Consider the following 57,671-nt stretch of genomic DNA (forward strand, 5'->3'; position numbering starts at 1 on the left):
ATAAGGCTTGGCATGACGCCATTGCTGCTGATTGAATTCGTTGCCAGCATGCACCAGCTCAACCTCGGCGCAAGCCGTTTTCTGCTCAGCGCAGCGCCAGCCGGGATGGCCTTTGAGCTTGGCCGCAGCATCCCACAAGTCGGGGCGAAGCTTGGCAGCTTCGTTGACCGAGGGTGTGGTGTTGGCAGGATTGGCTGCGGCTGCCACGACACCACCTTTTTCGAGGTAGTCGGTGATCTTGAAAGACTCCGAGAGTGCAGCCTGAGGGAATCCGCCGCGATCATTGCGGCTGTATTCATGCAAACTCACATCCAACCAGCACTGCGCTTTAGCCAGGCTGTAACTGCTGACGCGATGTCGGCCAGAGTCATTGAGCGCTTTGATGCGGGCTTGCTGATCATCGTAAGTGCCCATATCTTGAAAGATCGCGCGATCCGTGATGCGTTCAGGTGCGGCGGTGAGCTGTGTGCCACCCGCCGTAGCAGCGGCTGGTGCAGAGCCGGTGCTTGCGCAGCCGACCAAAACCAAAGCAGCCAAAGACATGCCAAGCACAGCAAAGAGGTGGGTTTGCGGATTATTTTTCATTGAATGCTCCATCCTGAATCAACGGTCGAGGGTGCGGTTTACGCTGGTATTGCGGCTGCGGAAAAGATTTTCATCAAATTTGAAGCGCAAGCGCAGGAATGCACCACGGTTGGTGTATTCGCCGCTTGTCAAATCCTTATCGGAAAAGCCCGTCCAGTTGTAGCCTGCTGATAGCCAGAGATCCGTCGCGATTTGGTAGCCAGCCTCTAGGCCAAACGCATACTGCTTACTGCTACCCTGAGGGCTACCCAAGACACTGGCGAGCACACCCACATCCCATTTCTCGCTGATGTCGTAAGTCGCACGACCACCAAGCAGCCAAGCTGTGTAGCGTCGATCTGCTGCAGGTAAGGTTTTGTCGGTACTTGTCTTGAATGCAACACGGCCATTGAGCCACCACGGACGACTTGGGTGATAGCTGCCATGAACCGAGAACGCGTGAGCATATTCGTTGATACTGGCGGCGTTGTCGCGCTCAATGCGGTATTCATAGCGCGCCAAGCCATTGATTCGGTTGTTATCCACAGGCCGCCATGCGAAGCCTGCCTGCAGGCGATCTTGGAGGCGGTTGGGTTTGTCGCTGTAGTTGGTGAACAGCAAGTAATTGCGGGCCAGGAAAGTCCAGTCACGATCCATCTTGCGGGCATAGCTCAAGGTCTTGAGCCATTGGGTTTCGGTCTGATTGCCGACAACACTCTTGTCATCGTCTAAGCGTCGCCAGTCGAGTTTGACCGATACCTTCGACAACTCGCTGACCGTGTAATCCACACCGCCGCTCAGAGCTACGGCATTGCGCACACTGCCTTGGAAGACCTTCAGCACCTCAGCGCCCGTGCTGTAAGACAGGCCTTCGCGTACATTCCAAGTATTGCGCACACCGGTAGCCAACTGCATATCCCGATTAGAGGCAGTTCCAGTAGACAAAGCATCTCTCAAGCGGTATTCACTGAACACCGTGCCGCCAGGCATGTAGCTGCTGTCCACACCAAGCGTAAAAGCATTACTTTTATCTGCAGGGCTCAAAGCGGCTGAAGAAGTTAGGCCGCGCTGAATCTCATAGTTGCCATACAACCGCGTTCGCTCTGCAACTTGATATTGCGCACCCAGTGCCAAGCGGCGTTGCGAACTGCTACCACCCTCAACTTCGCCTCGCAAGCCAAACCGTTCTGTGGCTTGCCAGTTCGCACCTAAGCGCAGCGTCGTCGCTTTGCGATCCAGAGTCGAAGCGATGCCGTTGCCGCCAGAAAACGTAGAGTTGCTTGTAATCGTTGTGCCTGTACTTGGATTGGTTGCGTCAACGCCTTGGTTGAAAAAGCCTCCTGCACCCGTATTGCTGGAGCTGATAGTAGAGCTGCCAACAAATCCTGCGTCTTCCTGTGAGTGTCGTAGTGAGAGGTCTAAGCCCAAGGTTTTATTAGGCTTCCAGCGTAAGCCTAATGCTTTTGTATCGCGCTTAGGATCACCTGCGAGGGCTTGATTTTGCGTACGAGCAGCCTCGCCATAGACCTGCATGCTGTCTGAAATGTCATAACCGGCTCTCGCCCCATATTCAGCGCGCCCCTCACTGATGCTCGCGTTTGGGTTGTAGAACTCATCGCCACTACGCATCGCCCACGCCGCTGCATCGAACTTGTCAGCTTTGTGCTGCGCTTCGACACGCCATGCCGTTCCAGAGCGTTTGTCTTTGGCCTCTCCAGCTAAGCCAGAAGGTGTTGTTGTCGCTAAGGCCGATCCCACGACATAACGCGTGGAGTCACTGCGAGCAAACTCTGCAACGATGCGCGTGTTGTCGGACAAGCCCACCACGACGTTAACGCTACTTAAGTTATAGGGTGACAGAGGGTTGCTGTCACGCACCAAACTTGCGCCCACTTCGCTTCGCTCGCCCAGCTTTAGTTGGCCATCGACGCCCGCCACCCAGAATTCTTCCCCACCTTGGTCCACCTCGTAGGTGATGCGAAGGTATTGGGGATTACCATCGACATCCACACTAGGCAAAGAGTTGGTCAGCAAAATCGCACCAGAGAAGGGCTCAAAAGAGTAATCCTCAAATCGAGCCAGCGCGACTACGTTGCGCACGAGATTGACCTGGCTGCGATCGCGCGTGATGATTTCGACTTTTTCGGTGTTTTGCACACCACTTGTTAAGCGTGTGTAGAAAGGGCCGCGTGTGCCATTTAAGCCGTACTCTTCAACAACTTGCTTGAGCGAGTCACGGGTCGCAAATACATTGGCGAAATATGTAGATTGCTCCACGTGGCCGCGCAAGCCCGTGCCACTTCGGTTGTACGCACCGAGGTTACGTACCCGCATTCCTGCAACAGCGCCACCAGAGCTGAGTTGCGCAAAGCCATCGCCAGTGTTGAAGTCTCCATACAGAGCATAGCTGCGCTCCTTATCTAAACGCAAATAGACGCGATCTGCGCTTTTGGCCTCTGAGCCACGTAGCGAACTATCGCCATATACTGGGTAAAGGTCATCTGCACGCGGATCCCGCAAGAAACGATTGCGAGTATCTTTATCGGAATCAAATGCCGCCGTTAATAGCCATTCTTTTTGCAGTTTACCTTTGACAAAAAAAGCACTGCGAGCGCCAAAATAGCTCTTTCCGTCCGAAGAACTGCGAACCCAACGGCGCAGCTCTCGTTCAAAGCCATCATCAATGCGCACAGGATCAATGCTGTTGCCCTTAGCTTTGCGCGATAGTATGGCTTCCACCAAACCCGCCGCGACAAACTCGCGCAGCTCTGGCAAGTAACTAACGACACCTTGCGCAACAGCAGCGCCCGCAGTGATACGAACGCGCACATCGCCTGCTTCTATCGGCGAAAGCAAGATAAAGCTTGCCACGCCGTTCTTGACGGTGATTTGTACACCAGGGGTGACGCGATCTGTATCGCGTCGGCCCGCACCAAGCTCATCCGTCTTTGCGCCGTCAAGCAACACACGGCCGCCGCTAACCTCAATCGTAGCAACCACATCTGTCGATGTGGGTTGGCCTTTACCGTCAAAAGTACGAATCGTGATCCGATTTCCACTCGTTCCATCCGCCGGAATATCGCTTTTCTCGACATCGACCACCAGCCTTGCGACTGAAGTGTTCGCTGCATAGTTGACACCGCCATTTGAGCTTCCGTTGAAAACCGAAGGAGCCGACCCTAAAGATGGGCTAGTGGATAGGCCACGATAAGCTCCACCATCTGCGCTTTGCTGCGTTTGCGCCATGGCGCCACTTGCCATCAAGGCAACAGCCAAGGCAATGGGGGTGATTTGTTGCGACATCCCCTGTTGCGTCAACTTTGTGTTGCTATGTACGGTGTTGTTTTTGTAAGCGATTCGCTTGTTATTCATGATCGTCCCCTTACTTCACATCACGCAGATTGTTGCCACGCGTGCTTCCACTGGAAGCTGGCAACTGCGGCACTGGGGTGTTGTTTTCAGCATCCGAAGATGCAGTGCTCGGCCTCGGTGGCCCGGAAGGTCTAGGCTGCATGAGAGGCTGATTGGCGCTATCCGTGCCTTGATCTGGGAAACCCGGGGCTTTGCCTTCCCACTTCAAAGCAGGCCCGCCCTGACGCTCAGTACCCACGCTACTCACACCGCCTTGGCTGCGGCGTGACTTGACCTGCTCCATCACGGTGTTGGAACATGAGCCAATGATGAAGTCTGCCTGGTGCATCTCACCGTTCTTGAGATCCACCCACAGGCTGTCGGCATTGCCCAAGTTACGGTTACTGCTGGTGGTCAAACGTGAGCCGCGTGGCAAGGTGAGCTGATCTACTTTGAGCACCCAGCTCTTTGGCTCGATACCGCAGATGCTGTATTTGCCCTCCGAATCTGACACCATATAGGTACCATCGTTGAGATATAGACGTACGTTGGGTACGCCCAGCTCTTCAGCGTCCTGCATGTGGTTGTTATTGCAATCCACATAAATTTTGCCGACGATACAGCCTTCGTTGGCAAAGACACCGCCTGTGACTTTAACTTTGGCCTGCGCCACATTTGATCGCTGACCATTGCCAAATGCCTGTGCTTTGTTGATTCCGTCGCCCTGCAATGAGCCCACGCCAACTCGTACGCGATAACTCAATTCCACCTCACCCGCTACTGGCAAGCCACCAGCAGGTAGCGCGCCAGTGAGGTTGAAGGTCACCGACGCGCCTGGCGCGCCGACAATACTAGCGGCCGCCAAATTAACGGGCGTTGCTGAGGCTGGTGCAGAAATCTGCGCAGTGCTGGCGATCAATCGGAAGCCGGCAGGCAGATTGTCTGTGATGCTCAAAGTGGTGAGGTTGGCTCCACCTGCCACGTATTTCACACGAACTTTATAGAGCAAAGTATCGCCCAACTCAACGCTCGCTTTATTGGCAACCTTGGTCACCACCAGCACGGCTGGCGTGCCTGCATCCAGAGGAATATGGTTATGCACCACATCTGGCGAAACTCCCGGCGTGAGGTTAAATCGCAAGAAGTAAGTCGTTGCTTGGCCAACGAGCGGTGCTGTACCTTGCGGTTGAATCTGACACTGCTGACCAGCAACTTGACCAGGGCATACTGCACCTGCGCCAGGCGTGACTGGGCTAGGTGATGGCGGAATTTGCGTTGACTGAGTGTTGTATCCAGAAGGTGCAGAAATCACTCGCACCTCGTATTCACCTGCTGGCGCGCCAGCGTTGAGGATGAATTGATACACGCCACTTGCACCGGTAACCACTGTGTTGGCTCCACCGACCAAATCGCTAGCAGGAACAGATGTGGCTGCACCGCCAACAATGCGTAAAAGCTGCACTGTTGCGCCTGGGATAGGAGCGCGTGTATTGGAGTCATACACCACGCCGCTCGGGTCAAGTGGAAGGTCTTGAAGTGTTGTCACAACTCCAGGTAACACGCGCACATTTGTTAAAGCGTTACGCAAGTTATTCGGCGCGCCGTTGATCGCTGTATTGGTGTTGTTGCCTCGTGGCACACCCATGATGGCATCTCCGTTTTCGTTGAAGAAAACGACGTCATAGGTCAAGTTAGGACCGGTAGGTGCGAGGCCTGTCACGTTGTATGAGCCATTAGGCAGTGTTGCTGGACGTGTTGTCGGACTAGTCACCTCGCGCAGACGCGCTCCAGTTGTAGGATCAACCGCATATACAGCTACTCGGTAGCCACCCAGGGTTGGCTCGCCGCCATCTAACTGGCCGTTGCCATTGCCATCGATCCAAACGCGGCCACTGATGCCGCCGGGCGCGACCAAAGGCACCACAGTGTTGCCGCCTACGCTTGTTGGTTGGCCGCCTATAGCTGTTGGAGGAATGGTGATACTGGCTGGATCAGGGTTGCAAGCTGTGGCAGCCGGACAAGGCGGCAGGGTCGGGCCTGCTGCGCTGGTTGGCACAGTGATCGCACCGGGAGCAGAGCCACCCAGCTCGTCTGCGCGAAGCACGGCGCCGTTGGTCACTTGCGCTACCGTGGGTGTGGCGCGGATTTGCGTTTCCACCACAATCCTGAGCACCGCGCCAGCGCCCAATGTGCCGCCTGTATTGAGCAATTCTGTGTTGGGCGCAATGCCTGTGTAGGCAGGGTTAGCGGTGAAGCCTGCTGGCGTGACCGATACGATCACTGGATTACTCAGGCTGGTATCGAGCACATCTGTGATACGCACATTGGTGGCCACTTGTGAGCTAGTGTTTTTGTAGATGATCGTCCAACGAACCGTATCGCCGGGGATCGCACCCCCCCCCAGAGAATTGGGCAGCTCTGCATACTTGATACCCACAATGGTTGGGGGTGCAATCAGCAAGGCAGGAGTCGGCCGAGGTGTATCCAGTGCTGAGCTAGGAGGCACGGGAGCTGCGTCGGTGGATCTGTCCTTGGCAATGACTTGCTGACCTGCGGGTGGCGTAGGAGGTGTCCACACACCGGTAGCAGGATTAACTGCACCGCCATCGTTGGGCGTATTGGCATTGGCCAGATCGCTCACCGAGCTTGCATAGACACTGTTCTCTTGCGCTGCACTTGGAATGTCTGCCACCGCTGCATAAGCCACCGTGGCCGTAAAGCGGATCGTGCAGCCCTGACCCACAACCCAATCGTCTGTACCGGCCAAGAGCCTGATATCGCCCACGCCATTGAAGCCGGCGTTGACGCTGCAAGTGGCCGCGCCAATCGCACTGCCGCTGGCTGCGCTCAATGCTGGGGTGACACTGATGCTGGGGTTGCCTGCAGCAAAGGCTGCACGCAGGCTATCGACCGACTGCACTTGGGTCAATGTGACACCGGCATTGCCCACGGCTTGGACAGTGACTTCATAGGGCACTTGGAAGGTAGATGGGCCGCTGCGCACGATGGTGCCCGCAACTCTCTTGACCACTTCCAATGTGGCAAATTTGGCCTCGGTGGAGCTGCCTGGGCTGGCCTTAGGCGTGGTGGGGATGCCTGGGAAGGCCGGTGGTGTGCCACCATATGTCGTCGTGGTCACCACGCCTTCGGAGGTGTCTTTGTTGATCAGATCAGGTGCGTCACCTGTCTTGGTGCCGGTGGCCGGATCAAATGTGGCTCCCTCATTCGGGCTGGCTGCGGTCTGGCCGAAGACGCGGTTTTGTGCGCCGGCTGCAGCGTTGGGCACCACGGCTGAGCCGTAGTCCACATCGACGGTGAAGCTGACCTGGCAGGCTGTGCCTGCGGCCAAGTTCATGTTGCTGGCTTTGTTGCTGGCATCCGCACTGTTTCTGAACAGGTTGTAGTTCTTGGCATCGGCTGCGCTGTTGTAGCCTGCGCCACCGTCAAACTGGGCGTTGAGATTTGGCGCGCAAGTCGCTGCACTGCCAGCGCCAAGCGCAACGTTGCTCACAACGAAGCTGGCTGGCGCGGGGAAGGTGAACTTGAGGTTCTCACCAGCTTGCACGTTGGTCGCAACGGTCGCTCCGGTATTGGCAACGGTGATGGCATAGGCCACGCGGAAGCGCTTGCCCGAAGTATCGAGCTGGATGGGGCGCGAAGCGGCTTTGAGCACGTCTAAGGTCTGCGCCACAAAGAGCACGGGGGTGGGATCAGCCGCATCCGAGCCAGGTGTGCCGGGGATGCCGGGCACGGGCGGGAGGACGCCGGGCGCGCCGGGTGGTGTGACCGTGCGATCTGTGGATTCATCAACGGTGACGGCATTGGTTGGCGAGGTCACTGGGCCGCTGTTGGGCACGGTGTGGCCAGGGTTGCTTGGCGTGCTGCTGCCCGAGGCATAGACGCTGTTCTTCTGCGCGGTGGTGGGTACGGCGGCTAGGCTGCCGAAGTCCACTGTGGTGGTGAAGGTAAAGTCGCAGCGCTGGCCTTGGTTCAAGGTATTGCTGCCTGAGAGCAAGGCGTTGTTGCCGATGCCGTTGAAGGTGGTGGCTGCTGGGCTGCAGCTTGCACCACCGACTGGCGTGATGGTCACGGGGCCAGCGACGATGGTCGCTCCTGGGAAGGTGCGCTGCAGGTTCTCGATGGCCTGCACGTTGGGCACGGGAGTGGCTCCGTTGTTCCCGACGCTGATGGCGTAGGGCACAAGAAATCTGCCCAAACCAAGGTCTTGCGGTGTGCCTGCGCTCTTGCGGGTGTCGATGACGGGCAGTGGGCTGATGGTCAAGGGCTTGGTGGCGGTGTCGCAGGCTGCCGGTGTCGTCGCTGGTGCTGCGCAGATGCGGTAGGTGATGGTGTAGCTGCCGGCTGGGGCGCTGGCGGGCACGATCAGGTTGCCGTTGCTGTCTACTGTCGTGCCAGCAGGTGCGCCGCTGACTAAAGTGACGGTGACGTTGGCGGCACTGGCCACTGGCACGCCTGCGCCGTCGTTGCCGAGGACGTTGAGGGTGGCAGCTTGGCCTTGAGGAATGGTCTGCGCTGGATCGTCGATGGCATCGATGATGCTGATCGGTGCTTGGGCGTTGTTGTTGGCCGGGTTGCTGTCGTTGCTGGCAGCGGTAACGCCGGAGACGATGATATCTTGCGCGGTGGTGTCTACTCCGCCGGGTGTGCCTGGCAGGGTGACTTGGATGGGGCAGCTTAAGGTTGCGCCAACGGGCAAGATGCTGGTGGAGCCGCTAGAAGCTACGCATGCGCCGACAACGATGCTGGCACCGCTGCCGACGTTGGCGTTGCAACTCACAGCAACGGCTTCTGAAGGACCTGCGTTGGTGCAGACTAAGGTGCCTGTGACCACAGCACCGGGAGCAGAAGATGTGGGCAGACCGTTGACGGCTACTCGCATGTCTGCAGGCACTTGGGGGATGGCACTCAAATCTACTGGCGTGGGGCTTGGCGTGTCTAAACCCGGACTCGGTGGGATCGGCGCACCGTCGGTAGATTTATCCTTAGCTATCACCTGCTGCCCTGCGGGCGGCGTTGGCTCGGTCCAGTTGCCGTTGGACGGATTGATCGTGCCGCCGTTGTTCGGTGTATTGGCATTGGTCCTGTCGCTGATCGAGCTGGCGTAAACGCTGTTTTGTTGGGCAGTCGTCGGTATAGCAGCAACATTGGGATACGCCAAAGTCGCCGTGAAACGCAAGGTACAACCTTGGCCGAGCGTCCAATCATCTGTACCTGCTAAGAGTCTGATATCGCTATCGCCATTGAAGGTGTTGTTAACGCTGCAGGTTGCGCCGGAGATCGGCGCACCCGCCAAGCCAGCAACGGTAACAGTTGGGTTGCCGCTTGAGTAGGTGGCTCGCAAACTGTCTACCGCTTGGACTTGATTGAGAACACGGGTGTTGTTACCAACCGCTTGAACCGTTACTTCATAAGCCACCTGGAATGTAGAAGCACCCGTACGCACAGGTGCGGCGCTGAGCTTCTTGACTGTTTCAAGCGTCGCGAAGTTGGCACTGGTGGAACTGCCTGGGTTTTGCTTAGGCGTGGTCGGTGCTGCGGGCGGCGCTGGAGGCGTACCTCCATAGGTTGGCGTGGTAGGAGCCACGGCCTCAGAGGTGTCTTTGTTAATCAAGTCGGGCGCATCACCGGTCTTAACGCCGGTGGACGGGTCAAATGTCGCACCTTTATTTGGCGACGCCGCGGTTTGGCCAAAAACGCGGTTTTGAGCATTCAAACCGCCATTGGGAACCACTGCCGTACCGTAGTCCACATCGACCACAAAACTAACCTGACAGAACTGACCTGGCGCCAAGGTCATGTTGGAGGCTTTGTCGGCCAAGCTGGCACTGCTACGGAAGAGGTTGTAGTTTTCTGCATTGGAGCCTGTGTAGGCTGTACCGCCATCGAACTGCGTATTGAGATTACTTGCGCAAGTGGCTGCACTGCTGCCAGCCATGATTTGCGTGCCGCTGACGGTAAAGCTTGCTGGTGCAGGGAAGGTGAACTTGAGGTTCTCTCCAGCCTGCACATTGGTGGCATTGGTGCTGCCCGTATTTGCTATGGTTACGGCATAAGCTACGCGGAAGCGTTTGCCAGAGATGTCAAGCTGAACAGGGATAGAGGCACTCTTGAGGACATCCAACAACTGCGGAGCAAAGCTTACTGGTGTGGGGTCGGCAAAATCTGAGCCGGGCGTGCTCGGCAAACCTGGAGCGGGTGGCAACACACCAGGCGCTCCGGGTGGATTCACCGTCTTGTCGGTGGATTCGTCTCTTGCCAACGTGCCAGCTGGATAGCTTGCTGTGGTGACTGGTGTGCTGGGGTTGTCAGCCACCGTTGGGCCAGGGTTCGCTGGGTTGCTGGAGCCGCTTGCATACACGCTGTTTTTCTGCGCGGTGGTGGGTATGGCCGCAACACCGCCATAGTCCACGGTGACTACAAAAGCGAAATCACAGCGCTGGCCTTGTGTGAGCGTGTTGCTACCTGAGAGCAATTTGGTATTGGTGCCTTGGCCTGTGAATGCTGGGCTAGCAGGTGTGCAAGTCGCGCCATTGACGCCCGTGGTTGTGACGGGGCCGACGGTGACGGTGCTCGCACCAGGGAAGCTGCGACGCAAGTTATCTACAGCTTGGACATTTGGTAGGGGTGTTGCGCCATTGTTGCCCACGCTCACGCTGTATGGCACGGCGAAACGACCATTACCGAGATCTTGCGGTGTGCCAGCACTCTTGCGTGTATCAACGACGGGCTGAGGTGTGATCGTGATGGGCTTGGTGGCCGTATCGCAGGCGGGTGGGCTTTGTGTAGGAACAGCGCATATTTGGTAGGTTAATGTGTAGTTGCCTGCAGGCGCTGTCGATGGAATGGTGATGTTGCCGCTGCTATCCACTGTCGGGGCGTTAGTTCCGCTTAGCCCAGGGCTTGACAGCAAGGTCACTGTGACGTTCGCCGCTGTTGCAGGCTGATTACCCACCGTGTCATTGCCCAATACAGGAAATGTGACCGCCTGCCCTTGCGCAACCGTTTGAAGTGGATCATTCACCGCATCAATCACGGTGAAGGTTTTGGAGGCTTGATTGTTGGAGGGCGTCGGGTCAGGGCTGCTGCTGCCGGCCGTGACAGTGAAAGAGCCACTGCTCAATGGGATATCAGTCCCACCGAGCGTACCTGGCACCTGAATGGTCACGGGGCAAGAAATCGTGTTGTTTCCTGCGCTGGCACGCAAGGCTTCCACCGGCAAAGGAGGCGTACAAGTACCGACGGTCACAACCGCACCGGGGATGTTGGAGGTGATTGCACAAGTGGGGGCGGTAGCACCGGCGGGGCCATTGTTAACGCAAACTGCGTTGGTCGTTATCGTGCTGCCTGGTGACACCACGGCAGGTAAAACGGGCGGCTGAGCGACCATGTCAGCATCTACATTCACGCAATTTGCGCCATCACTGGCAGCAACAGAGCTGGGCAGAGTCAAACCAGCGGTACTCAAAGCAGCGGCAGATATGCTCAAGGGCCCTGTAGGAAAGGCTGCACCAAAACTGAAATTAACCTTGCTGAGTTTTCCGTCACCGTTTGAAAAAACAAAAAGATCGCCAGCATCGTTCAAAAATGCTGAGCCGACACCGCCAACACTGCTTGGCAGGGTGCGAACCGTGGCAACTGCAGTGTTCGCCGGGGTCAGGGCAATTTGAATGATGCTGTTACCCGTTGCGGCATATAAGTTTCCGTCGGGCGCAAACGAAACATCACCGGGATTGACGACGGGTATGTTCAAAGGATAGACCTGTGACACTTGAATATTGCCGCTGCCATCAGGTACCAAGTTGTCGATTCTGTAAATCGCTTGAGGAACAATGCCGGCAGCACCTTGCCCGAGGATGTAATAACGACCTTGCGTGTCAAAAACGCCTGCCGTTGGTACGAAGCTACTGGAAAGCGCTGGCGATTGTCCAGCCGAGGTCACCACTGTGCCGACGAGTTGCACGCCGCCTTGTCCAACGCGGTAAATCTTTGGCTGCTGCGTGGCTTGCTGAAGCGCATACATGAACCCGTCTTGTCTGCGAAAGCCAATTGCATTCAGATCGACGGGAATTAAACTGCTACCGAAGACGCTTTGCGCAGAACCTCCTGTGCTGAGCGCTGAGGATGGGAAACGGAGCAGTGCTGTCGAGCCCCCACCCGCTCTGGTTTGATAAAAATTCGCATCACATGCAAATGCTGCCCCTGCGTTGGTCGTGCTGACTTGTGCTTGCGCAGAATGTGCGCCCAACAAAGCCATAGACGCCAAAACTGCGAACATGGGCTTGGCAATCAGATCCGACGCGGGCTTTAGACAGCCTAACCGATCTGTGAGTGCAGAGAGGGTCTCGTCCCCCCAACGCATGAAACTTTTTATTGGCTTGGAAGCGAGTTTCTTCATGATATTCCCGTTAGATCGCGCCGTGTAACAAGTTAACAACATAACTCATACAATTCGTGCGATCTTGCACGCTAACAACATGCGACGCAAGTTGTTTTGAATACTTTCGACGTATTACGGGAACTATTTAGAAATCAGTGTGTAGCTCTGTTGTGCGCTTAATACAAATTAGTTAATATTTGTTAACTAAATAACATTTATCCCATCAGGTTTAGAAAAATAATTCTTAGGTATTCACTTTTGCAGCTTTTCGATCAAGCCTTGCAGCTCCTCCAAAGAGCCAAATTGAATTGCTAACTCGCCCTGCTCTTCAAATTTTCCGTGGCGTTTGACGCGTTTTTTGACGCGGACCTCCACCTGCGCTGTGAGCAGGTCTGACAGCTCTTCTTCTACGCGCTTGATATCGCGGGATTTTTCTTTACCGGGTTTTTGGGGGGTGAGATTGAATTCGGCACCCAACTTTTTCACCAAGCTTTCAGCTTCGCGCACCGACATTTTCTTGGCGGCGATCTGCGCAGCGGCGGTGATTTGCGTGGCTCGATCCAGGGCGAGCAGGGCGCGGGCGTGGCCCATGTCAAGGTCGCCTGCCATGAGCATGGTTTGGACAGGATCGGCCAAATTGAGCAATCGAAGCAGATTGGATGCTGCGCTGCGGCTGCGGCCTACGGCTTGAGCCGCAGTTTCGTGAGTGAGCCCAAACTCTTTGATGAGCCGTTGTATGCCTTGAGCTTCTTCGAGGGGATTGAGGTCTTCGCGCTGGATATTCTCAATCAGCGCCATCGCCGCAGCGGCTTCGTTGGGCACATCGCGCACGAGCACGGGCACGCTGTCGAGCCCGGCCAAGCGAGCCGCACGGCTTCTGCGCTCGCCGGCAATGATTTCGTATTTGCCTTTGTTTTTGCCTTCTGAGAGCAAGCGCACCAGAATCGGCTGCATGATGCCTTGTGCTTTGATGCTCTCGGCGAGCTCATACAAAGCGCCTTCGTCCATGCGCGTGCGCGGCTGATATTGGCCGGGCACGAGATCGTCGAGCCGGAGGCTGGCAGGCTGACCGGGATTGGCGGGACTGCTGGCGGCAGGCGTGTCTTGCACTTTGGGGCCGAGCAGAGCTTCAAGCCCCATGCCGAGGCCTTTTGGTTTTTTGGTGACCATGATGGATTCTTTTTCGCGAAGCTGTGATTGTAGGTTCGGAGCTTAGCTGGCTAACCGATTGAGCAAAGCGCAACCTTGCGGCCAATCCCCAAGGCCACTGTCTGCATTGATGTGGCCTTTATCGCCTAGCTCAATCAACTCACTGCCCCAAGCGGCCGCCATGTCTTTGCCCGGCTGCAAATCACAAAACGGATCGTTGCTAGAGATCACGCAGATGCTGGGGAAGGGGAGCTTTTGCAACACGGGTGGCCGCCAGCTTTTGAGCTCTTGCGGAAACTGCTCGCGCAAGCCATCGGGCGGCGCAACCAGCAATGCGCCCCTGATGCGATGCGTTTGTTTGGACAATGCCGCCCAAGCCGCGACGAGATGACAACCCAAGCTGTGCGAGATGAAAACAATGTCTTTTGCATCATTTTTTAATGCATTTTCGGCACTTTGCCGGCGTAGTTGCTGCGCAGGGTGCTCAGTTATTGATAGCAAATGATCTTCCAATCGGGTGATCCAGTCACCACGCAAGGGATGCATCCAATCGTGTTGCATCACGCGTTGCGCAGGGAGTTGCGTTTCCCAAAGGCTTTGCCAATGCTGTGGGCCAGAGTTTTGCCAGCCAGGGAGGATGAGGTAGGTTGTCATGCTGCAAGTATCGTAAAAAAACCGCCTGGTTGGAGGCGGTTTTTTATCGAAGCAGATTTGGATCAAGCAGCGAGGCGTTTTTCCAAAGCCGCTTTTGCAGAAGTGAGCTCAACAGGCAAGTGATACGCCAACTGCGTGAACAGCTCTTCATGTAGCTTGAGCTCGGCCACCCAAGCGGCTTTGTCCATGCTGGTGACGTTGGTGAACTGCTCTTTGGAGAAGTTCAGACCCGTCCAGTTCAGTTCTTCGTAGTTGGGGCTGATGCCGAAAGCGTGTTCCACACCAGCTGCTTGACCTTCGATGCGGTCGATCATCCACTTCAAGACGCGCATGTTCTCGCCGTAGCCTGGCCAGATGAATTTGCCGTCTTGGCCTTTGCGGAACCAATTTGTAGTGAAGATCTTTGGTTGCTTGGCTCCAGCGGCGGTGAGCTTGTTGCCGAGGTTGAGCCAGTGCTGGAAATAGTCGCTCATGTTGTAGCCCATGAAGGGCAGCATGGCAAACGGGTCGCGGCGCACGACGCCTTGTTGGCCAAATGCGGCGGCGGTCGTCTCGCTGCCCATGGTCGCTGCCATGTAAACGCCTTCTGTCCAGTTGCGGGCTTCCGTCACCAAAGGTACGGTTGTCGAGCGACGGCCACCGAAGAGGAAGGCATCGATTTTTACGCCTGCTGCGTCGTCCCATGCGCTATCGAGCGCTGGGTTGTTGGTTGCGGCAACGGTAAAGCGTGCATTAGGGTGCGCGGCTTTTGCGCCCGTTTCTTTGGCGATTTGTGGTGTCCACTCTTTGCCTTGCCAGTCGATCGCGTGAGCAGGGGCATCGCTCATGCCTTCCCACCACACATCGCCATCATCGGTGAGTGCGACGTTGGTGTAGATCACGTCTTTGTCCAAACTGGCCATGCAGTTAGGATTCGTCAAAGTGTTTGTGCCAGGGGCGACACCGAAGTAGCCGGCTTCTGGGTTGATCGCGCGCAATGTGCCATCGGCTTGCGGTTTGATCCAGGCGATGTCGTCGCCGATGGTGGTGACTTTCCAGCCGTCGAAGCCTGCTGGGGGAATCAGCATCGCAAAGTTCGTCTTGCCGCATGCTGATGGGAAGGCGGCAGCAACGTGGTATTTCTTGCCTTGAGGATTCGTCACACCGAGGATGAGCATGTGCTCAGCGAGCCAGCCTTGATCGCGGCCCATGGTGGATGCAATACGCAACGCGAAGCATTTTTTGCCGAGCAAGGCGTTGCCGCCGTAGCCCGAGCCATAGCTCCAGATTTCGCGGGTCTCGGGGTAGTGAACGATGTATTTGGTTTTGTTGCAAGGCCAGCTCACGTCTTTTTCGCCAGCAGCCAAAGGCGCGCCCACGGTGTGCACGCAAGGCACGAAATCTCCGTTCACGCCGATCACGTCGTACACGGCCTTGCCCATGCGCGTCATGATGCGCATGTTGACTGCCACGTAGGGAGAGTCGGACAACTCAATGCCGATGTGCGCAATGTTGGAACCAAGTGGGCCCATCGAGAAAGGCACAACATACATCGTGCGGCCACGCATGCAGCCGTCGAACAATGAGTTCAAAGTAGCGCGCATTTCCGCAGGCGCTGCCCAGTTGTTGGTCGGGCCTGCGTCTTCTTTTTTCTCGGAGCAGATGTAGGTGCGGTCTTCCACGCGAGCCACATCGGATGGATCGCTCCAAGCGAGGAAGGAGCCGGGGCGCTTGGCCGGGTTGAGCTTTTTGAAGGTGCCTGCGTCAACGAGCTGCTGGCAGAGCGCATCGTATTCTTCCTTGCTGCCATCGCACCAGTGGATGGCGGCGGGCTTGCACAGGGCGACCATATCGGCCACCCAAGCAATCAGCTTGGCGTTTTTCACATAGCTCGGTGTCCCTAATTCGAGACCCTGCATCATGGGAGCGTTCATCGGATGTCCTCTAAGTTAAAAATCTGTTTTTGCAAGGGTTTGACGCATCCTGCACAATCCCATCCAGCCCTTGCAAAAACAGCTTCCTGCATTCCCGAAGCCCTCAATTTTAAAACTCCACCCCCGAGTTACTTGTCAGTTACAGCGAAATCTATGCAATCCATGCATGACTTTATGCTTCATAGAAGAAGCTTTTTGCCAGCTTTGCTAGCGGGTGGCGTCGCGCTTATTGCCGGCTCTCAAGCTTGGGCTCAAGGCTCCGCTCAGGCCGCGCCCATCCGCGTGGCAGCAGCAAGCGATTTGAAATTCGCCTTGGCCGAGCTGGGCGCACAGTTTGAAAAGCAAACCGGCCTGAAACTGGCCATCACTTTCGGCTCTTCAGGCAATCTGGCGCGGCAGCTTGAGCAGGGCTTGCCGATGGATGTGTTTTTATCTGCGGATGAGGCACTGGTGTTTCGCTTGGCCAAGGGCGGCTGGGCGCGCGATGAAGGCGTGGTGTATGGCACGGGGCGACTGGCTTGGATCGTGCCTAAAGATTCCCGTGCTGCGTTATCTCCAGACCTGAAAGGGCTGACTGCGGCTTTGGGCGAATCGGGCAAGCTCTCGATTGCTAACCCCGATCACGCACCGTATGGCCGCGCGGCTCGGTCAGCTTTGCAAAACACTGGGGTGTGGCCAGCCGTACAAAGCCGTTTGGTGCTTGGAGAAAATGTGAGCCAAGCCACACAGTTTGTGAGCACGGGAGCTGCGCAGGTGGGCGTGGTGGCTTTGTCTTTGGCGGTAGCGCCAGAAGTTGCGCAGCGCACGCGCCATGGCGTGGTGGATGCAGCGCTTCATCCGCCGATCATTCAACGCATGGCTTTACACGCTAAAGCGCCAGTTTCAGCGCAACGCTTCTACGCTTTTTTGCAGACGAATACTGCAAAAGCTGTGTTGTCATCCCACGGACTCGGTCAATAACAGTGCTATTTTTTAATAGCACTTTGCGCAGATTCTACGCCGGCAAACTGCTGATATGGCATTTATTTTGCTGATGGGGCTTTCAATCAATGGCACGCACTTTCTCTTTCCACAGCGTCGCCCCCAGCAGCACCACTTGGAGTTGCTGCACAAAGTTTTCGGTCATTTCAGCCTCTAGCAAGGGCTGATTGGGAGGCAAATCCAGAATCTCAGGCGCTACTGCGAGCATGGTGGTGACGATCAAACCGCAGATCATTTGCAGACTGCGGGTGGAGAGGTCTTTGTAGAGGCCCAGATGCCGGAAATCTTGTGCCATCTCGTTGGTGAAGTGGGTCACATCGTTGCGAATCGCCAGGCGCAGAATGCGGCTGCCGCCCGAGCGCTCACTGGAGATGAAAAGAAACAACAAGCGGTTTTGCAGCACATACTGGTGATACACCTGCACCGAGCGGCGCACGATATCGCCCGGCGCCACGCCGCCTTGCCGCGCCTCGCGAAGAAGCCGGCGCAGGGTGATGCCCACTTCTTCCACCAGCGCGAGGCCGAGCTCATCGGTGTTGCGAAAGTGTCGGTAAAAAGCGTTGGGCACCATGCCGGCCTCGCGAGCAATTTCACGAATGCCTAAGCTCGTGAAACTGCGGCCTTCGCCCATGAGCTGGAGCGCGGCCTGCGTCAAGCCTGCGCGCGTGAGGTCTTTGCGCGCACTGCGACTCAATTCTTCTTTGGGGCTTTGCTCTTCGGCGGGGCGGGTTTTCTTCATGGCGTCTTGTTTTGTGTACGTTCGTATTCTATCTTTTCGGCTTGAATTTGGCAAATTCTCTTGTTTTTCATTGGTAATTTGGCTTTGATCCCTAAATGAATTGAGTTGGCTTTACTTTTTGTGTACGTTCGTACACAATACGAATCTAGCAAACAGGCATTTGCCTGAAGCCCAGCCCGGAGCCCGCCCATGACTGTCCAGACCGCCCCAAGACCCTTGCGCCCACTGAGTCGACTCGCTCACAAGGTCAACGCGCCCGTGACACGGCTGCTCCAGAGGCCTTGGGTGGAGTCAATCGTGAGCCAAGGCGCCGTAGAAGACACGCTGCGCGGCTTGCACCCGATGCTCTCGCTCACCGAGGTGCGCGCGCGGGTGTTGAAAGTGATCAACGAAACCAACAGCGCCAAGACTTTTGTGCTGCAACCGAATGCTTTGTGGCAAGGTGCTTTGGCCGGGCAATTTGTGAGCGTGCAGGTGGAAATTGATGGCCGCCGCGTCTCGCGCATGTACAGCCTGTCTTCTAGCCCCGGTGCGCGGCGCCTGGCCATCACGGTGCAGCGCCAGCCGGGCGGGGTGGTTTCCAACCATCTGCATGAGACGCTTCGCGTGGGCGATGTGCTGACGATCAGCCAAGCCATGGGTGAGTTTGTGTTGCCTGCTCAGTTGCCTTCCAAAATACTGCTGCTGAGTGCGGGCAGTGGCATCACGCCCGTGATGGCGATGCTGCGAGATTTGAGCGCGCGGGGCTATGCGGGCGATGTGATGTTTGTGCACGCTTGTCGCAGCCCGGAGCATCAGATCTTCGCAGCGGCTTTGGCTAAGTTGCAAGCGGATAGCCCCGCGCAGCGCATCGTGGAGCACTTCACTGCCACAGCAGGGCGCTTGAGCCCCGCACTGCTCAGCCAAGCCGTGCCGGATCTGGCTGAGCGCAACACCTGGATGTGTGGCCCCAGCGCTTGGATGGACGAGATGCATCGGTATTGGCTGGCTTCCGGCATCAAGCAGCCCTTGCTGAGCGAACGCTTTGCAGCCGCGCCCGTGCTGCCTGCTCAAGCGCTGGGCGAGCCTGTGTCCATCACGTTTCAAGCCAGCGGCAAGCAGTTCACCACGCAAGGCAGCGCCGCTTTGCTGATGCAAGCCGAGCAGCATGGCCTTTCGCCCAAGCATGGTTGCCGCATCGGCATTTGCCGCAGCTGCCAATGCACCAAGACCAGCGGCACGGTGCAAAACCTGCAAACGGGCGAGCTATGTGATGCACCCAACACACTGATTCGCCTGTGCATCAGCGCTGCGCGCTCTGATGTGACGCTTGATCTTTAACCCTTTTCTCACAGGAGCACCCATGAGCTTTGCCAAACCCACCTCTCTAAGCCGCGCCCAAGTGGATGAATTTGAACGCGAGGTCGATGCGATCCGCGCCAGTGTGATGAACGATCTCGGCCAAGCCGATGTGGATCACATTCGCCGCATGATCCGCATCAGCCGCGCCAGTGAAATTGGAGGCCGCGCTTTGCTGCATTTCGGCCTGGGGCCGCTCAGCTGGGTGGCCGGCGTGATGGCTTTGGCCAACGCGAAAATTCTCGACAACATGGAAATTGGCCACAACGTGATGCATGGCCAATACGACTGGACGGGCGACCCCGCGCTCAATTCGCAAAAGTTTGAATGGGACATTGCCTGCGACGGCGAGCAATGGCGGCATTCGCACAATGTGATGCACCACACCTACACCAACATTTTGGGCAAAGACCGCGATCTGGGCTACTCATTGCTGCGCCTCACCGATGCTCAGCGCTGGAAACCCCGGCACTTGCTGCAACCGCTGGCCAATGCGCTGCTGGCGCTCGGCTTTCAATATGGCGTGGGCTCACACGATTTGGAGATTGGCAAATACACCCACGGCGCGATGCCCAAGGAAGAGTTTCGCGCGCGCCTCAAGCGCTTTACCACCAAGCTGGGCAAGGTGTGGTTCAAAGACTATCTGCTGTTTCCCGCGCTGGCGCTGTGGAGTGCGCCGCGCGTGTTGGCCGGAAACTTTTGCGCCAATTTGATCCGCAATTTATGGACGTATGTGGTGATCTTCTGCGGGCACTTCACCGAAGGCGTGGCGATGTACCGCGAGGAAGACACACGCAATGAAACGCGAGGTGACTGGTATCTGCGCCAGCTCTCGGGATCGAGCAACCTCACCGGCGGGCGACTGTTTCACATCATGACCGGGCATCTGAGCCACCAAATTGAGCACCACCTCTTCCCCGATATGCCTGCGCACCGTTACCCAGAAGTCGCGCCGCAAATTCAAGCGCTTTGCAAGAAGTATGGGCTGTTCTACAACACGGGCAGCTTGTTCAAGCAATACATGACGGTGATGAAGCGCATCTTGGTGCACTCGCTACCGCCCAGAGCGGTAGCAGTCAAGGCTTGAGCCCATGTACTTTCCGAGCGCTTAGAGGCAGCCCGTCCGACGTGGCTTTGCGTCTGGCTCCATGTCCTCCGGCGGGGATTGGCGTCGTCTTCTCCGGTTGATGTGTTTCCCCGCCTCCCCCTTTACTTACGCCAGACGCAAAGCCACATCGGACGGGCATAAGTTTTGGGGCCGCAACAAGATGCTCGATCTGTACCAAGCCCGACAGAGCACCCGGGGCGGATGGCGTAAGTAAAGGGGGAGGCGGCGAGATCAACTCACCGAAGACAAACCAAGCCTTGATGCCGCCGGAGGACATGGAGCCATCCGCCCCGGGTGCTCTGTCGGGCGTTTGACCGAAGCGAAGAACATGTGCAAGGGCGTAGGCATGATGCTCACCTCCAAGCACGTCAAAGCCGTTTTTCAAGCGTTTTAGGCAGTTTACCCTTATAGAATCTGCGCAAAATGCTATTGTATTGATAGCGCACTGTAAATTTGAGACAATACAGGGTTAGCAAGCAGTTAGAAGCACCCATGGACTACCCTCAGATTTTTGATGTCATCGTCGTTGGCGGTGGCCACGCCGGCACGGAAGCCGCGCTGGCCAGCGCGCGCATGGGCTGCTCCACTTTGTTGCTTTCTCATAATATTGAGACGCTCGGGCAGATGAGCTGCAATCCGTCGATTGGTGGGATTGGCAAAGGACATCTTGTGAAAGAGGTGGATGCCATGGGCGGCGCAATGGCGCTGGCCACCGATGAGGGCGGCATTCAGTTTCGGATTTTGAATGGCTCGAAAGGGCCGGCCGTGCGCGCGACTCGCGCGCAAGCGGACCGCGTTTTGTACAAAGCGGCGATTCGCCAGATGTTAGAGAACCAACCGAATTTGTGGCTGTTTCAACAAGCGGTGGATGACTTGATGGTTGAGGGCGACAAAGTGGTGGGTGCAGTGACCCAAGTCGGCATCCGTTTTCGCAGCCGCTCGGTGGTGCTTACCGCTGGCACTTTCTTGGATGGCAAGATTCACGTTGGCCTCAGCAACTATGCAGCAGGCAGGGCAGGTGATCCACCAGCGGTTTCTCTCTCCGCCAGACTCAAAGAACTCAAGCTCCCACAAGGCCGCTTGAAAACTGGCACGCCCGCCCGTATCGATGGTCGCAGCATTGATTACTCGAAGTGCATCGAGCAGCCTGGCGATGGAATGGGTGACGGTAGCCCCATGCCCGTCTTCAGCTTCATGGGCAAGGCTTCGATGCACCCGCGCCAAGTGCCTTGCTGGATCACGCACACCAACGAGAAAACGCACGAGATCATCAGAAGCGGCTTTGACCGTAGCCCCATGTTCACCGGCAAGATCGAAGGCGTGGGCCCGCGCTATTGCCCGAGCGTGGAAGACAAGGTGAACCGATTTGCCGACAAAGACTCGCACCAAATCTTCCTCGAGCCCGAGGGCTTGACGACGCACGAGGTGTATCCGAACGGCATCTCCACCAGCCTGCCGTTTGACATTCAATACGCCATGATCCGCTCGATGAAGGGCTTGGAAAACGCCCACATCTTACGGCCCGGCTACGCGATTGAATACGACTACTTTGACCCACGCGAGCTGCGCAGCAACTTTGAGACCAAGGCGATTGATGGCCTGTTTTTCGCCGGGCAGATCAATGGCACGACGGGCTATGAAGAGGCAGCGGCTCAGGGCATGTTTGCCGGAATCAATGCGGCGCTGAAGGTGCGGGCGCAAGGTTTTGGCGATGCAGCCAAGTCTTCTTCCGGCTCGATAACGTATTCAGATTCAACATGGCTGCCCGGCCGCGCCGAAGCCTATCTCGGCGTATTGGTCGATGACCTCACGACTCAGGGCGTGACCGAGCCTTACCGCATGTTCACCAGCCGCGCAGAATACCGGCTCCAGCTGCGGGAAGACAATGCCGATGCCCGCCTCACCGAAGTGGCCCGCCAACTCGGCCTGGTGGACGACGCCCGCTGGGAAGCTTTCAACCGCAAACGCGATGCTGTTTCACGTGAAACAGAGCGCCTGAAAACCACTTGGGTGATGCCCTCCAAGCTGCCGCAAGCCGAGGCCGAGCGTGTGCTGGGCAAGAATATTGAGCGTGAATACAACCTGTTTGAGCTGCTGCGCCGCCCCGGTGTGGGCTACGAAGGCTTGGTTTCGCTCCAGCTAGACGGCAAGGATTTGACCTCGGAGACTGTTTCACGTGAAACACTCGGCGATCTTCGCGAGCCAGTGGTAGAGCAAGTCGAGATCGCCGCCAAATACAGCGGCTACATCGACCGCCAAAAAGACGAAGTCGCCCGCGCCGCGCATTACGAAAACCTGCGTCTCCCGGTCGGCCTCGATTACACCCAAGTGCAAAGCCTTTCCTTTGAAGCCCGCCACAAACTGGCCAAACACCAGCCCGAAACCCTCGGCCAAGCCTCTCGCATCAGCGGCATTACCCCAGCCAGCATTTCGCTCTTGCTGATTTACCTCAAGAAGGCTAAATTCAAAGGCTTCAACAACAGCGCGAACGGTGCAGGGCAAAAAGCCGAAGCGGCTTAAACCCTGTGGCACTTGCGCAAGATACATGCGCAGCAAAGCAAAACAATTCGGTTTTTTAACACCCCGCAGCATCGCCGTTGTGGTGATTTTGTTGGCCATGCTCTTGATCCCCTTGTGGTGGCTGAGCGAGAAGTCCGAGCAAACACATGCTGAGCTCGCCAAAGAAAAGGCCATCGCCCAAGGCCCAGCCAATATCAGCACACCCCAAATCGCAACCGCGGCAGTCAATAACCCAGAAGCTTTCGGCCTCACATGGGGCATGCAAGCCGACGACAAACTGCCGCCCGATGCCGTGATGATGGGCTGCCACGGCCAGCCGAGAGACACCATCACGCAGCCCCATGCCGAGAGTTGCAACCCCTACGCCGGCGATAGCTCCTGCAGATTGGCGCTACCTGTGCTGTGTTTCCAGCAAACCGGCAGCAACGAAGGCATGCCTGCCGGCAGCTTAGCCAGCACTCAGCCTGTGGCCGGCTTTGTGATCGGATCGGTAGCACAAGCCAATGCCCGCTGCGAAAAAGAATTAGGCGCTGGCTGGCGCATGGCCGAGCATCATGATGGCGGCGGCTGGAGCTTAACTGCCAAGCGCAGCGCACAGCTCGATCCGGGGCTACGCCATTGGGTTCATATCAATAACCAGCCGGGTAATTGCTGGAACAACAAGGACAAGCCATGAGAAAGTTTCACGTGAAACACATCTTCGCGCCCACAGCCTGCCTGATGATCACCGCCTGGTTGTGCTTGGCCAGCCCAGCAGCTTCTGCCCAAAAAATCTATCGCTGCGCGGGCGCAGGAGGCCAAATCACGATCAGCGACACAGCTTGCGCCCATGGGCAAGGCGGGGAAATCTCTGTCAAACCAGCCAGCGGAGCAGCCAGCCCACCCGCAAAAGCGGATCCTCAAACACGCGGCGCAATGGACAAGCGCCTAGCGGAATACGAGGCCTTGCTCTCACCTGAATGCCGCCGTGCTCGCCAAGCCTTTGAAGCCAAAGCACGGGAAAGAGGCGGCATGGATGAGCTCATGAAAGAGGGCAACCCCATCTCCAAAGCTTGGGAAACTTGCCAGTTTGCCGTCAGCGATGCTCTGGGGAAGCTCAGCGCCAAAGACCGGGAAAAAGCCGAAGCGGATGAGCGCAGGCGGCGCGAGCAAGAAAAAGTCGCCCAGCAAAAGAGCGAATGCGCCGCCAAGCAAAGAGTGTTGGATGAGCGCCGCGCGCGCCTGCCCAGCCTAAGTGAAGCAGATCGCGCAGCCCTCAGAGTTGTGGAGCAAGATGTGGCTGCGAATTGCCGATGACCACATCTTGAGCTCTAGGTTTCACGTGAAACGCCGCCTACAATTGCCCGCTTGAAACCCGATCTCATCACCTTAGAAACCGCCGCCCAGCAGCTTGGCCTGCCCCTGTCTTCGCCCCAAGCCCAGCTGCTGCTCGCTTACCGCGACATGATCGCCAAGTGGAACAAGGTTTACAACCTGACCTCCCTGCGCGATCCCTCGCAGATGCTCTCGCACCACATCATTGATTCGCTGGCAGCAGCGCCTCCTCTGCAAAAACACCTCTCGCAAGCGGGTTTGGCAAATTGCCGCCTGATCGATGTCGGCTCCGGCGGCGGCTTGCCCGGCGTGGTTTTAGCCACGGTGATCGAGGGCTTAGATGTCACCTGCGTGGATACCGTCGGCAAAAAAGCCGCCTTCGTGCAGCAGGCGGCTAACGAGCTGGGCTTGAAAAACCTGCGCGGCGTGCATGCCCGCGTCGAAGATATGCAAGCCGCGCCGTTTGATGTGATCACCAGCCGTGCCTTTGCCTCCTTGCTGGATTTCGTGCAGCTTACCCGAATGCATCTGAAAAAGGGGGGCATTTGGATGGCACTCAAAGGCAAGCTGCCCGATGATGAGATTGCCGCTCTTCCGACCGACGTGGACGTGTTTCACGTGGAACAACTCAAAGTACCCGGGCTCGACGCCGAGCGCTGCATTGTTTGGATGAAACTCAAATGACCTCTATTTTTCGCAATGCTTTGCGCCTAGCCGTTGGCTTGGTTGCCGCAAGCGCGTTCGCACAAAGCACCCCGCCTACCGCTGTGCTCACCACCGTGCCGAGCATCGAGCTCGCCCGTTACCAAGGCGTGTGGCATCAAGTCGCCCTGTATCCCAATCGCTTCCAGAAAATGTGCGCAAGCAATACGCGTGCAACGTATGCTGTGGAAGAGGGTGGCACGGTCAGCGTCACCAACCAATGTCGCTCAGCCGATGGCAAAGAAGTGCAGGCCGTGGGCCAGGCGCGGCCCGCGGGTGCAGCACGCGTGAGCAATGGCCAAATCACGCCGCCACAATTGCAGGTGCGCTTCGCTCCAGCCTGGCTCTCGTGGCTGCCCTTTGTCTGGGGCAACTATTGGGTGATCCAACTCGAGCCCAATTACCGCTACGCCGTCGTCGGCGAGCCCAGCCGTGAATTCCTTTGGGTTTTGGCACGCGAGACCCAACTCAGCGCAACCGATTGGTCTGCGATTGAAGCGCGCTTGAAAGAGCAGGGCTACGATCCTGCCAAGCTGGTTCGAGAAAAGCACACACCTTAATTGCTACTAATTTGATAGCTGTCCGCGCAGATTCCATGCCGGCAAACTGCTGATTTGCCATAAAAATCATTTGCCAAACAGTTTCTCTTTCAGGTCAGAGAGCTTCTCGCCCACTTTATCCCCCATCTTCGCGCCAGCCCCTGTGCCGATCACGGGCGCCATCACCGAGCCAAGCGCACCGCCGATCATTGCACCGCGTGTGGGCGCAACGACCGGCGCGGCCGTCGTGCCGCTGATCTCCAGCGGGATACCCACCAGCTGCCCCACCGCTTGGCCGACCTGGCTGCTGCCCGCCATCAAGTCCACACTCACCTTGCCATTCAGCGCACGCGGCGCGCCGGGGCTGGCCGCTGCACCCACGCTCACTGCGCCACTGGCTTTGAGCAAACTGGAGCTGGCCTGCAAATCCGACAAAGTGATTTGCATCGGTGCACCTGACCCACGCGTAGAGAGCGTGCCGCTGAGTTGCTGCAGCGCGGTTTCGCCGCCGCGAGACAAGCCCAGCGTGCGCACCGCTTTGGCCAAATCCATGCCCTTGATGACCGCGCCGCTCACGTTAAACGGCGTGCTGGTTTGAAGCGCGCCGTCAATGTCTGTCAGCTTTGCAGCCCTTGCATCGATCGTTGTTGTACCGCTCAAGCGCCCAGCCATGCGCTGGCGCGCGCCGGGCAGTTGAGCCAAATCCACCCCACGGGTCACCAACTCGCCCCGCAGTTGCCAGCCCGATTTACCGCCCTGGGAAACGAGCCGCATCACACCGCGCACAGAACCGCCCGCCAAGCGCAGGTCAACATCCATTTGTTCGCGCGCGGCATTCAGGCTCAGCTCGCCAGACAACGACAGTGCTTCGCCCGCCGCAGATTGCCAGACCACGTTTTCCAGCTGCGTGTGCTTCGGAATCGCCAAGAGGCCAACGATCACGGCTGCAGTTTCTTCCTTGCCATCCTCAGTTTTTTGAGTGCTTTTGGCCGATTGGCGGCGTGTATTCTGCGCAGAGCGCTCTGTTTTTAATAGCGATTTAGAAAGCTGATCCAAGCCCCGTTGCGGCAGGTTCAGGCCCTCCAAACTCAGCGATTCCAGCTCCACTTCGCGCGCTGCGCCGCCCAGCCCCAAGAGTTTGCGCCATGCGGGGCGCAAGGCCACACGCTGCGCGGACAGCGGCGCTTGCGTCGCAATCTTCACATCGCTCACAGCCACCGAAGGCCAAGGCAAGACCGAAAGTGACATCGCGCCTAGGCTCACAGACACGCCCAGTTGCTCCGTGGCCAGCGCCTGCAGCCGCAGGCGCGGCCCGTCGCCAGACAGCCACCAAGCCAGCGCGCCGGCCGCTGCAGCAAAGAGCAGGGCGAGAGCCAGCAAGGCGCTCAAGAAGAGTTTAAAAACGCGTGCCATACCGCCATTGTGCCGCGCCAGCAAAGCCTATCCATACCCGCTACGATGCAGGTTTTTCCAACTCTTGAGATCAGCATGAAACTCTACTACTCCCCCGCCGCCTGCTCCCTCTCTCCCCATATCGCGCTTTACGAGGCTGGCTTGAAGTTCGATGCCGTGCTCGCCAGCACCAAAACGCACAAGCTCGCCGACGGCACAGATTTCTACAGCATCAACCCGCTGGGCTATGTCCCCGTGCTCGAGCTTGACGATGGCACTCGCCTCACAGAAGGCGCAGCCATCGTGCAATACATTGCCGACCAAGCGCCCGAGAAAAAGCTCGCGCCCGCCAACGGCACACTCGATCGCTACAAGCTGCAAAGCCTGCTGCATTTCATCTCCACCGAAATCCACAAAAACTTTGCGCCACTCTTCAAACCCGGCATGCCACCAGAGGCGCAGCAAATGGCCAAGGACAGCATCACCGGCCGCCTCAAGTGGATCGATGGCGAGCTCGCTGGCAAGCAATATTTGATGGGCGATCAATTCACCGTGGCCGATGGCTACCTCTTCAACGTCACCAACTGGGCGGCCTTCGTCAAGCTCGATCTTTCACCCTTCACCAACGTCCTCGCATTGCGCGAGCGCGTGGCCGCTCGCCCAGCCGTGCAGCAGGCGATGAAGGCAGAAGGCCTGATCAAGTAAACATTGCGCGCACTGTGAAAAAGGCGCAAATGTTTGCGCCTTTTCTCATTCACAGCTGCCGCGTTTGCAGCAGTTGCAGCACCAGCGGATGCTCGATCTTTTTCTGCGCAGCAATACCGAAGAATTGCTCTTCGACACTTGCACCGAGCCATTCGCAGCCACCCACGCGCGAGACGGAAAACTGCGCCGCTAGCTCCGGCTCCACCATCGCTGTTGCGGGAAACACACCCATGCCTGCCGCGCCAAAGGTTTTGAGCAAAGCGCTGTCCTCAAACTCGCCCACAATATTGGGCCGCACACCGATGCGATCAAACCAGGTATCCAGTCGCACTCGTGCAGCGTTGTGGTGGCTGGGCAAGAGCACAGGCACACGGGCCAAAGATTGCGGAAAGCCTTCTTTGGCTGCAGCCAGCAAAGCCGGTGGCGCATACCAAAGCAAGGCCGAGCTACCCAAGGCATGTGTGTAAAGCTTGAAATTTTGATTCTGCGGCGCAGGGCGATCCGCCAGCACCAAGTCCAGCCGATGCAGGGCAAGATCAGCCAGCAAATCATCAATCTCGCCCTCCATGCAAACCAAGCGGATGTTGTCTACCCCCAGCAAAGGCTGCATCAAGCGTTTGGCCGCCATCTTGGGCAAGCCATCCGATAAGCCAATCGACAGCCTCTTTTGCGGCAAATTCGCCGCCTTCACCAACTCTGGCAACTGCGCCCCCAGTTGAAAAATCTGCTCCGCTTGGCGCAGCGCCGCTTGCCCCGCTTCGGTCAACACCACATGGCGGCCAGAGGGCTTGAGCAAAGCCACGCCTAAGCTCTGCTCTAGCTGCCTGACCTGCGCACTCACCGTCTGCACCGCCATGCCCAAGCGCTCCGCGCCACGAGACATACCGCCCGATTGCGCCACCACCCAGAAGTAATACAGGTGCTTGTAATTGAAGGTTTGGCTCATGATATTCAGCTTTTTCCGAAATTAATCTCTCGAATTCTCTGCTTTTTCGGAAATTCTTGTTCGCCTAAAGTGCGGCTTCCCCTATTTTTTTCTGAGGAATTCATCATGCGCATCATCTTCCAATCCAATGACCCTGAAGGCATGCATCTGCGCGATACCGCACAGCAAAGGCTCAAGTTCGTCATGCGCCGCCTACTCTGGCTCGTGCCGCAAGCGACCGTGAAGCTTGATGATGTGAACGGCCCGCAAGGTGGCGTAGACAAGCAATGCCGCGTGGAGCTCAAAACCAAGGCCACCGGCAAACTTGTGATCACCGCTATGGCCGCAGACTGGCGCACCGCGCTGGAGCAAGCCGTGCAGCGCGCCCAGCAAACCTTGCTGCGCGCATGGCAGCGCAAGCGCGCGATCAGCGAAGGCCGCAGCCGCCGCGCACCTGTCCAAGCCATTTGATTGCGCTGTCTATCGGCCGCATTCCTTGCGGCCAGCAGGCGCAACTCTAGCGACTGCTTCTCTCCACTTTTATTCAACACTCTGTGGCTCATGCTGAGCGCAGGGTCGGGATACTTTTTTCTCATCAACCCGCAACTGATATCAAAACACCATCATGGAAGCTCTACAACTTTTTCTCAACGAACCCTTTCTCGGCAAGGCCACCTGGCTCTGGCTGAGCTTCATCGGCATCGTCGTCGCCTTGCTGGCGTTTGATCTGGGCGTGCTGCACAAAGACGATCATGAGATCGGCGTGGGCGAGAGTTTGTGGCTCTCAGCGGGTTACATCAGCGTGGCGCTCGCCTTCGGCGGCTGGGTGTGGTGGTATCTTGGCGCGCAAAGCGGCATGGAATACTACACAGGCTTCTTGATCGAGAAATCGCTGTCGATGGACAACGTGTTCGTCATCGCGCTCATCTTCACTTACTTTGCTATTCCAAGGCAATACCAACACCGCGTGCTCTTCTGGGGCATCATCGGCGTGATCGTGTTGCGCGCCATCATGATTGGTCTGGGTGCTGCGCTCGTCTCGCAATACAGCTGGGTCTTGTATATCTTCGGCGCGTTCTTGGTCTTCACAGGCATCAAGATGTGGATCATTGCCGATCACATGCCCGATATTGCCAACAACCCGCTGCTGAAATTCTTGCGCAAACACATGCGCGTGACGCAAGAAGTCAAAGGCAATGAATTCTTCGTCAAGCAGCCTGATCCCAAGACAGGCAAGCTCGTGCGCTGGGCCACACCGCTGTTTCTCGCACTGATGCTGGTGGAGTTTGTCGATCTGGTCTTCGCTGTCGATTCTGTGCCCGCTATCTTCGCGATCACCACCGATCCCTTCATCGTCTACACCAGCAACATCTTCGCTATTCTGGGTTTGCGTGCTTTGTATTTCGCACTCGCTGCGATGATCCATCGCTTCAAATACCTGAAGTACGCGCTGGCCATGGTGCTCGTCTTCATCGGCACGAAGATCTTCCTGGTCGGCATCATCGGCAAAATCCCGCCCGTGATCTCACTTTCCGTCACCTTTGGCCTGATTGCTGGCGGCGTGATCGTCTCACTGTGGAAGACTCGCAATGAGGCTGTACCTGCGATCAAAAATGCAGCGTAAAAATCCCGCTCACGCGTTGAGCTAACCGTTGTGGTGGTGCAGCTTGATCGGCTGCACCACTTTTTTTATGTCGCACGCAGGCATCTAGTGATGCGGCACGATGAAATACAAACCGTTCACCCTGAGCTCGTCGAAGGGTTTCGACAAGCTCAACCCAAACGGAAGTCAATACTTCTTAAGGACAGAGTGGCCTTAGAGATTCGGAGCGAGCAATCTTTGCAATTGCTCTTCTGTTTCGCCGCGCCTTGCAGCCAAATCCTTGAGTTGATCCTCACCGATTTTGCCGACGTTGAAGTATTGCGCTTCAGGGTGGCTGAGCATGAAGCCGCTCACGCTGGCAGCGGGTGTCATCGCCAAACTCTCTGTCAAAGCCATGCCAATGTCTTCGCATTGCAAGACTTTGAACATGTCTCGCTTGGGGGAATGGTCTGGGCAAGCGGGGTAGCCGGGAGCGGGGCGGATGCCTTGATATTTCTCGGCGATCATGTCTTCATTGCTGAGCGCCTCTTGCGCGGCATAGCCCCACAAATCGGTACGCACGCGGTGGTGCAGCATTTCAGCGAAGGCTTCGGCCAAACGGTCGGCCAAGGCTTTGAGCATGATGGCGCTGTAGTCATCTAAGTCGTCGGTAAAGAACTTTTCTTTCTTGTCGACGCCGATACCGGCAGTGACGGCGAAAATGCCGATGTAATCATTTTTGAAGGCTTTTTGGCCGTTCGCCGGCGTAGAATCTGCGCGAGCAGCTATCAATTCAGGAGTGTTGAGTGGTGCAATGAAATCACTCAAACAGCGGCTGGGGCGCATCACGCCATCGATCATTTGCTTCTCGGTTTGTTGGCGCAAGCCATGCCAAGTCATGAGTTTTTCGCTGCGCGACTCATCCGCGTAGATTTCAATATCGTCGCCCACGCTGTTGGCTGGGTACAAGCCAATCACGCCATTGGCCGTGAGCCAGCGGCCTTCGATGAGGCGTTGCAACATGCGCTTGCCGTCAGAGAACACGCGCTGCGCTTCTGTGCCCACGATCTCGTCTTTCAAGATTTGCGGGAAGGGCCCGGCCAGATCCCAAGTCTGGAAGAAAGGGCCCCAGTCGATGTATTTGGCCAGCTCCGTCAAATCAAAATTCTTGAAGAGGCGGCGGCCAATGAATTTCGGCACGGGCGGGGTGTAAGCTGCCCAGTCGAGCGGCGTTTTGTTCGCACGCGCCTTGGCCAGCGGCCACATCGGTGTTTGCTTCTTGTTGGCATGCAGCTTGCGCACGTTGTCGTAGTCGGCATTGAGCTCGTTGATAAACTTCGTCGCCTGATCCGAGAGCAAGCTCTGCGCCACGCCCACGCTACGCGAAGCATCCGGCACGTAAACCACTGGGCCTTCGTAATGCGGCGCGATTTTTACAGCGGTATGCACACGGCTGCAGGTTGCGCCACCAATCAGCAGCGGAATCTTCTTGATGCGGAAGTGATCGTCTTTCTGCATCTCCGCAGCCACGTATTGCATCTCTTCTAGTGAAGGCGTGATGAGACCACTCAAACCAACAATGTCTGCGCCTTCGACCTTCGCCCGCGCCAAAATCTCATGGCAGGGCACCATCACACCCATGTTCACCACATCAAAGTTGTTGCATTGCAAAACGACGGTGACGATGTTTTTGCCAATATCGTGCACATCGCCTTTCACGGTGGCGATGATGATCTTGCCCTTGGTGCGAACATCTTGCCCTGCGGCCTCCATCTGCTTTTTTTCTTCTTCGATGTAGGGAATCAAATGCGCCACGGCCTGCTTCATCACGCGAGCAGATTTCACCACCTGCGGCAAAAACATCTTGCCCTGCCCAAACAAATCGCCCACCACATTCATGCCATCCATCAGCGGGCCTTCGATCACATGCAGCGGCCTGCCACCTGCGGCTTTGATGGCTTGGTAGCTCTCTTCGGTATCAGCCGTGATGAAATCCGTGATGCCGTGGATCAACGCATGCGCCAAGCGGCCATTCAAATCTGTCTCGCGCCACACGAGTTTTGTGGATTCGTCTTTCGCTGCGCCTTTGAGGCCTTCAGCCGCAGCAACTAATTTCTCACCAGCATCTGGATCGCGGTTGAGCACCACATCTTCAACGAGCGAACGCAGCGCCGGATCAATCTGCTCATACACGCCAAGCTGGCCGGCATTCACAATGCCCATGTCCATACCCGCTTGAATCGCGTGGTAGAGAAACACGGTATGAATCGCCTCGCGCACATGATCGTTGCCGCGAAATGAAAAGCTCACGTTCGACACACCGCCCGAGACCTTCGCGCCCGGCAAATTCTGCTTGATCCAGCGTGTGGCTTCAATGAAATCTACCGCGTAGTTGTTGTGCTCTTCAATGCCGGTGGCAATCGCAAAAATGTTCGGATCAAAAATAATGTCTTCTGGCGGGAAGCCCACTTCATCCACCAGCACGCGATACGCCCGCTCGCAAATCTCAATCTTGCGGGCATAGGTATCGGCCTGGCCTTTTTCGTCAAAGGCCATCACCACAGCAGCCGCCCCATAGCGGCGCAGCAAATTCGCTTGGTGCTTGAATGCCTCCACACCTTCTTTCATCGAGATCGAATTCACAATCCCTTTGCCCTGAATGCAGCGCAGCCCCGCCTCGATCACGCTCCATTTAGACGAATCAATCATGATCGGCACGCGAGCGATATCGGGCTCAGAAGCAATCAGATTCAAAAAGCGCACCATCGCGGCCTGGCTATCAAGCATGGCCTCATCCATATTGATGTCGATGATCTGCGCACCGTTTTCCACCTGCTGGCGCGCCACGGCGAGAGCCTGCTCGTATTCGCCATTCAAGATCATGCGGGCGAAGGCTTTGGAGCCTGTGACGTTGGTGCGCTCGCCTACGTTCACGAAAAGTGTGCCTTGGCCAATCTTTACTGGCTCCAGGCCAGAAAGCATCATAGGAACAACGGGGGCTTGGGAAGTATCAGACACGGGGCTCACCTGAATTAAAAAGTATTCATTGGTGAGCGCGGTTCGCTATGTACGTGATGAACACATCGGCTCCAAGCCTGACAAACTCGCATGAGTTTGCTGCAACGCTCCTTGGAGGTTATGATTTTACTACTCTCTTGATTCAAGTATGTTCAAAAAACTCTTCTCCCGCACCCCTGGCTCATTCAGCGATACAGAGCAGCAAACAGTGCTGGATGAGGATTTGGCTGAGCGATTGCTCAAAACGGAGGGCTCAGACAGTGCAGAGCTTGCCGCCGAGTTGCTCGCCGCGCCCGATGCCATGATGCGGCTCACGCTGGATGAGGCGCGCATTGTGGTGAGCTACATGCAACCGCGCAAGTTTTCCGAGGGCACCGTCTTCATTCAAGAAGGCGACAAAAACAACACCGATTACATGGTGCTCGTGCTCGATGGTGAAGTCACCGTCGAGAGCATCGTGGTCAGCCGCACCACACCTGTCACGACCGCTGTGCTCGGCGCGGGCAGTCTGTTAGGCGAAATGGGCATCGTTGATGGCGAGCCGCGCTCCGCCACCTGCACAGCCACCAGCCGAGTGCACGCCGCCATCTTTACGCGCAGTGCATTAGAGCAGCTGATCAACGAACACCCCGCCGTCGGTGCGAAATTCATGATGTCGATTTCCCTGCGCATTGCCGAGAGATTGCGCGACACCTCCGAAAAACTCAAGCTCTACACCCAGCTCACGCAGGCTATGCAGGAAGAGATTGATCGTTTGATGCCGACTTGATAGGTCGCTCAAGCTCGCATTCGAAGAGAAGAACGCAAAAGACGCAAAAATACACATTGATTTTTTGTAATTCTTCTGCGAATTTTGCGTTTGTTTTGCGCTTTTTGCGTTCTCCTGCTGCGAGAGCCTAAGCCCCAACAACCCACGTGAAAACCCACCCCCGCGTAAAATGCGGTCATGAGCACCACCGAAGTCGTCCGCGAAGCGCAATCTGCTGAGAACTACAACGCCTCAGCCAAACAAAAAGCCGCCGCCAAGCTTTCACGCATTCCCGTGAAGGTAGAGCAAGGCGAACTCCTGAAAAAGCCCGATTGGATCCGCGTCAAAGCAGGCTCGCCTTCCACCCGCTTCTACGAAATCAAGCAGATCCTGCGCGAGCACAAGCTGCACACCGTCTGCGAAGAAGCCAGCTGCCCCAACATCGGCGAATGCTTTGGCAAAGGCACCGCCACCTTCATGATCATGGGCGACAAATGCACCCGCCGCTGCCCCTTCTGCGATGTCGGTCACGGCAGGCCTGATCCACTCGATGTGGATGAGCCTTTGAATCTCGCCAAAACCATTGCCGCACTCAAACTCAAATACGTCGTCATCACCAGCGTGGATCGTGATGATTTGCGCGACGGCGGTGCAGGTCATTTCGTCGAGTGCATTAAGAAAACACGCGAACTCTCCCCACAAACCACCATCGAAGTCCTCGTCCCTGATTTCCGTGGCCGCGATGATCGCGCCCTAGAAATCTTGAAGGCCGCGCCCCCCGATGTGATGAACCACAACCTAGAAACCGCCCCGCGCCTCTATAAACAAGCTCGCCCCGGCAGCGACTACGCCTTCTCGCTCAATCTCCTCAAGAAATTCAAAGCCCTGCATCCCAAGGTTCCCACCAAGAGCGGCATCATGGTCGGCCTCGGCGAGACGGATGAGGAAATCCTTCAAGTCATGCGCGATATGCGCGAGCACAACATCGACATGCTCACCATCGGCCAATACCTCGCGCCAAGCAATAGCCATCTACCCGTCAAGCGCTACGTGCATCCCGACGTTTTCAAAATGTTTGAAGAAGAGGCCTACAAAATGGGCTTCACCCATGCGGCGGTGGGCGCGATGGTGCGGTCTAGCTACCATGCTGACGCACAAGCGCATGGCGTGCTGGAAGGCATGAAGCAAGCTCTGGCTTGAGCGCAACACAGATAGATTTCGCAGGTCTGTAAACGTGCAGCAACTCAGCACCTGCACCAGTTGCCAGCAGCCGCTCAAAGAAATCAAGTTAGAAGGGCATTACGGGCAGGGCGTGACTGCGGATGTTTGCGGTAATTGCCATCTAGTGTGGTTTGATGCGTTTGAGTCGGTGCGTTTGTCTGGCCTCGGTTGGGTCGGCTTGCTGCGCGAGATGATCGCCACGCCACGTGCTGCGCAAAGTGTGCCAACAAAGATGCAATGCGTGCGTTGCAAGGGGAGCTTGAAGGCGGTGCGCAATCTCACACGCTTTGGGCGCACGGCTGCGCTGGAGTGCGAGCGCGGGCATGGGCACTTTCAGGGATTTGCGCTATTGCTGGCTGAGCGTGGCCTCGTGCGCACGATCAACTCTCACGATCTCGCTGCCTTGAAAGAGGAAAACACTGCGCCGAGTTGCCTCAATTGCGGCGCGCCCGTTGAAGATGTGCCTACCTCGCTCTCAGGTCAAACGCCGGTATGCAAACATTGCGACACACCGCTCATGCTGTTTGACTTACCCCGCCTCACACAAGCTTTGCTCGTGCGCCATGGCGATGTGCTCACTGTAGAAGAGCCGCGTCAGCAACTCGCCATCGCTTGCCGAGGCTGCGGCCAGCCGCTGGATGCCACGCAAGACACGAGCTGCGAAAACTGCGGCCATGTGGTGGCTATGCCGAGGCTGGAAAGCGTGAAACCCCTGCTCGACAAAATAGAGCCCATCCTGAGAAACACACGCGCTCGACAAGCGCGCCCATGGGGTGAGAAACTCAAGAACATGAAGGGCGACGCCAGCGCCACACAGTTGCATCGGTGGCTCGGGCACACCAAAGATATTTTTTCTTCGGGAAACCATCGCTACAGCGAAGCACACAGCGCCGTTAATTACATCGGCGCGATTGCGCTTATGCTGTTCCTGTATTGGCTGTTTGGCTAACCCGCGATGAAATTCCTATGAAAAAATTCTGGTGGCTTGCAGCTGCCACCACACTGGTGGTCACTTCTTTTTCCATGTTTGGCCCTGTGTTGGCGGTCTTGCTGCAGCAGCGCGGCATGGGCACAGCAGCCGTGGGCGCGTTTGCCATGATTCCCTTTGCCTGCGTGGCCTTGCTCATCCCGATCATGCCGCGCATCTTTGCGCGCTTTGGTATTGGCCGCGTGTATCTCGCAGGCATGGTGCTGGAGAGTGTGTGTACGCTGGGCTACATCGCCTTCATGGATTCGCCCCATGCCTTTGCTTGGTGGTGTGCGAGTGCGGTGGCCGGTGGTGTGGGCGCGGCGGCGGTGTGGAATGCCACCGAAGCTTTGCTCGCCGAGCATGCGCCGCCAGACAAACGCGGCCAAGTGATGGGCCTGTATCAAACGGCATTGGGGGCAGCACTTGCCGCTGGCCCTTTCGTGCCAGTTTTCTTGGGCTGGGAGGCTAAGACGACTTTGATCGCCGCAGCGATCGTGCAATTTGCAGCGCTTGGTATCGCGCTGCGCCTCAAGCTCACACAAGCCGCACACACGCATGTGCACGAAGAAGGCACGAAGCAAATCGGCAGCACATGGCAGGCCGTGCGCCTCGTGCCCGCGCTCGTGCTCATTGCCTTTGCAGGTGGCGTGTTTGAAGCGGGCCTCTCCAGCATCAGTGCAGCCAACGGCGCAGCGCTTGGCCTGTCCCTCGCGCAAGCCTCCAGCATCGTCGGCGCTTTAGGCGTAGGCAGTTTTGTATTTCAATATCCAGCAGGCTTGGCCGCAGATCGCTTTGCACCGCAGCGCGTGTTTGGTGTGGCAGGCCTGCTGTTGCTCGTAGCCAGCTTGGCGTTTGCAGCCTCTGCACAATGGCCTTGGCTGCTCTACGCCACCGCCGTGATCTGGGGCGGCATCGGCGGCGCGCTCTACACCCTCACCATGATCCGCGTGGCGCATCACTTCGATGCCAGCATGGGCGCGCAAGCCGTGGCCTCAGGCACAGCCGCCATGATCACCGGCTACACATTGGGCGGTGCATTGGGGCCCATCATCAGCGGCACGGCCTTGCAAGTTTTCAGCGCTTGGGGCTTATCGGCTTGGCTCGCCTTGCTTTCCGTGGCCGTGATACTCGCCAGTTTCAAAGCAGGGATTTCAAGCAAAAAAGGTCTTTCGCCGGCGTAGAATGTGCGCGAAATGCTATTAAATTTATAGTGTTTGTTTTGTCACAAGAATCTATCATGTACACCGCTTCACCCACCCGTTATGAAAGCATGATCTATCGCCACTGCGGTGCGCGCGGCCTGCAGCTGTCCGCTATCTCATTGGGCTTGTGGCACAACTTTGGTGACAACACGCCGCTAGAGACGCAGCGGCAAATGCTACGCACCGCCTTTGATGCAGGCATCACGCATTTTGATTTGGCCAACAATTACGGCCCGCCAGCAGGCTCGGCAGAAATCAATTTCGGCGAACACCTGCGCCGCGATTTTCGCCCGTATCGCGATGAGCTCATCATCTCCAGCAAAGCCGGCTGGGATATGTGGCCAGGCCCCTATGGCGGCAACAGCAAAAGCGGCGGCTCACGCAAATATCTGCTCGCCAGCCTCGATCAAAGCTTAAAGCGCATGGGGCTGGATTATGTAGACATCTTCTATTCCCACCGCTTTGATCCGCACACACCCCTCGAAGAAACCATGGGCGCGCTAGCCAGTGCTGTGCAGCAGGGCAAGGCGCTGTATGTGGGCATCTCCAGCTACAGCGCCGGCAAAACCCGCGAAGCCGCAGCGATTCTGCGCAGCATGGGCGTTCCCCTCTTGATTCATCAGCCCTCCTACAGCCTGCTCAACCGCTGGATCGAACAAGAAGATCCGCAGCAACCAGGCCAAGGCAGCCTGCTCACCGCGCTGCAGGATGTGGGCGCGGGCGCGATCGTCTTCAGCCCACTTGCGCAAGGCTTGCTCTCCGCGCGCTATTTGCAAGGCCCACCGCAAGATGCGCGCATGCACCGCGCAGGTGGCGGCAGCTTCAAAGCCGATCATTTGAGCGAAGACAATCTGCGCCGCGTGCGTGCGCTTCATGAGATCGCTCAATCGCGCGGCCAGAGTTTGGCACAAATGGCCGTCGCTTGGGTGCTGCGCCACAGCAGCGTCACTAGCGCCCTGATCGGCGCCAGCCACCCTGAGCAAATCACCGAACTCACAGGCGCTTTGCGCAACACCGCATTCACAGCAGATGAGCTCACGGCCATTGATCAGCATGCACAAGATGGCGGGCTCAATCTCTGGGCTCGCCCCTCGCAAGATCTCGCGCCTTAAGCTGGCACTCTGCTCGGCAAAGTGAGTCCACTCGTCTAAGTTGTGTGATTTAAGCCATGTTGCTTTCCACCCGCTCTAAGCGGTAGCCCAGCCCCCGCATCGTCTGAATCAGCGTAGCAGGGTGGCCTTCATCCACCTTGGCGCGCAGGCGGCGAATGTACACATCCACCACATTGGTCAGCGGGTCTTCGTTGTGCCCCCACACATTGGCCAAAATCCGCTCGCGGCTGAACATGCGCCCCGGTGCGCTCATCAGCAGCTCCAAGAGCGCCAGCTCCCGCGCCGTCAAGCTGATCGGCTGGCCAGCGCGGCTCACCCGCATCGATTCCCGATCAAGCACCAGATCATGCACTTGCAGCAACTGCGTGCGCCCCGGTTGCACCGCCCGCGCACGCCGGCCCAGTGCCTCCAGCCGCGCCAGCAGCTCTTCAAACTCAAACGGTTTGCACAAATAATCATCTGCCCCCATCCGCAGCCCATTGACGCGATCTTCCAGCGAAGACATCGCCGTGAGCATCAAAATCGGCAGTTGCACACCACCCGCGCGCAAGGTTTGGCAAATCTCCATGCCGCTCATCCCTGGCAGCATCAAATCCAGCACCACCACACTGGGCGTGGCCTGCTGCGCGGCATCACGCGCCGCTTGTTGCGCCATCTCCAGCCCCAGCGGGCCAGTGGCCGCGCGCTGTACGTGATAGCCCTCTGCACGCAAGCCGCGCATTAAAAAATCGGCGATGCGGGCATCGTCTTCCACAATCAATACATTCATGTCGGTGTCTCGGGTGATGCGGCAGCGCCACTGGGCAAGCTCGGGTCAAACGCAAGAGCAGGCAAGATCAATTCCGCTTGCGTGCCTTGATTCAGTTGGCTGGACAAGCTTAGTTTCCCGCCGTGCGCCTGCGCCAAGCTGCTGGCAATCGGCAGCCCCAAGCCACTACCCGATGCGCGGTGTTCGCGGGCTTGTTGGCCACGAAAATGGCGCTGAAAAATCAAGGGCAGCTCATCTTCTGGAATACCAATGCCCTGATCCGCCACCACAATGCGCCACTGCGCAGGCTGTGACGGACGCGCGGCTTGCAAGCTCACATGCAGCGTCACCGTGCCGCCTGAATGCGAATAGCGAATCGCGTTATCAAGCAGCAGCAGCAGCAATTGCCGCAGGCGCTGCCGGTCTGCCAACACGCGGCCTGTCACCGACTCCGGCGGCTCGCACACCATGCGCACGCCATTGGCTGCAGCCAGCGCGCCCGCCTGCGCCAGCGCATCAGCCAGCGGAAGAGCCATATCAATCGGCTCGCGCACAAGGGTGAGCGATTCCAAATCCGTTCGCGCCATCGACAGCAAATCATCAATCACCGCGCCCAGCTCGCGCGAGGTTTGCACAATTCTGCCCAGCGCATCGCGGTATTCTTCGCTGGTGCGCGAAGCCCCGCGCAGCGTCACTTCCGCTTCGCCGCGAATGGCGGTGGTGGGTGTGCGCAGCTCATGGCTGATATCGGCCAGCAGTTGGCGGCGGCGTACATCGGTTTGTCGCAGAGATTCATTGGCCAAATGCAGCTCGGTGGTGCGCTCTTTCACCTGCTCTTCCAGTTGCGTGCGTTTCGCGGCTTCTTGCAGATGATGCTGCTCAAGCTTTTCAGCCATGCCATTCATGCTGGTAGCCACGAGTGCAAATTCATCTTTCCCACGCAGCGAGATTCGATGCTGCCACTGCCCTTGCGCCAAGGCTTGCGCGCCGCCAGTCAACACCTCCAGCGGGCGACGCAAGGCGCGGGCGAAGTACACCATCGCCGCCAGCGAGAGCAAGGCCAGCAATGCCGCCATGCCCAGCCAAATCAAGCGAATCTGCGTCAAGGCCTGATCCGCTGCGCTTCGCTTTCGCTCCATCGCAGCCTGTTCTCGCACAATGCTTTGTGATATCAATTGCCGCAAATCTTGCCCGCCAGCGTACTCGAAGGTCTGCGTCAGCGCTTGCCATGCCTGCTGCGCTTGTAAATTCGCCGGGGTCGGGCGCGCTTGATAGGTCGCCGCTTGAAGTATGGGAATGGTTTTGCTCAGTTGATCCAAAGCCTCTTGGCGCTGGCGTTGCTCTAGCGGCTGGTCTGAGGCCAAAGAGCTGTCGGCAGCCGCTTGCGTCAGGGCTTGGAGTTGGGTGAGCGTCAGGCTCATCTGGCCAAGGAGCCGGTCACGCTCCTTTACATCACCGCCACCACCCAAGGTGAGTTGCGCCACCCAAGTGTGCAAGCGCTGTTTGGTGGCCGACATTTCCACAAAGCCGCGATGAATGTCACTGGCAATGCGCCCGCGCACGATTTGCTGCTGTGCTTCGCGCAGCGCAAACACCGCCACCACCGCCTGCAAAACAATGGTGGTGGCCAGCAAAATCAATACCCAGCTCAGTCGATGTCGAATCATGGCTCGATTGTGCTTGCTCGAAGGTTTAAAAACCGTTGTCATCTGATGTTAATGAAACTGTTAACTCCTACTCATGCAGTGTTCAGAGCAAATTCAATTGCAGCATTTCTAATTCATTTCATGGTGAGCAACACAAGAGCCCTCTTGAAAAGCAGACCCATATCTTTCAAACCCTCGTTAACTTAAAGGACGACATCATGAAAAACCTCCGCACCTCCCTCGGCGCAATCGCTCTGGCTACCCTGTCCATCTCGGCATCAGCCACCGTGGTCAACCAATCCATCACCGAAGCTGAAGTGCTTGCCGCACAAAAAGGCTGGTGCCAGGCTCTGGTCGACATCAGCAGCACACACGCCAAGAGCGGCCAGCCCGCAGCCAAGGCACTCGCTGAGAAAGTGATTGATGCCGCCTATGGTTACCAAATGGGCGCGGTGCTCTTCAAGCCCACCGTGACGCAAGCGCCACAAACCTTCCGCACCACACGTGAAGGCGCACTGGCCTACTTCGTGGGTGGCAACCCAGCCTTCCCGAAAGACACCGGCTTTGCGCTGAACGGCTGGAACAAGTGCGAGTCGAAAAACGTGGCTGTCTTCATCTCCGGTGATTCCGCCACCAGCATGGGCAATGTGATGATCACCGGCAAAGACGGCAAAGTCACCACGGTCGATAAGACTTGGAAATTCGTGAAAGATGACGCAGGCAAGCTGCGCATTGTGGTTCACCACTCCTCCTTGCCCTTCACTGGCGCTTAAATTTTCGGGTTAAACCCACTGCCGCCGCCTTGGTTTGACAACAAACCTCGGCGGTTTTTCGTTGTCTGGCACACTGCGTCTTATGTCCACACGCGAACAATCCATCCTCATCTTCGCCGGCTCCAGCCGCGTCAACTCTTTCAACCGCAAGCTCGCCAAAGAAGCCGCCCGTTTGGTACGCGAAGTCGATTGCAGGCCAACATATATCGAGCTCTCTGATCTGAATATCCCGCTCTACAACGCCGATCTCGAATCGCGCGGCACGCCGGGCAGTGTGATCCGCCTCAAAGAAATGATGCACAGCCACGCTGGCTGGATCATCACCAGCCCGGAATACAACGGCTCTTACACCGCACTTTTGAAAAACACCATCGATTGGGCAAGCAGCCCCGCCAAAGCCGGCGCGGAATGCTCAGAAGACGAGGCAGCGAACTGGAAAAACGGCACCAAGCCTTTCGCCGGCAAAGTCGTCGGCCTGCTCTCAGCCTCGCCCGGCATGATGGGCGGCCTGCGCAGCTTGGATCATCTCGCACCGCTCTTGCGCAATCTGCAATGCTGGCTCGCTCCGCAGCAATTCGCTTTAGGCAAAGCAGGTGATGCTTTCGATGCGCAAGGCCGTTTACTCGACCAAGCCACCACACAAAAAGTCAAAGCCGTGGTTGATCAAGTCATCTTCGCGGCGCAACGCTTAGCAGCATGAGCTTAAGCCGGGCTCAGCCCGCTGCCTTTGTGCGTGGTTAGCCTCCGTAGAACTACGCAGCCCAAAAGGCGTTCCTACGGATGGAGCATCACGCCGCCTTGGCATACATTGCTGCCATGAACTCCGCCACTCATCTTGTCAGCCCAAACCGTCGTTTGTGTCTCAGCAGCGCTGCTGCCACCTCCTTGTTTGCCGTTCTGCCCAGCCGCGCCCAGCGCCCAATCAAGCGTCTGCGCATGCTGCTCAACACCAGTTACTCCAGCCCACAAGCTTGGCTCTGGTTAGCGCAAACGCGGGGCTACCTTGCGGCAGAAGGCATTGAGCTACAACTCACGCCGGGCGGTGGCGCTTATACCGCCGCGCCTCGCATGACCTCGGGCGATTTCGATTTGGGCTATGGCGACATCAATTCACTGATTGAGGTCAGTGCCCGCAGCCCCGATACAGCGCCACGCGGCGTTTACATGATGTTCAATGCCTCGCCTTCCTGCGTCTTGGTGGCGGCAGACGGGCCGATCCAGCACCCTCGGCAGTTGCTGGGGCAGCGCATCATCGGCCATGATTCAGACGTCGCGCTGCGCACCTTCGGCGCCTTGTGTCGGCATCAGGGCATCGATGCCTCGGGTGTGCAAATCGCCAGCGCGTGGTCGGGCATGGCTGGTATGGCAGAAGAGGTTCTTGCGGGTCGGGCTGCAGGGGTGTTTGGTTATGTCAGCACCTTCACTGGCGCCATCGTCGCCTCCGATCCGAGCTTGTTGCGCCGCGTGCGCTTTCTGCGATTTGCCGAGTTTGCGCCCGATCTGTATGGCAGCGTGGTGATGGCCTCGCCCCGCTTGCTGCGTGATGATCCCGCTGTGATCGCGGCTGTGCTGCGAGCCATCAACCGAGGCGTGCAAGACATGCTGCGCGATCCCGAAGCTGGGCTCGCTGCAACGCTGCAAGCCGCGCCGGGCTTGCATCGCGAGGCCGAGCGTGCGCGCCTGCAAGCCACACTCGATTTGGAAATGAATGCCGCGCTGCCAAACTCCGCGCAGCAAACACATCTTGGCGATGTGGATGCTGCGCGCCTGTCTCGCAGCATCGCCCTGATGGTGCAAGGCAGCAAACTGCCGCGCACACCGGGAGCCGCTGAAATTTTCACCGCCGCGCTTCTTCCACCGGCTGCGGCGCGTGCGCGTGCAGATGTTGTGCGCAAGTCGTATCGCCTGCTGCTCAACACCGGCATGTCCGGCCACGTCGCTTTTTTCTTGCTCGCGCAAGATCGCCACTATTTGCGTGATGCAGGCATCGAGGTGCAGCTCTCGGGTGGCCCGGGTGCAGCCGCCATGGTGCCCATGGTGCGCGATGGCGCATTTGACATCGGCTACGGTGACATCAGCGCACTGATCGAGCGCATTGCCCGCAGTGCGCCCAACACCGGGCCAGTAGCGATCTTCACCACCTTCAATGTGGTCCCGTTCACCATCGCGGTGGATGCACGCAGCCCTATTCGCCTTCCCCGCGATTTGCTGGGTAAGCGCATCACAGGGCATGGCAGTGATGCTGCGCTACTCACGTTTGACATGTATGCCCAAGCCGCTGGCTTCGATGCCAAAGGCGTCAACGTGGATGGCTCCATGGGCGGCATGGGGCAAGCGGTCAGCGATATGCTCGCTGGCCGTGGCGCAGACGGCGTGTTTGGCTTCGTCAACACGCTGATTGCATCGGCCACGCCTTATGGGGTTGACCCAGCAGCGCTGCGTTTTCTCAATTGGTCGGATGTTTTGCCTGAGATGTATGGCAACACCTTGTTTGTCACGCGTGAAACCTATCAGCGTGATCGCAAGGCACTGCCCGGCTTGGTGCGCGCCGTCAATCAAGGCTTGGTGGATACCGTGCGCAGCCCGCAGGCGGCCATTGATGCATTGCAGCGTCATGCCCCCGGCAGCGATGCCGCCCTCAATTTGCGCCGCTTGCAAGGCACGCTCAATATGGAGATGGCGCACCCCGAAGGCCGCCGCATCGGCATCGGCGATATGGATGATCAACGCCTGCAAGCCTTGATCGAGCGCATTGTGCGCGTCAAGCGCCTGCCGCGAGCGCCAAGTGTGAGCGAGGTGTTTGATCGCAGCTTCTTGCCGCCTCTGGAAGCGCGCGTTCGCTCGCTGGCTCGGTAAAGCCCCAGCATGCCAGAATGCTTGCCATGCCTGCGTCATTTCCTCGTCTCGCCATCTGGCTGCTCGCTTGGGGGCTGATCGGCGCGGTCGGCTCTGTGCTGCTGGCGCGTGATCGTTTGAGCCAGCTTCGCAATGCTTTTGACACGGATGCGCGCATCGTGCACCGCTTGCTCAGCCAGCGCGTGGTGCAGCATGACGCGCTGCTCTCATCGATGGCTTTGCTCCAGCCGCCTGCCGGTGGCGAGCAGCGCCTGTCATCGGTGTATCCGCAAATCTTGGAAGTCAAGCGCCGCGAAGGTGCTGCGCAATGGAGCTATCCAGACCTGACACAAGCCGAGGCGCGCTCGCGCTCACTGCGCCGCGCAGAGCTCGCACGCCTTGAATTTGCGCAGGGCCGATATGTCTTGGTCAGCGCGGCTGAGCCCGCCAGCTTCGCGCTGCGGCTTGATCTGAATGCCATCGTGCCTTGGGCTGAGTGGCCGATGAATCCCAAGAGCAGCCCGGTTCGCGTCAGCCTCGAGCATCAAGGCCAGCAATACATCGTGCAACCCGGCGAGCTGGGCAGTGGCGACTGGCGCTTTGAAGCGCAGAAAAATCTCGCCTCGGAAAGCCAGCCCTTCAATGTCGTGGCGGTGCAGCAAGTGGCGTGGTCACAGTTGCCTTGGCTGCGCATCGCCTTCTGGCTCATGCTGGTGGCTGCGCTGCTTGCCGCGCTATTTGGCCTGCTGCGCCAGCGCGAGCAGCGCCGCCGCGCCGAAGAGCTTTTGCGATTGGGGCAAGTCGCGCGACTCAATCAAATGGGCGAGCTGGCCGCTGGCCTCGCTCATGAACTCAACCAACCGCTCACCGCCGTCTTGGCCAACACGCAAGCTGCGCACAGGCTGCTTGATGATGATCCACCCGAGCTCGATACCGCGCGTGAAGCCATGAAGCAAGCCGCCACACAAGCGCGCCGCGCATCCGATGTGATCGCCCGCCTGCGGCGCAGCATCGATCCGTCCACCTCCGCAATACTGCAATCCGTTAGCTTGGCCGATGCAGCGAAAGCGGCGCTGAACTTGCTCGAACCCGAGCTTCACAAACATCACGTCAACGCAACACTGGATGCACCGCAGCCCGTCTTCGTGCAGGCCGATCCCATCGCCTTAGAGCAAATCATTCACAATCTTTTAACCAACGCCATTCAAGCCATGGCCAACACACCCGCCAGCCAGCGCAGCCTCATGCTCTCCGTGGCCTCCGAAAGCGCAAATGGCGTGCTCAGCGTGCAAGACAGCGGCAGCGGCATTTCGCCTGAAGCACTACCTCGCGTGTTCGAGCCATTTTTCAGCACCCGCGAAGGCGGGCTCGGGCTGGGCTTGAGCCTATGCGAATCCTTGGCCGAAAAAATGGGCGGGCGGCTCACCGCCAGCAACCATGCGCCCACCGGCGCAGTCTTTCAATTGACGCTTGCTCTCGCGCAGCGCTCGCCCTCATGAACAGCCTCGACGCCACATCACCCGCCCAGCCGCTCTCGCCTTTGATCCAGCTCATTGACGATGACGATGCCGTGCGCAGCAGCTTGAGCTTGCTGATCAGCACCGTCGGGCTGCGGGTGCAAAGCTGGGCTGATCCTGTGGCTTTCTTAGAAGGCTTTGATCGCGAGAGCATTGGCACCATCGTGCTGGATGTGCGCATGCCTGGCCTGAGCGGGCTGAGCGTTTTAGAACGTCTGATGGCGCAAAATGTTGATCAACCCGTCATCATGCTCACCGGCCACGGCACGGTGGAGATGTGTCGCCGCGCTTTCAAAGCTGGCGCTGCCGAGTTTTTGGAAAAGCCTGTGGATGATGAAGCCTTGATCGAAGCTCTGCAACAAGCGGTGCGCCAGCATGTGCGTTCGCGCCAGCGCCATCAAGCCGATCGCGCCGCACGCGAGCGCTATGCGCAGCTGTCTGAGCGCGAGCGCGAGGTGCTGGGCCTCATCGTCGAGGGCCTGACCAACAAAGAAATCGGCCGCGCGCTGGATCTTTCGCCGCGCACCGTGGAAACGCATCGCGCCCACCTGTTTGCCAAGCTCGAAGCCGGCTCCTTAGCCCAGCTCATTCGCAGCTACGCCAGCTTGGTCGAGCAAGAGGATGGCGCCGCGTAGTTCTACGGATGCTTTGGCGTAGCGGTGCGGATGGTGCAAACCGCGCATTGTTTTTACAGTTCTCCTACGGTTGATCGAACCGCAATGTCCTATCAGGAGAATCTCATGCGTCACTTTGCTACCACCCTTATCTTGGCTGCTTGCGCAGTCGCTTCCACTGCACAAGCTCAAGCTGTGCGCACCGAGCGCAATATGTCGCTCGACCTCGCCAACCAAATCGCCGCAGCCACCGTTGCCGCTTGCACTGCCGGTGGCCACAACGTCACCGCCACCGTGGTGGATCGTGCAGGCACGATTCGCGCCGTTCAACGCGCCGACAACGCTGGCCCGCACACTATCGCCGCCAGTTTTGAGAAGGCCTTCACCTCCGCATCGGCCCGCAACAACACCTTGGCCATGATGGAAAACGCGCAGAAGAATCCCGCAGCAGCCAACCTGGTTTACATCCCCGGCTTCTTGCTGGTGGGCGGCGGCGTGCCTGTGCGCGTGGGCAATGAAGTGATTGGCGCAGTTGGCGTGGGAGGCGCACCAGGCGGCCATCTCGATGAGCAATGCGCCACAGCCGCTCTGGAAAAAGTCAAAGAGCTGCTCAAGTAAATTCCCCGAAGGAGAAAACCTCATGAATGCTCAGCCCAAAGTCATCCCGCTCAGCCGCCAGCTTCCCCGCTTGGCGCTCTCGCTGGCCACCAGCTTAGCCTTCATGAGCTTGCTGCAAATGCCTCTAGCCGCCTCGGCCCAAATCCCGCCAAATGCGCAAGAAGTCGCGCGCTTCAGCACGCTGCATGCTGCCGCCCATCGCGGCAATGTTGCGGCCATTGAAGCAGCAGCATCTGCCAAAGCTGATCTGAATGCCCGCGACAGCTACGGCCGCACGCCGCTGCATGTGGCCGTGTTTGCCAAGCAGCGCGAAGCCGTAAAAGCTTTGGTGAAAGCAGGCGCTAACATCAATCTGCTAGAAAACGACCGCTACGACGGCATCACCATCGCCTCCGTGGCCGATGATGAAGAGACCCTTCGCGTTTTGATCCAACTCGGCGCCAACGCCAAGCTCACCACCAGCCGCTACGACGGTACCGCCCTGATCGCCGCTGCGCATTTAGGCCATGATGGCGTGGTTCGCCAGCTCATTGCCGCCGGCGCGCCGCTCGATCATGTCAACAACCTGCACTGGACCGCCGTGATCGAATCCATCGTCTTGGGCGATAGCGGCAAACGCCACCAAGCCACACTCGAAGCCCTGATCAAAGCCGGCGCGAATCTGCAACTGGCGGATCGGCAAGGCAACACCCCTTTGGCGCTCGCTCGCCAGCGCGGCTATGCGCCCATGGTGCGCATGCTAGAGGTTGCAGGGGCGCGATAGCCCCGAAAAGCACTATAAATTAGATAGCACTCTGCGCAGACTCTATGCCGGCAACATGCCGTTTTTGCTTCAAAAATCACTTCCCAGCTAAGAACGCCTGCACCGCCGCCACCGTCTGCATCGCGTCTTCCTCATGCGGCACATGCCCCAGCGTTTCAAACTTCACCAGCTTTGAGCCGGCGATGTCTTTGGCAAAGCGCTCGCCATTGATCGGCGGAATCAGGCGATCTTGCCCGCCCCAGATGATCAGCGTGGGCTGTGTGATATTGGCAATGCGCTCTGGCGCAAGAGCCATGCGCTCACGCATGCGCAAGCCGAGAGCGCGGCGGTTGCCCTCGCGCAGCGTGAGCTCGTAATACCGATCCACCAATTCAGGCGTGATCTTCGAAGGGTCGCCATACACATTCTTCACACTTGTCTCCACCAGTCCGCGCGGCAGCGTGTTTTCAAGCAATGGCGCAAGCCCCTCGATGCGCGCCAAGCGAAAACCCAAAGGCACCGACTTTGATTCAAACGGATAGCCCGCTGCATCCACCAAAATCAATTTCGCAATACGCGCCGGCTGCGTGGCCCGCAAATAGTCTGCCGTTTCCCAAGCAATTTGCCCACCCAAGGAATTGCCACCCAGCACCACCGGCTGAGAGATGCCCAAAGCATCCAGCGTGGCCACCACGAATTTCGCGTAATTCAGCGGCGTGTATCGGCCGCCATCCTCATTCATCCATTGGCCCGCCCCATCGCCACGAAAGGGCCCCGTCAGCCCAAAGCCCGGCAAATCAAAGCGAATCACCCGCCGCGTCTTGGCCAGCTCGGCCGCCCAGCCGTCCCAGGTATGCAAACTCGCACTCGTGCCATGCAGGAGCACGATCGGCTCAGCATCGGTGCGCACGCCTTCATCCCGATAGTGCACAGCCATCCCCCGCACATCCACAAACTTCGAGCCCGATGCCGGCGCGGCCCAGCGCGCCTTGAGTGACTCCACCGGCCGATCAGGCGCCCAGCTCGCTGCCAGCCCACCGCCCACCAACACCACCAGCGCCGCCAATGCGCCTATCCACCACTTGCTTTTCATCGCAGTCTTCCTTGATCAACACTCTCAAAATGTGAGCACTCTGCGCAGATTCTATGCCGGCAAACTGCCCAAAACACTTCAAATATTGCCTTCCCAGCATGCAGCCCCTATTATCTGAGCATGCAAACCTCTCGCCTCTTAAGCGCCGCGCTTCTCATTGCCGCCGCGCTCTCCCTCCCCGCCTTCGCGCAAACCGCAGCGCCCGCAGCCTCCGCCCCTGCCGCCAGCCCCAGCACCGCCCTCACCGCTGAAATCATCCAAGTCACCGTCAAAGAATCCGGCCCGCGCGGCGCAGATGTCGCCATGCCGGTGCATGTGTTCAAGCCCACACTCAGCCAAGCCAATGCAGGCGTTGGGCCCTGGCCCGTCGTCATCTTCTCGCATGGCCGCGCCACCACCGTAGAAGAGCGTCAAAATGTGCGCAACCCCGTCCTCTTCGGCCATGTGCGCTATTGGCATGCCAAGGGCTATGCCGTCATCGCTCCCATCCGCCCCGGCTATGGCGAGCTCACCGCCCACGACCCCGAAGCCGCCGGCACGCGATTTCCTGAGACGGGCAACGGCCCCTGCACCGGCCTCGCCCAATACGACAAAGTCGCCGAAAACGCCACCCGCGCCGTGCGCGCTGCGCATGATTGGCTGCGCGAGCAGCCCTGGGCTAACAAAGATCGCGTCTTACTCGTCGGCCAATCCGTCGGCGGCCTCACCACGGTGGCCGCCTGCGGGCAGAATTGGCCCGGCGTGATCGGCTGCGTCAACTTCGCCGGCGGCTCCGGCGGCAAGCCCGACACCCACCCCGGCGCCTCCTGCCAGCCCGATCGCATGCGCGATGTCCTCGGCAGCGCCGGCAAAACCACCCAAGTCCCCAGCCTCTGGCTCTATTCAGAAAACGATCTCTATTGGGGCGCCGAGCCCCCCAAACAATGGCACAAAGCCCATGTCGAAGCCGCCACAGCCGCCGGCCAGAAAACCACCGCCGAATTCTTCGCCGCCCCACCGGTTGACCCAGACGGCCACCGCCTGCTCGCCATCGGTGGCAGACACTGGAGCCCGCCACTCAATGCTTGGCTGAAGAAGAATGGGTTTTGAGTCGCTATATATTTAGTAGCGTATTGCGCAGATTATCTGCCGGCTAGTCGTCAGTTCGATGTGTATCTAGAGCGCACCTATGCTTGGCAGGCCTAGCGACTTTAGGTAGCAGTAGGTTTGGTCGTAAAGTCCGGCTGCGCGCGTTGGATCACTTACATCTCCATCGGGCACCACTATCACCAGACCCTGCCGCGCGCGCGTCAGAAGCACTCTGTACGCGTTTATTAGGTAGCTCTGCCTTTCTACCTTGTGTGTCTTTTGCCACTTATTACCTTTAAATGCGTGCGCGCTCCAACCGTCTTGCGTAAATCGCAAATCTGCATCCCAAACGACCGCCGTCCAGTCTAGTTCGAGGCCCTGCACATCAAACTCTGTCGCAACATCTTCAAGATAGAACGACGAGCGAACATCGGTTCTGTCGTCTAGAAACCAATGCACAGGATCGATTTTCACCCTCACGTCGATCGCATGCGGTCGCAGTCGTTGTGCTCGTGAAGACGCCACCATACCAAACCGCTCGGAGCCTCGTGCTTTCTTGCGAAGCCACTGTCTTGCTTGGTCTACATTTCTGGTCAAGCATATTGGATAGCGCTTGCCGACCTCTTGGTACAAGCTACGAGCACGGTCTACGTCACAGTCAAGAATTGCGTTAATCAAATGCGCCTGTTTTTCTGCACGGAAACTTCGCATAGACGTAGACAAATGAAGTTCGGGAACGTCATTAATTTGCGTCTTGCTGGCGATTCGCTTTAGGTCACTGGCAGCGCCGTACTCGGGATCTCTGAGCTGACTCGAGACGTAAATGGACCAGTGAGGAAATGAGGTTTCAATAGCCCGCAGCCACTCTGCCATTCCCGCCTCACCCGTGTTGATTTCCTGCCCTCCGCCAATAAGGCAAACGACCACTGCCCAGTCTTTGTGGCGATCAAGACAGGAAATCAAAAACTCAGGTTCTGATTGGCTAAAGCCAGGCCTCCCCTTTTTTCGCTGCATGAAGTCACTTGTTTGCTCTTTCGTCCATGCACGTTGTGCTTCGTCAAAGATTGCAATGTGATCAACAGGTGGATCCTCCGAGTCAAGGCAAGCATCTCGAAAGTGATGGACGTTTTGGATGAACATATCAACTGCTTGTCGTGCTCGGCCTTTCTTCACGGGCTTGTTCGATGCCTTGCCACGACTCACTTGATCTCGAGCCAATGCCTCCCGCAAGATCGCTACCAACGGTCCATTGCCTGAAAGGTAAACGCTATGTAGCGAATCTAAAGCGCTCTGGTGCTGCGTGGCGGTATTTAACCCAACCAGCGTTTTGCCTGCGCCTGGCACGCCCGTAACCATACAAATCGCCTTGCGCCCTTTTGCTCTCGCATCAACGATGATTTCGTCGATCGCGGACGCAGTAACCGCTAGGTTTTGCGCCGAGGCATCCGATTTACACAGCTCCTCGACCGTATGGTCTGCATAGAGCGCAATAGCTGCCTCAACAATTGTCGGAGTGGGTCGATAGCGTCCGGCTGCCCAAGCGTCAGCGTCAATATCGAAGCTGTCTTGGTCGTAGGCCAAGGCCTCCGCGATCACATCGGCAATTTGTTTCGATGCGACGCATATCGGTACTGCGACTCCATCGTTAGCATAGTTTGGTCGCAGACTCCTCGTTATTGACAACGCCTCCGTAGCAACCAAGATCGGGATTATTTTCTCGTGCGCACTTGTTTCGTGGAAGTTTTTAAGATCGAGTGCATAGTCCCACACCTGCTCGATCGCCCCCCTGTGAAACTCGACAGACCCAACCTTAAACTCAAGAACGAATATCGTTCGATGGGCTAAAAGTACAACATCAATTCGGCGTCCCAATCGTGGAACGACAAACTCGAAATAAAGCGTTGCGTTACTACATTGAGATAGAGACAGGGGCGTCAGCTGCTCTCGTAGTACCAGAATCTGGTGAAGCCAAGCACGCTTTTGAGTGTCATCTAATGCTAGGCTCTCGCGTGCTAACGCGCCAAGAATCTCTTCGTCTGATTGTTGTAAAAACTTACCAACAAGGGCCGAGTAGAAAGCGCGCATCCGGCCACCTGTCTGTACTTATCAAACATCAATATTCATCGCCCTCAGCGCATTGTCTTCAATGAATTGGCGGCGGGGTTCGACTTCGTCGCCCATGAGGGTGGTGAACACGCGGTCGGCTTCGATGGCGTCTTCGATTTGCACTTTGAGCAGGCGGCGGACTGTTGGGTCCATGGTGGTTTCCCAGAGTTGCTCGGGGTTCATCTCACCCAAGCCTTTGTAGCGCTGGCGGCTGGTGGTGCGCTCGGCTTCGCCAATGAGCCATTGCATGGCTTCGCGGAAGTCGGCCACTTTGCTGTCTTTGAGTTTGTCGCCTTCGCCGCGCTGCACGATGGCGCCATCGGTGACCAAGCCTTGGAAGGTGAGCGCTGCGTCCACTAGGGCGGCATAGTCGCCGCCGTGTACGAAATCTGCGGTGATGGTGGAGAGTTTGTCGTTGCCATGCACGCGGCGCGTGATGGTGAGCACATGCTTGTCGGTGCGCGCGTCAAACACGGCGGCCACTTGCGCGGCATGCAATGCGCCTTGCAGAGCGGTGGCTGATTTTTCTGCGTCTGCCATGGTGTCGAGATTGAGCGACACGCCATTCATGATGGCATGCAGGGCTTCGCCATCCATCCAGTTGGAGAGGCGCGCGATCACGGCTTCTGCGAGCTGGTATTTGCGGGCGATCTCCACCAGCGTGTCGCCGCTAATAGCGGCTTTGTCTTTACCAGGCACGAGCTTGGCGCCATCCATGGCCACGCGCAGTAAATAGGCATCGAGATCGTGGCCATCTTTGAGGTATTGCTCGGCCTTGCCGTGCTTGACTTTGTAGAGCGGCGGCTGAGCAATATAAATGTGGCCGCGCTCAACCAGCGCTGGCATCTGGCGATAGAAGAAGGTGAGCAGCAGAGTGCGGATGTGCGCGCCGTCCACGTCAGCATCGGTCATGATGATGATGCGGTGATAGCGCAGTTTGTCTACGTTGAAATCATCAGAGCCGCCCACTGCGCCGATGCCTGTGCCTAAAGCGGTGATGAGTGTGACGATTTCATTGCTGGTGAGCAGCTTGTCATAGCGGGCTTTTTCGACGTTCAAAATCTTGCCGCGCAAAGGCAGGATGGCTTGGAATTTGCGATCACGGCCTTGCTTGGCGGAGCCGCCGGCGGAATCACCCTCGACGATGTAGATTTCGCAGAGCGATGCATCCTTTTCTTGGCAATCAGCGAGCTTGCCGGGCAGGCCGAAGCCATCGAGTGCGCCTTTGCGGCGCGTCATTTCGCGTGCTTTGCGGGCAGCATCGCGGGCGCGGGCTGCATCGATGATCTTGCCGCAGATGATTTTTGCGTCATTCGGGCGCTCATCCAAATACTCGGTGAGCGCTTTGGCCACGATGTCTTCCACCGGGGCGCGCACTTCGCTGCTGACGAGTTTGTCTTTCGTCTGGCTGGAGAACTTTGGCTCAGGTACTTTGACGGAGAGCACGCAGCAGAGGCCTTCGCGCATGTCGTCGCCTGATATGTCCACCTTGGCTTTTTTGGCCAACTCATTCGCCTCAATGTATTTGCTGATCACGCGCGTCATCGCGGCGCGCAGGCCAGTGAGGTGGGTGCCGCCATCGCGCTGGGGGATGTTGTTGGTGAAGCAGAGCACGTTTTCGTTGTAGCTCTCGTTCCACTGCATGGAGACTTCCACGCCAATATGCGTGCCGGGAATGCCGCCGTAGCTGTCTGCGGGGCGCTCGCCCATGGCTGAGAAGGTGGTGGGGTGGAGCACTTTCTTTGCGCCGTTGATGAACTCAACAAAGCCTTTCACGCCGCCAGCGCCAGAGAAGTCATCGCTCTTGCCGCTGCGCTCATCATGCAAACGGATGCGCACACCGTTGTTCAAAAAGCTCAGCTCGCGCAAGCGCTTGGCCAAAATCTCATAGTGGTATTCGTTGTTTTGCGTGAAGATTTCTACATCGGGCAAGAAATGCACTTCCGTGCCACGCTTCTCCGTTTGCCCCATCACGCGCATCGGCGAGACTTCAACACCATCACGCTTTTCAATGATGCGGTTTTGCACCACGCCTTGCGCAAATTCAAGGGTATGCATCTGCCCTTCGCGGCGCACCGTGAGGCGCAGCCATTTAGAGAGTCCATTCACGCAGCTCACGCCCACGCCATGCAAACCGCCTGAGACTTTGTAGCTGTTTTGGTTGAACTTGCCGCCTGCGTGCAATTCCGTGAGCGCGATCTCAGAAGCAGAGCGCTTGGGCTCATGCTTGTCATCCATCTTCACGCCAGTGGGGATGCCACGGCCGTTGTCGACCACGCTGATGGAGTTGTCGGAGTGAATCGTCACGACGATATCGTCGCAATGGCCAGCAAGGGCTTCGTCAATCGAGTTATCGACCACCTCGAATACCAAATGGTGCAAACCTGTGCCATCTGACGTATCGCCGATGTACATGCCGGGGCGCTTGCGCACGGCCTCCAAGCCTTCGAGGATCTGGATCGACTCTGAACCGTATTCTGCGCTGCCTGCTGCCGTGGATGGGCTTGCTTTGACGCTGTTATCAGGGACTTCTTTTGGGGTTTCAGATGCGCTCATCAGACTCTCAATTCACAAAAAACTACAAAAACTCAAATACTAAAAACACTTAAGGGGGCCGAAGCCCCCGTTTCTCTCAACTTAAATTTATATTCGCATCGGCATCACGACATACTTGAAGCTGCTGTCTTCAGGCAGGGTGAAGAGCGCGGAGCTGTTGGAATCAGACAGCTCAATCCGCGCCATCTCTTGCTCCATGTTGGCCAGCACATCAATGAGATAGGTCACGTTAAAACCAATCTCGATGCTGTCGCCGGTGTAGTCGATATCAATCTCGTCCACGGCTTCTTCTTGCTCAGCATTGTTGGCCGCGACACGCAAAGTGCCTGGATCGATGTTGAGGCGCACGCCTTTGAATTTATCGCTCGTCAAGATCGCTGTGCGTTGCAAGGTAGCGAGCAAGGCAGCACGACCCACGGTGATGATGTTTTTATGGTTCTTCGGAATCACGCGGTTGTAATCGGGGAATTTGCCTTCGACCAACTTGGTGACGAATTCCATTTCGCCGAAGCTGAATTTGGCTTGGTTGCCCGCGAACTGCATGTTGATCTCGCCTTCGCTGTCAGAGAGCAGGCGCTGGAGTTCAAGCACGGTTTTGCGCGGCAAGATCACTTCTTGCTTCGGCACTTCCACATCCAGCTGAGCGGATGCAAATGCGAGGCGGTGGCCATCAGTAGCGACGATAGCAAGCTGCTTGCCTTCGGCGACGAACAAGATGCCGTTGAGGTAGTAACGGATATCGTGCACAGCCATCGCGAAAGAAACTTGGCTAAGCAGATTCTTCAAAGCCTTTTGCGGGATGGAGAAAGCAGGGCCGAAATTGGCGGCTTCTTGAACGAGCGGGAAATCTTCTGCAGGCAAAGTTTGCAAGGTGAACTTACTCTTGCCGCCTTTCAAGATCAATTTGCTGGCGCTGGATTCGAGTGAGACGGTTTGATCAGCCGGCATGGTGCGCAAAATGTCGATGAGCTTGCGCGCGCCCACGGTGGTGGAGAAATTGCCTACATCGCCATCCATGCCCGCACTGGTGCGAATTTGAATTTCCAAATCGCTGGTGGTCAGCTGCATGCTCTCACCCGTCTTGCGCAGAAGCACATTGGCGAGGATGGGCAATGTATGGCGGCGCTCCACGATGCCGCAGACGGATTGAAGCAGGCCGAGCAGCTTTTCTTGTGTTGCCTTGAGTACGATCATGTTGTCAGCCTCTTGTTCTTTAAATCAATTAATAAAGATAGTAGTAGTAGATAAGGGAGCCGGTGCGCTGTGGAAAACAGTATTTTCGCCTGAAAAATCATGGGTTTAGCGTGTTTTGAAAACTGTGGGCAAGCCTGCTTCCGTGGGTGTGGATGAGCATGAATAAGTTTGGAAAAAGCGACAAGCCTGTGGATAAGCTGCGTCTTGTCCCAAAACTATCCCCAGACTTGTTCCAGAGTCTAAAAACACCATCCATTTTCACCTGAAAAGTCCTAAATTGATAGCAGCTCGCGCAATATATTTGCCGGGGAACTGCAGGTTTTGTTTGAAAGATTGGGAATCCCAGCCCATTAACCTTTGAGCGTCTGCTCCAGCACATGCAATTGCTGGTTGAGCTCAGAAAACTGCTGTCGTTCGGTGCCGATTTTGCGCACAGCGTGCAGCACCGTGGTGTGATCCCGCCCGCCAAAAAGCTCGCCGATCTCAGGCAGGCTTTTTTGGGTGAGTTCTTTGGCCAAATACATGGCGATTTGGCGGGGCCTAGCGATCGAGGCGGGGCGCTTTTTGGAATACATGTCCGCCACCTTGATTTTGTAAAAATCGGCCACGGTTTTCTGGATGTTTTCCACGCCGATCTGGCGGTTTTGGATAGAAAGCAGATCGCGCAGGGCTTCTCGGGCCAGCTGGATCGAGATCTCTTTTTGGTTAAAGCGCGAATAGGCCAGGATCTTGCGCAGTGCGCCTTCGAGCTCACGCACGTTGGAGCGCACATTCTTGGCCACGAAGAAAGCCACGTCTTCCGGCATGGAAGAGCCTTCGCTGATGGCTTTGTTGATCAGGATGGCCACCCGCATTTCAAGCTCAGGCGGCTCTATGGCCACGGAAAGGCCAGAATCAAAGCGCGACACCAGGCGCTCGTGCATGTCCGTCAAACCCTTGGGATAGGTGTCGGAAGTCATCACGATATGGCTCTTTTTGGCCAAAAGCGCCTCAAAAGCATTGAAGAATTCTTCCTGGGTGCGGTCTTTGTTGGCAAAGAACTGCACATCGTCGATCAACAGGAGGTCGAGCTGGTGATAACGCGCCTTGAATTCATCAAAAGTCTTGCGCTGGTAGGCGCGCACCACGTCCGAGACGAATTGCTCCGCGTGAGTGTAAAGCACCTTAGCATCGGGTTTGGCGGCCAAAAGCTGGTTGCCCACAGCATGCAATAAATGGGTTTTGCCCAGACCCACGCCACCATAAATAAAGAGCGGGTTGTAGAGATTGCCGAGGTTGCTGGCCACATGCAGGGCGGCTGCGCGTGCCATGCGGTTGGCTGAGCCTTCCACCAAAGTGTCGAAGGAAAGCGCTGTGTTAATCCGGGATTTGAAGCCGCCAGCTCCCTCATCTTCTGTGAGCAAGGCGGGGCCGGGAGGCGGAAAATCACCGATGTTCTGCCCTTGTACGATGCTGCTGGCAGCGACAAAAGAAGAATTGGGTCCAGAAGAGATGCTTGATTTGGCTTGCGATTCGCGCGGAGCAAGCGCTAACTCAAGTGCGATGCTTGCTCCACCTGCTTCGCGGCAGAGCTTTTCCGCTGTGGCAGCAATCTTGCCGGCATATTGGGCGCGCACCCAATCGAGCTTGAAGCGGTTGGCCACCAGCACGGTGAGCTTGGAAAGATCTGGGCTGACCACCGCTTGCAGCGGCTTGATCCAGGTCACGAACTGCTGTTCGGGCAGTTCTTGTGCAAGCACGGCGAGGCAGCGTGGCCAGAGCTGGGGTGCTTCGAGTTGAATAGCGCTGGCCTCAGGCGAGTCCAAGCCAAAGGCGGGGTCGGCGCTCGTTTCCAAGAAAGAAACGGAAGAAGAAATTACTTGCCCCTCGGTCATTTTTACTGCAAAGCTTCTAAAAATAATTGTGGATAATTCTGAAAATCAGAGCAGCGATTGTAGTCAGAAAAGGCAGTTATCCACAGGGAAAGTTACACAAATATACAGTGAGTTTGGGCCATAGTGTGTGCTTACAAACCCG

41 protein-coding genes and 1 riboswitch (1 of these 42 running past the window's edge) are annotated in these 57,671 nt (G+C 57.4%); of the genes, 24 read left to right on the forward strand and 17 right to left on the reverse strand.

Translation table 11 applies throughout. From position 1 onward, the window contains the following. From KIH26_RS13910 to KIH26_RS13935, 6 genes are all read right to left on the reverse strand, one after another. Positions 1-585: the 5' portion of an OmpA family protein gene (locus tag KIH26_RS13910; RefSeq protein ID WP_213446267.1), read on the reverse strand. It extends 537 nt beyond the left edge of the window; only the first 585 of its 1,122 coding nucleotides appear in the window; it begins with the start codon at positions 583-585; its stop codon lies beyond the left edge, outside the window. Between the two features lie 18 nt (positions 586-603). Then, positions 604-3,936: a hypothetical protein gene (locus tag KIH26_RS13915; protein ID WP_213446268.1), complete on the reverse strand. Its 3,333-nt coding sequence runs from the start codon at positions 3,934-3,936 to the stop codon at positions 604-606. A 10-nt stretch (positions 3,937-3,946) separates the two neighbouring features. Further along, entirely contained in the window at positions 3,947-12,211 is an 8,265-nt protein-coding gene (locus KIH26_RS13920) for a DUF11 domain-containing protein (protein ID WP_213446270.1), read from the reverse strand. A 354-nt stretch (positions 12,212-12,565) separates the two neighbouring features. Then, complete coding sequence (locus tag KIH26_RS13925; protein ID WP_213446272.1) at positions 12,566-13,483, reverse strand: ParB/RepB/Spo0J family partition protein; 918 nt, start codon at positions 13,481-13,483, stop codon at positions 12,566-12,568. Between the two features lie 42 nt (positions 13,484-13,525). Further along, the gene (locus tag KIH26_RS13930; protein ID WP_213446274.1) at positions 13,526-14,116 is read right to left on the reverse strand and encodes an RBBP9/YdeN family alpha/beta hydrolase; all 591 of its coding nucleotides are present in this window, start codon (positions 14,114-14,116) and stop codon (positions 13,526-13,528) included. Between the two features lie 62 nt (positions 14,117-14,178). After that, positions 14,179-16,029: a phosphoenolpyruvate carboxykinase (GTP) gene (locus tag KIH26_RS13935; protein ID WP_213446275.1), complete on the reverse strand. Its 1,851-nt coding sequence runs from the start codon at positions 16,027-16,029 to the stop codon at positions 14,179-14,181. A gap of 195 nt (positions 16,030-16,224) precedes the next feature. Between KIH26_RS13935 and modA the strand changes: the two genes are divergently transcribed. Next, entirely contained in the window at positions 16,225-16,989 is a 765-nt protein-coding gene (modA, locus tag KIH26_RS13940) for a molybdate ABC transporter substrate-binding protein (RefSeq protein WP_213446277.1), read from the forward strand. A gap of 82 nt (positions 16,990-17,071) precedes the next feature. On the opposite strand, the gene fabR is transcribed toward modA, so the two are convergent. After that, the gene (gene fabR / locus KIH26_RS13945; protein WP_213446279.1) at positions 17,072-17,749 is read right to left on the reverse strand and encodes an HTH-type transcriptional repressor FabR; all 678 of its coding nucleotides are present in this window, start codon (positions 17,747-17,749) and stop codon (positions 17,072-17,074) included. A 189-nt stretch (positions 17,750-17,938) separates the two neighbouring features. Here fabR and KIH26_RS13950 point away from each other — a divergent pair, with 189 nt between their 5' ends. The 7 genes from KIH26_RS13950 (at position 17,939) to KIH26_RS13980 (ending at position 25,291) form a co-directional block, all read left to right on the forward strand. Further along, positions 17,939-19,069, forward strand: a complete 1,131-nt coding sequence (locus KIH26_RS13950; RefSeq protein WP_213446281.1) for a ferredoxin reductase — start codon at positions 17,939-17,941, stop codon at positions 19,067-19,069. Between the two features lie 22 nt (positions 19,070-19,091). Further along, on the forward strand, positions 19,092-20,174 hold the full coding sequence (locus KIH26_RS13955) for a fatty acid desaturase family protein (protein ID WP_213446283.1): 1,083 nt from the start codon (positions 19,092-19,094) through the stop codon (positions 20,172-20,174). Between the two features lie 513 nt (positions 20,175-20,687). Further along, the gene (gene mnmG / locus KIH26_RS13960) at positions 20,688-22,715 is read left to right on the forward strand and encodes a tRNA uridine-5-carboxymethylaminomethyl(34) synthesis enzyme MnmG (protein WP_213446285.1); all 2,028 of its coding nucleotides are present in this window, start codon (positions 20,688-20,690) and stop codon (positions 22,713-22,715) included. Between the two features lie 25 nt (positions 22,716-22,740). Then, positions 22,741-23,391 (forward strand): hypothetical protein, encoded by a 651-nt coding sequence (locus tag KIH26_RS13965; protein ID WP_213446287.1) that lies wholly within the window; start codon positions 22,741-22,743, stop codon positions 23,389-23,391. Continuing rightward, positions 23,388-24,011 (forward strand): DUF4124 domain-containing protein, encoded by a 624-nt coding sequence (locus KIH26_RS13970; RefSeq protein ID WP_213446288.1) that lies wholly within the window; start codon positions 23,388-23,390, stop codon positions 24,009-24,011. Before KIH26_RS13965 ends, KIH26_RS13970 begins: the two co-directional genes overlap by 4 nt. 51 nt (positions 24,012-24,062) lie before the next feature. Beyond that, positions 24,063-24,713: a 16S rRNA (guanine(527)-N(7))-methyltransferase RsmG gene (gene rsmG / locus KIH26_RS13975; protein WP_249661311.1), complete on the forward strand. Its 651-nt coding sequence runs from the start codon at positions 24,063-24,065 to the stop codon at positions 24,711-24,713. Next, the gene (locus tag KIH26_RS13980; protein ID WP_213446289.1) at positions 24,710-25,291 is read left to right on the forward strand and encodes a lipocalin family protein; all 582 of its coding nucleotides are present in this window, start codon (positions 24,710-24,712) and stop codon (positions 25,289-25,291) included. Before rsmG ends, KIH26_RS13980 begins: the two co-directional genes overlap by 4 nt. Positions 25,292-25,357: 66 nt before the next feature. Here KIH26_RS13980 and KIH26_RS13985 read toward each other — a convergent pair whose 3' ends face one another. Further along, positions 25,358-26,683, reverse strand: coding sequence for an AsmA family protein (locus tag KIH26_RS13985; protein ID WP_213446291.1), 1,326 nt, complete (start codon positions 26,681-26,683; stop codon positions 25,358-25,360). A gap of 75 nt (positions 26,684-26,758) precedes the next feature. Here KIH26_RS13985 and gstA point away from each other — a divergent pair, with 75 nt between their 5' ends. Continuing rightward, a complete protein-coding gene (gene gstA, locus KIH26_RS13990) occupies positions 26,759-27,367 on the forward strand; it encodes a glutathione transferase GstA (protein ID WP_213446293.1) in 609 nt (202 codons plus the stop codon). A 49-nt stretch (positions 27,368-27,416) separates the two neighbouring features. On the opposite strand, the gene KIH26_RS13995 is transcribed toward gstA, so the two are convergent. Next, positions 27,417-28,313: a LysR family transcriptional regulator gene (locus tag KIH26_RS13995; RefSeq protein ID WP_213446295.1), complete on the reverse strand. Its 897-nt coding sequence runs from the start codon at positions 28,311-28,313 to the stop codon at positions 27,417-27,419. A gap of 105 nt (positions 28,314-28,418) precedes the next feature. Here KIH26_RS13995 and KIH26_RS14000 point away from each other — a divergent pair, with 105 nt between their 5' ends. Beyond that, positions 28,419-28,763 carry an HPF/RaiA family ribosome-associated protein gene (locus KIH26_RS14000; RefSeq protein WP_213446297.1) on the forward strand — a complete coding sequence of 115 codons (345 nt, stop codon included), beginning with the start codon at positions 28,419-28,421 and terminating at the stop codon, positions 28,761-28,763. Between the two features lie 154 nt (positions 28,764-28,917). Beyond that, complete coding sequence (locus KIH26_RS14005) at positions 28,918-29,916, forward strand: TerC family protein (protein WP_213446299.1); 999 nt, start codon at positions 28,918-28,920, stop codon at positions 29,914-29,916. A gap of 192 nt (positions 29,917-30,108) precedes the next feature. Here the strand turns inward: KIH26_RS14005 and metH are convergent, their stop codons facing one another. Then, positions 30,109-32,859 (reverse strand): methionine synthase, encoded by a 2,751-nt coding sequence (metH, locus tag KIH26_RS14010; RefSeq protein ID WP_213446489.1) that lies wholly within the window; start codon positions 32,857-32,859, stop codon positions 30,109-30,111. Positions 32,860-32,918: 59 nt separating this feature from the next. Further along, positions 32,919-33,011: riboswitch (S-adenosyl-L-homocysteine riboswitch) on the reverse strand. A gap of 29 nt (positions 33,012-33,040) precedes the next feature. Between metH and KIH26_RS14015 the strand changes: the two genes are divergently transcribed. From KIH26_RS14015 to mgrA, 5 genes are all read left to right on the forward strand, one after another. Then, the gene (locus KIH26_RS14015) at positions 33,041-33,661 is read left to right on the forward strand and encodes a Crp/Fnr family transcriptional regulator (RefSeq protein WP_213446301.1); all 621 of its coding nucleotides are present in this window, start codon (positions 33,041-33,043) and stop codon (positions 33,659-33,661) included. A gap of 177 nt (positions 33,662-33,838) precedes the next feature. Beyond that, positions 33,839-34,840, forward strand: coding sequence for a lipoyl synthase (lipA, locus tag KIH26_RS14020; protein ID WP_213446303.1), 1,002 nt, complete (start codon positions 33,839-33,841; stop codon positions 34,838-34,840). Positions 34,841-34,874: 34 nt separating this feature from the next. Next, positions 34,875-35,810 carry a TFIIB-type zinc ribbon-containing protein gene (locus KIH26_RS14025; protein WP_213446304.1) on the forward strand — a complete coding sequence of 312 codons (936 nt, stop codon included), beginning with the start codon at positions 34,875-34,877 and terminating at the stop codon, positions 35,808-35,810. A 17-nt stretch (positions 35,811-35,827) separates the two neighbouring features. Further along, complete coding sequence (locus KIH26_RS14030; protein WP_213446305.1) at positions 35,828-37,012, forward strand: MFS transporter; 1,185 nt, start codon at positions 35,828-35,830, stop codon at positions 37,010-37,012. A 53-nt stretch (positions 37,013-37,065) separates the two neighbouring features. Beyond that, positions 37,066-38,145: an L-glyceraldehyde 3-phosphate reductase gene (gene mgrA, locus KIH26_RS14035; protein ID WP_213446490.1), complete on the forward strand. Its 1,080-nt coding sequence runs from the start codon at positions 37,066-37,068 to the stop codon at positions 38,143-38,145. A gap of 49 nt (positions 38,146-38,194) precedes the next feature. Here mgrA and KIH26_RS14040 read toward each other — a convergent pair whose 3' ends face one another. Both KIH26_RS14040 and KIH26_RS14045 read right to left on the reverse strand, forming a co-directional pair. Next, positions 38,195-38,914, reverse strand: a complete 720-nt coding sequence (locus tag KIH26_RS14040; RefSeq protein WP_213446306.1) for a response regulator transcription factor — start codon at positions 38,912-38,914, stop codon at positions 38,195-38,197. Beyond that, positions 38,911-40,560 carry a sensor histidine kinase gene (locus tag KIH26_RS14045; protein ID WP_213446307.1) on the reverse strand — a complete coding sequence of 550 codons (1,650 nt, stop codon included), beginning with the start codon at positions 40,558-40,560 and terminating at the stop codon, positions 38,911-38,913. Before KIH26_RS14045 ends, KIH26_RS14040 begins: the two co-directional genes overlap by 4 nt. 197 nt (positions 40,561-40,757) lie before the next feature. Here KIH26_RS14045 and KIH26_RS14050 point away from each other — a divergent pair, with 197 nt between their 5' ends. From KIH26_RS14050 to KIH26_RS14080, 7 genes are all read left to right on the forward strand, one after another. Continuing rightward, positions 40,758-41,312 (forward strand): metal-independent carbonic anhydrase family protein, encoded by a 555-nt coding sequence (locus tag KIH26_RS14050; protein WP_213446308.1) that lies wholly within the window; start codon positions 40,758-40,760, stop codon positions 41,310-41,312. Between the two features lie 82 nt (positions 41,313-41,394). Then, positions 41,395-42,012 (forward strand): NADPH-dependent FMN reductase, encoded by a 618-nt coding sequence (locus tag KIH26_RS14055; RefSeq protein ID WP_213446309.1) that lies wholly within the window; start codon positions 41,395-41,397, stop codon positions 42,010-42,012. Positions 42,013-42,128: 116 nt separating this feature from the next. Further along, positions 42,129-44,168, forward strand: a complete 2,040-nt coding sequence (locus tag KIH26_RS14060; RefSeq protein WP_213446310.1) for an ABC transporter substrate-binding protein — start codon at positions 42,129-42,131, stop codon at positions 44,166-44,168. A 26-nt stretch (positions 44,169-44,194) separates the two neighbouring features. After that, positions 44,195-45,646 carry a sensor histidine kinase gene (locus KIH26_RS14065; RefSeq protein ID WP_213446311.1) on the forward strand — a complete coding sequence of 484 codons (1,452 nt, stop codon included), beginning with the start codon at positions 44,195-44,197 and terminating at the stop codon, positions 45,644-45,646. After that, entirely contained in the window at positions 45,643-46,299 is a 657-nt protein-coding gene (locus tag KIH26_RS14070; RefSeq protein ID WP_213446312.1) for a response regulator transcription factor, read from the forward strand. Before KIH26_RS14065 ends, KIH26_RS14070 begins: the two co-directional genes overlap by 4 nt. Before the next feature lie 105 nt (positions 46,300-46,404). Then, positions 46,405-46,896: a GlcG/HbpS family heme-binding protein gene (locus KIH26_RS14075; protein WP_249661325.1), complete on the forward strand. Its 492-nt coding sequence runs from the start codon at positions 46,405-46,407 to the stop codon at positions 46,894-46,896. A gap of 22 nt (positions 46,897-46,918) precedes the next feature. After that, the gene (locus KIH26_RS14080; RefSeq protein WP_213446314.1) at positions 46,919-47,659 is read left to right on the forward strand and encodes an ankyrin repeat domain-containing protein; all 741 of its coding nucleotides are present in this window, start codon (positions 46,919-46,921) and stop codon (positions 47,657-47,659) included. A 76-nt stretch (positions 47,660-47,735) separates the two neighbouring features. On the opposite strand, the gene KIH26_RS14085 is transcribed toward KIH26_RS14080, so the two are convergent. Beyond that, the gene (locus tag KIH26_RS14085; protein WP_213446315.1) at positions 47,736-48,731 is read right to left on the reverse strand and encodes an alpha/beta fold hydrolase; all 996 of its coding nucleotides are present in this window, start codon (positions 48,729-48,731) and stop codon (positions 47,736-47,738) included. Between the two features lie 120 nt (positions 48,732-48,851). Between KIH26_RS14085 and KIH26_RS14090 the strand changes: the two genes are divergently transcribed. After that, complete coding sequence (locus KIH26_RS14090) at positions 48,852-49,820, forward strand: dienelactone hydrolase family protein (protein ID WP_213446316.1); 969 nt, start codon at positions 48,852-48,854, stop codon at positions 49,818-49,820. A gap of 66 nt (positions 49,821-49,886) precedes the next feature. Here the strand turns inward: KIH26_RS14090 and KIH26_RS14095 are convergent, their stop codons facing one another. The 4 genes from KIH26_RS14095 to dnaA all read right to left on the reverse strand — a co-directional run bounded on the left by KIH26_RS14095 (position 49,887) and on the right by dnaA (position 57,436). After that, positions 49,887-51,884 (reverse strand): DUF2075 domain-containing protein, encoded by a 1,998-nt coding sequence (locus KIH26_RS14095; RefSeq protein WP_213446317.1) that lies wholly within the window; start codon positions 51,882-51,884, stop codon positions 49,887-49,889. A 21-nt stretch (positions 51,885-51,905) separates the two neighbouring features. Then, positions 51,906-54,461 carry a DNA topoisomerase (ATP-hydrolyzing) subunit B gene (gene gyrB, locus KIH26_RS14100; protein ID WP_213446318.1) on the reverse strand — a complete coding sequence of 852 codons (2,556 nt, stop codon included), beginning with the start codon at positions 54,459-54,461 and terminating at the stop codon, positions 51,906-51,908. Positions 54,462-54,548: 87 nt separating this feature from the next. Further along, positions 54,549-55,655: a DNA polymerase III subunit beta gene (gene dnaN, locus KIH26_RS14105; RefSeq protein WP_213446319.1), complete on the reverse strand. Its 1,107-nt coding sequence runs from the start codon at positions 55,653-55,655 to the stop codon at positions 54,549-54,551. Between the two features lie 350 nt (positions 55,656-56,005). After that, a complete protein-coding gene (dnaA, locus tag KIH26_RS14110) occupies positions 56,006-57,436 on the reverse strand; it encodes a chromosomal replication initiator protein DnaA (protein WP_349627889.1) in 1,431 nt (476 codons plus the stop codon). Positions 57,437-57,671: the final 235 nt, after the last annotated feature.

It is taken from the genome of Variovorax sp. PCZ-1 (genome assembly GCF_018413605.1).
GTDB lineage: Bacteria > Pseudomonadota > Gammaproteobacteria > Burkholderiales > Burkholderiaceae_C > JANMDU01.

Excerpts from the sequence above, each read along its gene's own strand:
- KIH26_RS13915 (WP_213446268.1), bottom strand. The coding sequence starts at position 3,936 with ATGAATAACAAGCGAATCGCTTACAAAAACAACACCGTACATAGCAAC.
- KIH26_RS13920 (WP_213446270.1), bottom strand. The coding sequence starts at position 12,211 with ATGTTCGCAGTTTTGGCGTCTATGGCTTTGTTGGGCGCACATTCTGCG.
- KIH26_RS13925 (WP_213446272.1), bottom strand. The coding sequence starts at position 13,483 with ATGGTCACCAAAAAACCAAAAGGCCTCGGCATGGGGCTTGAAGCTCTG.
- KIH26_RS13930 (WP_213446274.1), bottom strand. The coding sequence starts at position 14,116 with ATGACAACCTACCTCATCCTCCCTGGCTGGCAAAACTCTGGCCCACAG.
- KIH26_RS13935 (WP_213446275.1), bottom strand. The coding sequence starts at position 16,029 with ATGAACGCTCCCATGATGCAGGGTCTCGAATTAGGGACACCGAGCTAT.
- fabR (WP_213446279.1), bottom strand. The coding sequence starts at position 17,749 with ATGAAGAAAACCCGCCCCGCCGAAGAGCAAAGCCCCAAAGAAGAATTG.
- KIH26_RS13950 (WP_213446281.1), top strand. The coding sequence starts at position 17,939 with ATGACTGTCCAGACCGCCCCAAGACCCTTGCGCCCACTGAGTCGACTC.
- KIH26_RS13955 (WP_213446283.1), top strand. The coding sequence starts at position 19,092 with ATGAGCTTTGCCAAACCCACCTCTCTAAGCCGCGCCCAAGTGGATGAA.
- mnmG (WP_213446285.1), top strand. The coding sequence starts at position 20,688 with ATGGACTACCCTCAGATTTTTGATGTCATCGTCGTTGGCGGTGGCCAC.
- KIH26_RS13965 (WP_213446287.1), top strand. The coding sequence starts at position 22,741 with ATGCGCAGCAAAGCAAAACAATTCGGTTTTTTAACACCCCGCAGCATC.
- KIH26_RS13970 (WP_213446288.1), top strand. The coding sequence starts at position 23,388 with ATGAGAAAGTTTCACGTGAAACACATCTTCGCGCCCACAGCCTGCCTG.
- KIH26_RS13980 (WP_213446289.1), top strand. The coding sequence starts at position 24,710 with ATGACCTCTATTTTTCGCAATGCTTTGCGCCTAGCCGTTGGCTTGGTT.
- KIH26_RS13985 (WP_213446291.1), bottom strand. The coding sequence starts at position 26,683 with ATGGCACGCGTTTTTAAACTCTTCTTGAGCGCCTTGCTGGCTCTCGCC.
- gstA (WP_213446293.1), top strand. The coding sequence starts at position 26,759 with ATGAAACTCTACTACTCCCCCGCCGCCTGCTCCCTCTCTCCCCATATC.
- KIH26_RS13995 (WP_213446295.1), bottom strand. The coding sequence starts at position 28,313 with ATGAGCCAAACCTTCAATTACAAGCACCTGTATTACTTCTGGGTGGTG.
- KIH26_RS14000 (WP_213446297.1), top strand. The coding sequence starts at position 28,419 with ATGCGCATCATCTTCCAATCCAATGACCCTGAAGGCATGCATCTGCGC.
- KIH26_RS14005 (WP_213446299.1), top strand. The coding sequence starts at position 28,918 with ATGGAAGCTCTACAACTTTTTCTCAACGAACCCTTTCTCGGCAAGGCC.
- metH (WP_213446489.1), bottom strand. The coding sequence starts at position 32,859 with ATGATGCTTTCTGGCCTGGAGCCAGTAAAGATTGGCCAAGGCACACTT.
- KIH26_RS14015 (WP_213446301.1), top strand. The coding sequence starts at position 33,041 with ATGTTCAAAAAACTCTTCTCCCGCACCCCTGGCTCATTCAGCGATACA.
- lipA (WP_213446303.1), top strand. The coding sequence starts at position 33,839 with ATGAGCACCACCGAAGTCGTCCGCGAAGCGCAATCTGCTGAGAACTAC.
- KIH26_RS14030 (WP_213446305.1), top strand. The coding sequence starts at position 35,828 with ATGAAAAAATTCTGGTGGCTTGCAGCTGCCACCACACTGGTGGTCACT.
- KIH26_RS14040 (WP_213446306.1), bottom strand. The coding sequence starts at position 38,914 with ATGAATGTATTGATTGTGGAAGACGATGCCCGCATCGCCGATTTTTTA.
- KIH26_RS14045 (WP_213446307.1), bottom strand. The coding sequence starts at position 40,560 with ATGATTCGACATCGACTGAGCTGGGTATTGATTTTGCTGGCCACCACC.
- KIH26_RS14050 (WP_213446308.1), top strand. The coding sequence starts at position 40,758 with ATGAAAAACCTCCGCACCTCCCTCGGCGCAATCGCTCTGGCTACCCTG.
- KIH26_RS14055 (WP_213446309.1), top strand. The coding sequence starts at position 41,395 with ATGTCCACACGCGAACAATCCATCCTCATCTTCGCCGGCTCCAGCCGC.
- KIH26_RS14060 (WP_213446310.1), top strand. The coding sequence starts at position 42,129 with ATGAACTCCGCCACTCATCTTGTCAGCCCAAACCGTCGTTTGTGTCTC.
- KIH26_RS14065 (WP_213446311.1), top strand. The coding sequence starts at position 44,195 with ATGCCTGCGTCATTTCCTCGTCTCGCCATCTGGCTGCTCGCTTGGGGG.
- KIH26_RS14070 (WP_213446312.1), top strand. The coding sequence starts at position 45,643 with ATGAACAGCCTCGACGCCACATCACCCGCCCAGCCGCTCTCGCCTTTG.
- KIH26_RS14075 (WP_249661325.1), top strand. The coding sequence starts at position 46,405 with ATGCGTCACTTTGCTACCACCCTTATCTTGGCTGCTTGCGCAGTCGCT.
- KIH26_RS14080 (WP_213446314.1), top strand. The coding sequence starts at position 46,919 with ATGAATGCTCAGCCCAAAGTCATCCCGCTCAGCCGCCAGCTTCCCCGC.
- KIH26_RS14085 (WP_213446315.1), bottom strand. The coding sequence starts at position 48,731 with ATGAAAAGCAAGTGGTGGATAGGCGCATTGGCGGCGCTGGTGGTGTTG.
- KIH26_RS14090 (WP_213446316.1), top strand. The coding sequence starts at position 48,852 with ATGCAAACCTCTCGCCTCTTAAGCGCCGCGCTTCTCATTGCCGCCGCG.
- KIH26_RS14095 (WP_213446317.1), bottom strand. The coding sequence starts at position 51,884 with ATGCGCGCTTTCTACTCGGCCCTTGTTGGTAAGTTTTTACAACAATCA.
- gyrB (WP_213446318.1), bottom strand. The coding sequence starts at position 54,461 with ATGAGCGCATCTGAAACCCCAAAAGAAGTCCCTGATAACAGCGTCAAA.
- dnaN (WP_213446319.1), bottom strand. The coding sequence starts at position 55,655 with ATGATCGTACTCAAGGCAACACAAGAAAAGCTGCTCGGCCTGCTTCAA.